Origin of the sequence: Fluctibacter halophilus, assembly GCF_020687825.1 — a bacterium.
Classification (GTDB): Bacteria; Pseudomonadota; Gammaproteobacteria; order Enterobacterales; family Alteromonadaceae; genus Fluctibacter; species Fluctibacter halophilus.
The window spans coordinates 115,344-171,979 of sequence record NZ_JAJEWP010000001.1; the positions used below are offsets into that span (position 1 = coordinate 115,344).

The 56,636-nt window shown below is 53.5% G+C and carries 55 protein-coding genes, 3 tRNA genes and 1 pseudogene (1 of these 59 only partly in view); 43 read left to right on the forward strand and 16 right to left on the reverse strand.

The genetic code is table 11. The features are described 5' to 3' along the window. From pomA to LJ739_RS00580, 4 genes are all read left to right on the forward strand, one after another. Positions 1-650, forward strand: the 3' portion of a protein-coding gene (gene pomA / locus LJ739_RS00565) for a flagellar motor protein PomA (RefSeq protein ID WP_229156652.1). It extends 115 nt beyond the left edge of the window; 650 of the gene's 765 nt are visible here — the last part of the coding sequence; its start codon lies off the left edge, out of view; it ends in the stop codon at positions 648-650. An 8-nt stretch (positions 651-658) separates the two neighbouring features. After that, positions 659-1,609, forward strand: a complete 951-nt coding sequence (locus LJ739_RS00570) for a flagellar motor protein MotB (protein WP_324254890.1) — start codon at positions 659-661, stop codon at positions 1,607-1,609. A 103-nt stretch (positions 1,610-1,712) separates the two neighbouring features. After that, positions 1,713-3,167: a tRNA uracil 4-sulfurtransferase ThiI gene (gene thiI, locus LJ739_RS00575; RefSeq protein WP_229156653.1), complete on the forward strand. Its 1,455-nt coding sequence runs from the start codon at positions 1,713-1,715 to the stop codon at positions 3,165-3,167. Between the two features lie 11 nt (positions 3,168-3,178). Then, positions 3,179-3,763 carry a class I SAM-dependent DNA methyltransferase gene (locus tag LJ739_RS00580; protein WP_229156654.1) on the forward strand — a complete coding sequence of 195 codons (585 nt, stop codon included), beginning with the start codon at positions 3,179-3,181 and terminating at the stop codon, positions 3,761-3,763. An 86-nt stretch (positions 3,764-3,849) separates the two neighbouring features. On the opposite strand, the gene LJ739_RS00585 is transcribed toward LJ739_RS00580, so the two are convergent. Beyond that, positions 3,850-4,431 (reverse strand): porin family protein, encoded by a 582-nt coding sequence (locus tag LJ739_RS00585; RefSeq protein ID WP_229156655.1) that lies wholly within the window; start codon positions 4,429-4,431, stop codon positions 3,850-3,852. Between the two features lie 275 nt (positions 4,432-4,706). On the opposite strand from LJ739_RS00585, the gene LJ739_RS00590 reads away from it, so the two are divergent. Then, complete coding sequence (locus tag LJ739_RS00590; RefSeq protein WP_229156656.1) at positions 4,707-5,816, forward strand: helix-turn-helix domain-containing protein; 1,110 nt, start codon at positions 4,707-4,709, stop codon at positions 5,814-5,816. Between the two features lie 114 nt (positions 5,817-5,930). Further along, positions 5,931-6,863, forward strand: a complete 933-nt coding sequence (locus LJ739_RS00595; protein WP_229156657.1) for a DUF2268 domain-containing putative Zn-dependent protease — start codon at positions 5,931-5,933, stop codon at positions 6,861-6,863. Here the strand turns inward: LJ739_RS00595 and LJ739_RS00600 are convergent. Continuing rightward, a complete protein-coding gene (locus LJ739_RS00600) occupies positions 6,789-7,055 on the reverse strand; it encodes a hypothetical protein (RefSeq protein ID WP_229156658.1) in 267 nt (88 codons plus the stop codon). The genes LJ739_RS00595 and LJ739_RS00600 overlap by 75 nt on opposite strands. A 279-nt stretch (positions 7,056-7,334) precedes the next feature. Between LJ739_RS00600 and rsgA the strand changes: the two genes are divergently transcribed. Further along, positions 7,335-8,375 (forward strand): ribosome small subunit-dependent GTPase A, encoded by a 1,041-nt coding sequence (gene rsgA, locus LJ739_RS00605; protein WP_229156659.1) that lies wholly within the window; start codon positions 7,335-7,337, stop codon positions 8,373-8,375. A 48-nt stretch (positions 8,376-8,423) separates the two neighbouring features. On the opposite strand, the gene LJ739_RS00610 is transcribed toward rsgA, so the two are convergent. From LJ739_RS00610 to LJ739_RS00640, 7 genes are all read right to left on the reverse strand, one after another. Beyond that, positions 8,424-8,843, reverse strand: coding sequence for an LIC_13387 family protein (locus LJ739_RS00610; RefSeq protein ID WP_229156660.1), 420 nt, complete (start codon positions 8,841-8,843; stop codon positions 8,424-8,426). A gap of 118 nt (positions 8,844-8,961) precedes the next feature. Next, complete coding sequence (locus tag LJ739_RS00615; RefSeq protein ID WP_229156661.1) at positions 8,962-9,507, reverse strand: DUF3833 domain-containing protein; 546 nt, start codon at positions 9,505-9,507, stop codon at positions 8,962-8,964. Further along, positions 9,507-10,040, reverse strand: a complete 534-nt coding sequence (locus tag LJ739_RS00620; protein ID WP_229156662.1) for a chalcone isomerase family protein — start codon at positions 10,038-10,040, stop codon at positions 9,507-9,509. The genes LJ739_RS00615 and LJ739_RS00620 overlap by 1 nt, the downstream gene beginning before the upstream one ends. Beyond that, the gene (locus tag LJ739_RS00625) at positions 10,010-11,269 is read right to left on the reverse strand and encodes an SAM-dependent methyltransferase (RefSeq protein WP_229156663.1); all 1,260 of its coding nucleotides are present in this window, start codon (positions 11,267-11,269) and stop codon (positions 10,010-10,012) included. Before LJ739_RS00625 ends, LJ739_RS00620 begins: the two co-directional genes overlap by 31 nt. 14 nt (positions 11,270-11,283) lie before the next feature. Continuing rightward, on the reverse strand, positions 11,284-12,003 hold the full coding sequence (locus LJ739_RS00630) for a DUF1365 domain-containing protein (protein ID WP_229156664.1): 720 nt from the start codon (positions 12,001-12,003) through the stop codon (positions 11,284-11,286). After that, complete coding sequence (locus LJ739_RS00635) at positions 12,000-13,262, reverse strand: NAD(P)/FAD-dependent oxidoreductase (RefSeq protein ID WP_229156665.1); 1,263 nt, start codon at positions 13,260-13,262, stop codon at positions 12,000-12,002. Before LJ739_RS00635 ends, LJ739_RS00630 begins: the two co-directional genes overlap by 4 nt. 16 nt (positions 13,263-13,278) lie before the next feature. Continuing rightward, the gene (locus tag LJ739_RS00640; protein ID WP_229156666.1) at positions 13,279-13,998 is read right to left on the reverse strand and encodes an SDR family NAD(P)-dependent oxidoreductase; all 720 of its coding nucleotides are present in this window, start codon (positions 13,996-13,998) and stop codon (positions 13,279-13,281) included. 118 nt (positions 13,999-14,116) lie between these two features. Between LJ739_RS00640 and LJ739_RS00645 the strand changes: the two genes are divergently transcribed. Genes LJ739_RS00645 through LJ739_RS00655 form a run of 3 tightly spaced genes read left to right on the forward strand, consistent with a single transcriptional unit; the run spans position 14,117 to position 16,057 of the window. Then, the gene (locus tag LJ739_RS00645; protein WP_324254891.1) at positions 14,117-14,734 is read left to right on the forward strand and encodes an LON peptidase substrate-binding domain-containing protein; all 618 of its coding nucleotides are present in this window, start codon (positions 14,117-14,119) and stop codon (positions 14,732-14,734) included. A 56-nt stretch (positions 14,735-14,790) separates the two neighbouring features. Then, a complete protein-coding gene (locus tag LJ739_RS00650) occupies positions 14,791-15,405 on the forward strand; it encodes a sigma-70 family RNA polymerase sigma factor (RefSeq protein ID WP_229156667.1) in 615 nt (204 codons plus the stop codon). Further along, positions 15,398-16,057 (forward strand): ChrR family anti-sigma-E factor, encoded by a 660-nt coding sequence (locus LJ739_RS00655; RefSeq protein WP_229156668.1) that lies wholly within the window; start codon positions 15,398-15,400, stop codon positions 16,055-16,057. Before LJ739_RS00650 ends, LJ739_RS00655 begins: the two co-directional genes overlap by 8 nt. Positions 16,058-16,122: 65 nt before the next feature. On the opposite strand, the gene LJ739_RS00660 is transcribed toward LJ739_RS00655, so the two are convergent. Further along, a complete protein-coding gene (locus LJ739_RS00660; RefSeq protein ID WP_229156669.1) occupies positions 16,123-16,896 on the reverse strand; it encodes an outer membrane protein assembly factor BamD in 774 nt (257 codons plus the stop codon). Positions 16,897-17,059: 163 nt separating this feature from the next. On the opposite strand from LJ739_RS00660, the gene rluD reads away from it, so the two are divergent. After that, the gene (gene rluD, locus LJ739_RS00665) at positions 17,060-18,049 is read left to right on the forward strand and encodes a 23S rRNA pseudouridine(1911/1915/1917) synthase RluD (RefSeq protein ID WP_229156670.1); all 990 of its coding nucleotides are present in this window, start codon (positions 17,060-17,062) and stop codon (positions 18,047-18,049) included. Further along, the gene (gene pgeF / locus LJ739_RS00670) at positions 18,030-18,782 is read left to right on the forward strand and encodes a peptidoglycan editing factor PgeF (RefSeq protein WP_229156671.1); all 753 of its coding nucleotides are present in this window, start codon (positions 18,030-18,032) and stop codon (positions 18,780-18,782) included. The genes rluD and pgeF overlap by 20 nt, the downstream gene beginning before the upstream one ends. Here pgeF and LJ739_RS19105 read toward each other — a convergent pair. Continuing rightward, positions 18,772-19,878, reverse strand: coding sequence for a helix-turn-helix domain-containing protein (locus LJ739_RS19105; protein ID WP_229156672.1), 1,107 nt, complete (start codon positions 19,876-19,878; stop codon positions 18,772-18,774). The two genes, pgeF and LJ739_RS19105, sit on opposite strands and share 11 nt — an antisense overlap. 175 nt (positions 19,879-20,053) lie before the next feature. Here LJ739_RS19105 and LJ739_RS00680 point away from each other — a divergent pair, with 175 nt between their 5' ends. The 6 genes from LJ739_RS00680 to clpB all read left to right on the forward strand — a co-directional run bounded on the left by LJ739_RS00680 (position 20,054) and on the right by clpB (position 25,800). Continuing rightward, a complete protein-coding gene (locus LJ739_RS00680; RefSeq protein WP_229156673.1) occupies positions 20,054-20,392 on the forward strand; it encodes a metalloregulator ArsR/SmtB family transcription factor in 339 nt (112 codons plus the stop codon). Then, on the forward strand, positions 20,389-20,856 hold the full coding sequence (locus LJ739_RS00685; protein WP_229156674.1) for an arsenate reductase ArsC: 468 nt from the start codon (positions 20,389-20,391) through the stop codon (positions 20,854-20,856). The genes LJ739_RS00680 and LJ739_RS00685 overlap by 4 nt, the downstream gene beginning before the upstream one ends. A gap of 11 nt (positions 20,857-20,867) precedes the next feature. Further along, on the forward strand, positions 20,868-21,572 hold the full coding sequence (gene arsH, locus LJ739_RS00690; RefSeq protein ID WP_407646753.1) for an arsenical resistance protein ArsH: 705 nt from the start codon (positions 20,868-20,870) through the stop codon (positions 21,570-21,572). A gap of 13 nt (positions 21,573-21,585) precedes the next feature. Continuing rightward, a complete protein-coding gene (gene arsB / locus LJ739_RS00695; RefSeq protein WP_229156675.1) occupies positions 21,586-22,605 on the forward strand; it encodes an ACR3 family arsenite efflux transporter in 1,020 nt (339 codons plus the stop codon). Further along, positions 22,602-23,114: an arsinothricin resistance N-acetyltransferase ArsN1 family A gene (locus tag LJ739_RS00700; RefSeq protein ID WP_229156676.1), complete on the forward strand. Its 513-nt coding sequence runs from the start codon at positions 22,602-22,604 to the stop codon at positions 23,112-23,114. Before arsB ends, LJ739_RS00700 begins: the two co-directional genes overlap by 4 nt. A gap of 112 nt (positions 23,115-23,226) precedes the next feature. Continuing rightward, the gene (gene clpB, locus LJ739_RS00705; RefSeq protein ID WP_229156677.1) at positions 23,227-25,800 is read left to right on the forward strand and encodes an ATP-dependent chaperone ClpB; all 2,574 of its coding nucleotides are present in this window, start codon (positions 23,227-23,229) and stop codon (positions 25,798-25,800) included. 58 nt (positions 25,801-25,858) lie between these two features. Here the strand turns inward: clpB and prsT are convergent, their stop codons facing one another. Together prsT and xdp1 are read right to left on the reverse strand one after the other, a co-directional pair. Continuing rightward, positions 25,859-28,660, reverse strand: coding sequence for an XrtA/PEP-CTERM system TPR-repeat protein PrsT (prsT, locus tag LJ739_RS00710; RefSeq protein ID WP_229156678.1), 2,802 nt, complete (start codon positions 28,658-28,660; stop codon positions 25,859-25,861). A 125-nt stretch (positions 28,661-28,785) separates the two neighbouring features. Next, complete coding sequence (gene xdp1 / locus LJ739_RS00715) at positions 28,786-29,619, reverse strand: exosortase-dependent surface protein XDP1 (RefSeq protein ID WP_229156679.1); 834 nt, start codon at positions 29,617-29,619, stop codon at positions 28,786-28,788. A 359-nt stretch (positions 29,620-29,978) separates the two neighbouring features. Here xdp1 and pssA point away from each other — a divergent pair, with 359 nt between their 5' ends. The 14 genes from pssA to LJ739_RS00785 all read left to right on the forward strand — a co-directional run bounded on the left by pssA (position 29,979) and on the right by LJ739_RS00785 (position 43,979). Further along, the gene (pssA, locus tag LJ739_RS00720) at positions 29,979-30,791 is read left to right on the forward strand and encodes a CDP-diacylglycerol--serine O-phosphatidyltransferase (protein WP_229156680.1); all 813 of its coding nucleotides are present in this window, start codon (positions 29,979-29,981) and stop codon (positions 30,789-30,791) included. A gap of 165 nt (positions 30,792-30,956) precedes the next feature. Then, positions 30,957-31,526 (forward strand): PEP-CTERM sorting domain-containing protein, encoded by a 570-nt coding sequence (locus LJ739_RS00725; protein WP_229156681.1) that lies wholly within the window; start codon positions 30,957-30,959, stop codon positions 31,524-31,526. Positions 31,527-31,666: 140 nt separating this feature from the next. Continuing rightward, on the forward strand, positions 31,667-33,766 hold the full coding sequence (flhA, locus tag LJ739_RS00730; RefSeq protein WP_229156682.1) for a flagellar biosynthesis protein FlhA: 2,100 nt from the start codon (positions 31,667-31,669) through the stop codon (positions 33,764-33,766). A gap of 44 nt (positions 33,767-33,810) precedes the next feature. Next, a complete protein-coding gene (gene flhF / locus LJ739_RS00735) occupies positions 33,811-35,178 on the forward strand; it encodes a flagellar biosynthesis protein FlhF (protein ID WP_229156683.1) in 1,368 nt (455 codons plus the stop codon). Beyond that, the gene (locus tag LJ739_RS00740; protein WP_229156684.1) at positions 35,175-36,047 is read left to right on the forward strand and encodes a MinD/ParA family protein; all 873 of its coding nucleotides are present in this window, start codon (positions 35,175-35,177) and stop codon (positions 36,045-36,047) included. The genes flhF and LJ739_RS00740 overlap by 4 nt, the downstream gene beginning before the upstream one ends. Continuing rightward, entirely contained in the window at positions 36,037-36,765 is a 729-nt protein-coding gene (locus tag LJ739_RS00745; RefSeq protein WP_229156685.1) for an RNA polymerase sigma factor FliA, read from the forward strand. Before LJ739_RS00740 ends, LJ739_RS00745 begins: the two co-directional genes overlap by 11 nt. 43 nt (positions 36,766-36,808) lie before the next feature. Beyond that, complete coding sequence (cheY, locus tag LJ739_RS00750; RefSeq protein ID WP_229156686.1) at positions 36,809-37,192, forward strand: chemotaxis response regulator CheY; 384 nt, start codon at positions 36,809-36,811, stop codon at positions 37,190-37,192. Between the two features lie 36 nt (positions 37,193-37,228). Next, positions 37,229-37,975, forward strand: coding sequence for a protein phosphatase CheZ (locus LJ739_RS00755; RefSeq protein ID WP_229156687.1), 747 nt, complete (start codon positions 37,229-37,231; stop codon positions 37,973-37,975). A gap of 13 nt (positions 37,976-37,988) precedes the next feature. Continuing rightward, the gene (locus tag LJ739_RS00760) at positions 37,989-40,229 is read left to right on the forward strand and encodes a chemotaxis protein CheA (protein WP_229156688.1); all 2,241 of its coding nucleotides are present in this window, start codon (positions 37,989-37,991) and stop codon (positions 40,227-40,229) included. Between the two features lie 27 nt (positions 40,230-40,256). Next, on the forward strand, positions 40,257-41,399 hold the full coding sequence (locus LJ739_RS00765) for a protein-glutamate methylesterase/protein-glutamine glutaminase (protein WP_229156689.1): 1,143 nt from the start codon (positions 40,257-40,259) through the stop codon (positions 41,397-41,399). Between the two features lie 37 nt (positions 41,400-41,436). Beyond that, on the forward strand, positions 41,437-42,216 hold the full coding sequence (locus tag LJ739_RS00770) for a ParA family protein (RefSeq protein ID WP_229156690.1): 780 nt from the start codon (positions 41,437-41,439) through the stop codon (positions 42,214-42,216). Then, positions 42,213-42,929, forward strand: coding sequence for a chemotaxis protein CheW (locus LJ739_RS00775; protein WP_229156691.1), 717 nt, complete (start codon positions 42,213-42,215; stop codon positions 42,927-42,929). Before LJ739_RS00770 ends, LJ739_RS00775 begins: the two co-directional genes overlap by 4 nt. Before the next feature lie 26 nt (positions 42,930-42,955). After that, positions 42,956-43,447 (forward strand): chemotaxis protein CheW, encoded by a 492-nt coding sequence (locus tag LJ739_RS00780; RefSeq protein ID WP_229156692.1) that lies wholly within the window; start codon positions 42,956-42,958, stop codon positions 43,445-43,447. Positions 43,448-43,508: 61 nt separating this feature from the next. Next, positions 43,509-43,979, forward strand: a complete 471-nt coding sequence (locus LJ739_RS00785; RefSeq protein WP_229156693.1) for a DUF2802 domain-containing protein — start codon at positions 43,509-43,511, stop codon at positions 43,977-43,979. Here the strand turns inward: LJ739_RS00785 and LJ739_RS00790 are convergent. Both LJ739_RS00790 and LJ739_RS00795 read right to left on the reverse strand, forming a co-directional pair. Further along, positions 43,972-44,622, reverse strand: coding sequence for a hypothetical protein (locus tag LJ739_RS00790; protein WP_229156694.1), 651 nt, complete (start codon positions 44,620-44,622; stop codon positions 43,972-43,974). The genes LJ739_RS00785 and LJ739_RS00790 overlap by 8 nt on opposite strands. Further along, positions 44,619-45,503 carry an aldo/keto reductase gene (locus LJ739_RS00795; protein ID WP_229156695.1) on the reverse strand — a complete coding sequence of 295 codons (885 nt, stop codon included), beginning with the start codon at positions 45,501-45,503 and terminating at the stop codon, positions 44,619-44,621. Before LJ739_RS00795 ends, LJ739_RS00790 begins: the two co-directional genes overlap by 4 nt. A gap of 193 nt (positions 45,504-45,696) precedes the next feature. Here LJ739_RS00795 and metA point away from each other — a divergent pair, with 193 nt between their 5' ends. Genes metA through LJ739_RS00815 form a run of 4 tightly spaced genes read left to right on the forward strand, consistent with a single transcriptional unit; the run spans position 45,697 to position 50,924 of the window. Next, complete coding sequence (gene metA / locus LJ739_RS00800) at positions 45,697-46,626, forward strand: homoserine O-acetyltransferase MetA (protein ID WP_229156696.1); 930 nt, start codon at positions 45,697-45,699, stop codon at positions 46,624-46,626. A 9-nt stretch (positions 46,627-46,635) separates the two neighbouring features. Further along, entirely contained in the window at positions 46,636-47,694 is a 1,059-nt protein-coding gene (locus tag LJ739_RS00805; RefSeq protein WP_229156697.1) for a homocysteine S-methyltransferase family protein, read from the forward strand. A 15-nt stretch (positions 47,695-47,709) separates the two neighbouring features. Next, the gene (metH, locus tag LJ739_RS00810; RefSeq protein WP_229156698.1) at positions 47,710-50,331 is read left to right on the forward strand and encodes a methionine synthase; all 2,622 of its coding nucleotides are present in this window, start codon (positions 47,710-47,712) and stop codon (positions 50,329-50,331) included. Between the two features lie 5 nt (positions 50,332-50,336). After that, positions 50,337-50,924 carry a DUF938 domain-containing protein gene (locus tag LJ739_RS00815; protein WP_229156699.1) on the forward strand — a complete coding sequence of 196 codons (588 nt, stop codon included), beginning with the start codon at positions 50,337-50,339 and terminating at the stop codon, positions 50,922-50,924. Here the strand turns inward: LJ739_RS00815 and LJ739_RS00820 are convergent. Further along, positions 50,921-52,132 (reverse strand): GNAT family N-acetyltransferase, encoded by a 1,212-nt coding sequence (locus LJ739_RS00820; RefSeq protein WP_407646723.1) that lies wholly within the window; start codon positions 52,130-52,132, stop codon positions 50,921-50,923. The genes LJ739_RS00815 and LJ739_RS00820 overlap by 4 nt on opposite strands. Between LJ739_RS00820 and LJ739_RS00825 the strand changes: the two genes are divergently transcribed. The 7 genes and pseudogenes from LJ739_RS00825 (at position 52,107) to LJ739_RS00850 (ending at position 56,497) form a co-directional block, all read left to right on the forward strand. After that, the gene (locus LJ739_RS00825; protein ID WP_229156701.1) at positions 52,107-52,565 is read left to right on the forward strand and encodes a regulatory protein RecX; all 459 of its coding nucleotides are present in this window, start codon (positions 52,107-52,109) and stop codon (positions 52,563-52,565) included. The two genes, LJ739_RS00820 and LJ739_RS00825, sit on opposite strands and share 26 nt — an antisense overlap. Positions 52,566-52,743: 178 nt before the next feature. After that, a complete protein-coding gene (gene alaS, locus LJ739_RS00830; protein ID WP_229156702.1) occupies positions 52,744-55,341 on the forward strand; it encodes an alanine--tRNA ligase in 2,598 nt (865 codons plus the stop codon). Between the two features lie 2 nt (positions 55,342-55,343). Further along, positions 55,344-55,418 (forward strand): annotated as a pseudogene (gene gvpC / locus LJ739_RS19170) (gas vesicle protein GvpC); the annotation flags it as partial. A gap of 62 nt (positions 55,419-55,480) precedes the next feature. Continuing rightward, positions 55,481-55,675, forward strand: a complete 195-nt coding sequence (csrA, locus tag LJ739_RS00835) for a carbon storage regulator CsrA (protein WP_229156703.1) — start codon at positions 55,481-55,483, stop codon at positions 55,673-55,675. Between the two features lie 336 nt (positions 55,676-56,011). After that, positions 56,012-56,102: transfer RNA gene (locus LJ739_RS00840), tRNA-Ser, on the forward strand. Positions 56,103-56,134: 32 nt separating this feature from the next. Next, positions 56,135-56,211, forward strand: a tRNA-Arg gene (locus LJ739_RS00845). A 209-nt stretch (positions 56,212-56,420) separates the two neighbouring features. After that, positions 56,421-56,497: transfer RNA gene (locus LJ739_RS00850), tRNA-Arg, on the forward strand. Positions 56,498-56,636 lie beyond the last annotated feature (139 nt).

The window sequence follows — 56,636 nt, forward strand, 5'->3', positions numbered from 1 at the left end:
TCGGTGGAACCCTATTCGTGGTCCTGTCTCAATATACCCTAGGCCAGTTTTTTGGCGCGGGCAAAATTGCCGCCAAAGCCTTTATGTTCAAGATTGAGCAACCCGAAGACCTGATCCAGAAAATCGTTGAAATGGCAGATGCAGCCCGTAAAGGTGGCTTCCTGGCGCTGGAAGAGGCAGAAATTGAGAACGCCTTCATGCAGAAGGGCGTGGATATGCTGGTGGATGGCCATGACGTTGAAGTGGTTCGCGACACCCTGGCCAAAGACATTGCCATGACTTCAGAGCGGCATGAGTTCGGTGCGTCTATTTTCAAAGGCATGGGTGATGTAGCGCCGGCGATGGGCATGATCGGTACCCTGATTGGTCTGGTAGCCATGCTGTCCAACATGGATGATCCGAAAGCCATCGGACCTGCGATGGCAGTGGCATTGCTGACCACACTGTACGGTGCGTTTCTGGCCAACGTGGTGTGCCTGCCGATTGCGGTAAAGCTGTCTAATCGGGCCGGTGAAGAGCGACTCAACCAATCGTTGGTGCTCGATGGTGTGGTAGGGATTGCCGACGGGCAGAACCCGCGGGTGATTGAAGGGATCCTGAAAAACTACCTGGCCGCCAGTCGCCGTAACGAAGCCAAAGAAGAAGAGTAGGTCATACTGTGGCTCAACAGAAAGAAGGTTGTCCAAAATGTCCACCCCCTGGGTTACCCCAGTGGATGGGGACGTTTGCCGATCTGATGTCACTGTTGATGTGCTTCTTCGTGTTGCTGCTGGCCTTTTCCGAAATGGACGTACTGAAGTTCAAACAGATCGCGGGCTCGATGAAGTTTGCGTTTGGTGTGCAGAATAAGATTGAAGTCAAGGACATTCCCAAAGGCACCAGCGTGATCGCGATGGAGTTCCGTCCCGGCAGGCCGGATCCGACACCGATTGAAAACATCCAGCAGCAGACCATCGACATGACCCAGCAGATGCTGGAGTTCCAGGCCGGCGATGAAGACTCGGCCGGTGGGCGTCAGAAACAGCGTGGCGAACAACGCGGCGGGTCGGCGCAGCAAACGGCCACTGAACAGTCCAGTTCCCAGAGTCGCCAGGCGGCCCAGGAACAAACCAATGAATTGATGAAAAAGGTCGCCCAGCAGTTGCAACGGCAAATTCTGGACGGCTCGATAGAAATGGAATCGCTGGGACAGCAAATTACCATCCGCATCCGTGAGAATGGATCATTCTCGGCCGGTTCCGCCTTCCTGCAACCCCAATTTGTGCCTATCCTGCGATCGATCGGTACCTTGCTGGCCGACGTACCCGGTGAAATTGAAATCTCCGGGCACAGTGATTCGCAGAACATTTCCAATGAACTTTACCGTTCTAACTGGGACTTGTCCGCTCAACGTGCGGTGGCGGTGGCCGAAGAGCTGCGTCGTGCGCCGGGGTTTGACGAAAGCCGCATGGAAGTGGTGGGTCGCGCCGATACCCAGCCCCTGGCAGACAATGAAGACGGAGATGCGCGCGGACGTAACCGCCGGGTGGAAATATCCATCAATCAGGGTAAACCCATGGTTTCAAAGCCGATTTCGGTGGTTGAATCGAACGACCCAGAACAACAATAGGCGCTTATCCCCCCACAACCGCGGTCTGTCGGTTGCTTTGTGGGGCATGGGCGCTATAATCCGCGGCTAATTTTCCATCATTCGGCCTGCTGTGGAGCCCGCCATGAAGCTGATCGTCAAGCTGCACTCTGAAATCACCATCAAAAGCAAATCGGTGCGCAAGCGCTTCACGAAGTTGCTCGAATCCAACATTCGCCAAATCATTAAGCAACACGACTATTCGGTGGAAGTACGCAACCAGTGGGACAAACTGTTGGTGCTGATCAACCCATCGGCACAGCCTCACGTTGAGGCGGTGATCGGGCTGTTGCGTGAAATCCCTGGTATCGATCAGGTACTGTGGGTGGAAGAGTCCGATTACACCGATATGGATGATATTTATCAGCAGGTCAAAGCGGTGTACGCCGATGTGGTGCGCGGCAAGCGCTTTTGCGTGCGGGTAAAACGGCGGGGTACACACGATTTCACCTCCACGGACATCGCCCGTTATGTCGGCGGTGGATTGAATCAGCATTGCGATACGGCCGGTGTGGATCTGAAGCGACCGGAGGTGACGGTTAATTTTGAGGTCGATGGCGACAAGCTGGTGCTGATTAAGCGTCGGATTAAGTGCCTCGGCGGCATGCCGTTACCCACCCAGGAAGATGTGCTGTCACTGATCTCCGGTGGTTTTGATTCCGGGGTTGCCAGCTACCTGACCATACGTCGCGGTGCCCGTACCCACTATTGCTTTTTCAACCTCGGCGGCCGGGAACACGAGATCGGCGTTAAACAAGTCAGCCACTATCTATGGAAACGTTTTGGCTCTTCTCATAAGGTCAAGTTCATCGCGGTGGATTTCGAACCGGTGGTGACCGAAATTCTGGAAAAAATTGATAGCGGCCTGATGGGAGTGGTGCTCAAGCGCATGATGCTGCGTGCTGCCACCCAGGTTGCCAACAACCTGCAAATCAACGCGTTGGTCACCGGCGAAAGCCTGGGTCAGGTGTCGAGCCAGACCATGACCAATTTGCATGTGATTGAACAGGTCACCGAGAAACTGGTCTTGCGTCCGTTGATTTGCATGGATAAAGCCGAAATCATCGACATTGCCCGCCAAATCGGCACCGAAGATTTTGCCGCTACCATGCCCGAGTATTGCGGGGTGATTTCCCAGCGTCCCACCGTGCGCGCTGTCAAGGAAGAGATAGAGCAGGCGGAGCAGGCCTTTGACATGTCGCTGATTGATCGTGTGGTACGCGACAGCTACGTGAAAGACATTCGCGCCATTGCCAAGGAAGCCGAAGAAGAAGTTGCGGCTGTGGACTCTACCGATGCCTTACCTGCAGACGCTGTGGTGATTGACGTGCGCGCGCCGGAAGAAGAAGAAAGCAAACCGCTGGAACTGGACAACAACGAGGTAGTGCATATCCCGTTTTTCCGCCTGGCGACCCGCTTTGCCGATCTGCCACAGGACAAAACCTACTACCTGTATTGTGAAAAGGGCGTGATGAGCAAGTTGCAGGCATTGTTGCTGCACGAGCAAGGTTACCCCAACGTCAACATTTACCGGCCCTGAGGTACATGCCAATGCACAATGAATGGGATGACTATGCCGACGGTTGGGACGACAACGCTTCGGTTCAAGACTATGCCGATAAGGCCTTTGCTGCATTAACGGATGCTATTGATATCGGCGCAATGACGGTGTTGGATTTTGGTTGTGGTACCGGCCATCTGACCGAGCGCATGAGCCCGAAGGTCGAGGCGATTGTGGCGCTGGACACATCGGCTGAAATGATACGCCGCCTGACCCGCAAAGGATTGCCCAATGTCACGCCGATGGCAGATGGGCTGACCAGCGAACTGATCCGGCAACAACCGGTGTTACACAAGGGCGTGGATTTGGTGGTGGCGTCATCGGTGTGTGGTTTTTTGCCCGACTATCCAGCAACAATGAAACTGATCGCCGCGGTGCTCAAGCCGGGTGGTTGGTTTGTGCAATGGGACTGGCTATCGACCGATGAGCAGGCCAGCGACGGGATGACTAAGCCCCGTATTGAAAACGTCCTTGGTGCCGCGGGATTCTCTGATATACGTGTGTCAGTACCCTTTGAGATGCCACATCCTGACGGCGCTATGCACGTGGTGATGGGGATGGCCAAAAAGCCCTGATCGGGCATTTATGGCGTGACAATCGGCAGGATCAAAAAAGGCGAGGTAACCCTCGCCTTTTTCAGGTCTATTCCACTAGCGTGGGATTAGAATTGGTAGCGGGCGCTGAACGAGGTCAGGTTGCGCTCGGAAGCCAGTGCGTAGTCAAACGCAACAGACCACTGGTCATTGATGTAGTAACGACCACCCAGTGTGTAAGACATTTCACGATCGTCGGAGGTGTTAACGTAACCAGCTTCGACTTTCAGCTCCACGTTTTCACCGACCATCTGGCGAATACCGGCAGTCAGGCCGTAACCATTGTCGTCTTCGTCGTCAGAGTAGCCCATGTACTGTGCTTTCGCTTCGATGCGCTCATAAGACAGGATTGCGTAGGCTTCGGTTTTGTCATTCAGGACAAAACGGTAACCCGCACCCACAGACAACTGGTCCAGATCCACGTCAACGCCGTACAGGTCGTCGCTCAGGCGCTGGAAGTCAGCGGTCAGGATGATGTTGTCATTGACCAGGTAGCTGCCTTTGATGGAGAAGCCATCGGGGTTGCTGTCCAGATCTTCATAGTTGGCGCTGGTGTAACCCAGGTCTACAAAGTTCCAGTCATTTTGTGCAGCGATGGTATTGGCAGAGAAAAGTGTTGCCAGAGCGATGGCAGCGATGGATTTTTTCATGTGATGCATTCCTTTTTTACTACATTCCAAGTGCATCCGATGAGGGATGCGGGGCGCGCAGTATATTCAGCACATCCATGAGTTCAAGATATTTTTACGCCTTAGTTGAGCGTTCGCTGCATTTATGCTCACATTCGCTGCAGTTGGTTTTTATTTCGACGATTTTAGCTCAATCATTGTTCATGGCTCTGTCTTTACAACTGGGCATCTTGTTTGCCTTTTACTGCGTCTGCGAACACAATGCGACCGGTTCCTGCACTGACCCAAGAAATGCGATGGATAATCTTCAACAATACATACATGCCACCAGTGTTTTTAACAGCTTTGCCCTCGGAGGGCTGCTGCTTGCACAGTCCAATCCCGGTTATGCGGGCAGGATTCTGGCGTTGTGGTGTTTTTGTCTTTCGTTGTTCAGCGTTACACCACTGCTGCTTATCAGCGATACATTGCCGGGTATTCAACGTCTTGCAGTGATTACCCTTTGGTTACCAGCGACGTTTGGCCCACTGCTGTACCTGTATCTGAACAGCCTGACACAACGTCGGGCTTACCGATGGCGGGATAGTTTGCATTTTTTACCCCTGTTGATGTGTGTGCTACTGACGTACGCCAATACCATGGAAAGTTTGGCTGATATCAACGTGCTGAGGCAGCAGGGGATTGCCAAAACATTGAGTCATCAGCTGGCACAAGGGATCATTTATACTCAGGCTGTGGTCTATGCCCTGTTGTGCGGGCGTGTGATTTACCAATACCGTCGCCTGGCCGAATATCGCTTATCCAATTATGACCCCAGTGTATTTCAGCACTTGCTGTTTGTTTGGGGACTCAATCTGTTGGTGTGGTTATGTGAAATCCTCTCCAGTGCATTGGGTGGGGTCTATGCGCTGGCCCTTGGGGCTGATGTGTTGTTGTTGTGCCTTATCGCGGGATTGGCCCTGATGCACTGGAAGTCTCCCTATTACCTGCGACTGCGTAATCTGCCCGTCACTGAAACCGAGTCAGCCGAGACGGTCATGGAAGGTTCAAAGCCTCCATCGCAATGCCCTGATTTGAGTACTGAGCTGTCTGAGGTTATGGAGCAGCAACAGGCGTATCTTGATCCGGAATTGACCCTGGATACATTGGCGTCCAGGGTGGGAGTGAGTCGCCACCTGCTGTCTGAATACATCAACACCCGTTGTGACAAGAATTTCCACCGTTTCGTCAATGAGTATCGCATCGAGCATCTTTGCCAGCAACTCAGTGCTGCCCCCGCGAACGCCAAGATACTTGATTTGGCATTGAGCAGTGGTTTTTCCTCTAAGAGCACGTTTAATCACGTGTTCAAGCAATATACCGGGTTAACCCCGAGCCAATACCGGCAGTCGCTGGTCACTGTCTGACAAGGCTGAGTCTGTCACATTGGACGTCCGAAATGATAAATACGGACGATCTCGCTATCCGTGTAAGCAACACTGCTGGTTCTTATTTCACGTTGCTGAACCAGGAGAATTGCAATGTTCAATCGCGGATTTGTTGGTGGTTTATATGTTATCTGTGCGTTGTTTACCGGCCAGGCTTGTGCCGGGGGACAGTCGGATTTCGCTATCGATGATGTCGAACGCTTCGCCCAAATGTTGGCTTCCCAGACGCCAATCACAGCGCAGCTGATAGAACGAAGTTACCTTACGCCTGGCTCTTTGGGGCAGACCATATTGGCTCAGCGGATCGGTGGCAGTAGAACGCTAGCGAACACCGTTAATCAGCAGCCCGAAATCTATCAGCGAGCGATTTCAATGTGCTTGCCGGCGGTTCGCTCATTGCGGGCGAAGGTGCTTGAACGGATAAGGCGGGTAACGTCTTATGTGGGACAGCCTCAACTGCTGCCGGTCAGCATTACCATTGCCGCTAACAATACCGCTGCAACCGTTAACAACCAGGGTATTGCACTGGCTCTGGAAGTCATTTGTCAGCAAGCGAATGAGCCCAGGGACGTTGAACAACTGGTTCTTGACTATGTGGGTCACGAAGCCGTGCATGTTTTGCAGTACCGGAACAGTCAGCGAACCGAATTTAGGTTCACCCTACTGGAGCTGGCCTTAATTGAAGGCAGTGCGGATTTTATCGCCGCCTCTGCCACGGGGCACAGCAGTCAGTTGCAGACCGTTCGGGAGCGCTATGGGGACAAGCATGCTCACCAGCTGTGGACGAGGTTTTTTCCGCTGATGGACACGTTTCAATATGCTCCTTGGCTTTACTCTCCGACAGCGGGGGAGCAGCCTGCGGATATGGGCTATTGGATAGGGCAGCAGATTGCCAAGGCGTATTTTCAAAACAGTGACGATAAACGCCAGGCACTGGATGACCTGATCAGGCTAAAAGATGCAAAAGCAATCCTGAAACACAGTGGCATAGCTCAACACGTCGGTTTTGACGAAGACATTGAGTAACACCGGCTGCACTGTGGCGCACTGCCGGATCAGGTTGTGATAGTCGTTGTGCAGCCGGTCTGATTCATCACGGGACACCGTGTCTTGGTGCAGCAGGCGCTGAATACTCTGTTCCAGTGCAAACAGGGTGTCGCGCAGGGGCTGAACGGCCATGGCGCGGTGGAATGGGGCGGGCTTGTTTTCCTTGGACACGTATGCTCTCCGTTGCTGTTGAAAGGCGACGGCATTGCAATTAACGTTAATGTAAACTCAAAAGAGAATAATTATTATCTAATGGTTGGGTTATTGCTTCAGAATTGGAAGGGCATTACACTGGCGCGGTATTCATTTCTACTGACGGTTAGGAGGCGACACATGATTGTAGCAACCCTGACCGGGACACAACGCCACTAGAGACCGTTGTCGAGCCCGGTTTTAACGCCGGGGCACCAAAGCCCCTCATCACATTAACGTTTGTGTTAAGGGTTCGTTATGACGTCTTTTCAGTCACTTGCCAGCATGGGTTGGCAACCATTTTTTCAACAACAACTGTCACTCGATGAGTGGGAACATCAGACACCTGCGCGTGTTGCCAGTGTTCACCGCGACGCGATTGATATTCTTGTTTCTTCCTCAGAATCGCGACGGATCAACCGTAGTGGGGTCACCGACCTGTGCGTCGGCGACTGGCTGTTGCTTGATAATGACGATCGTATCTGCCGGGTGTTAGCGCCTCAGACACTGTTTCGGCGCAAGGCTGCCGGGACCGGTCTACAAACCCAGGGGATTGCCGCCAATGTGGATACCGCATTGATTGTTTGTTCGCTTAATCAGGACTTTAACCTGCATCGAATTGAGCGGTACCTTGCTTTGATCAAGGGTGCTGGCGCAGAACCGGTGGTGGTATTGACTAAAATGGACAGCTGCGATGATCCTCAGGCCTTCGTGCAACGGGTCACAGCGCGTATGCCGGATGTGCCGGTAGAAGCCGTTAATGGCTTGGATGCGGACAGTTGCGCCTGTTTATCTCCGTGGCTGAAGCCGGGTAAAACATTGGTTTTGCTGGGGTCATCCGGGGTGGGTAAATCGACCTTGATGAACACGCTGATGGGCCAAAAGACACAATCCACAGCCGGGATCAGGGAAGATGACAGTAAAGGCCGGCACACCACCACGGCGCGGTATCTACGTCAGTTGCCCGGCGGTGCATGGTTAATGGATACGCCGGGCATGCGTGAAATCCAGTTGAGCGATTGTGCCGATGGTATTGCCAGTGCGTTTGCCGACATCGAAGCCCTGGCCAAGGAATGCCGATTTGGGGACTGTAGCCACACGTCGGAACCGGGCTGTGCGGTCACGAGCGCTGTGGCATCAGGGGTATTGGAACAGGATCGCCTGTCTCACTACCAAAAGCTGCAACGGGAAGATGCGTTTAACTCGGCCTCGCTGGCTGAGCGGCGTGCACAGGATAAAGCGCTGGGTAAGTTCTACAAGCGAGTGCAAAACAGTGCCCGGGAAACCCGCGGTCGCTGATTGGCAAGGGAGCGGTGGCAGTGCTGCCACCGTTCTCACTTTGTGGTGTTACGCCGCATGCACGCTGAAAGCGGCGGTCGAGAAGCAAAACGCGGTGACAAACATGCCCCAGAACACCCAGTTAAACCAGTATCGATTGGCCAATAACAGATACACGCAACTTATGAACACAGGCAGTACGCTGAACCACACGGATGATGCCATCAGGGCAAAGTGTGACCAGGCCAAAGGCAGGTAGATGGCACCGACCACCAGAATGCCAAACCCATGGCTGACATGCATGCCCACCCACGCCCGCCACATGGTCGTCTGTCGATTTTGCGGCCATCGCACCTGTTGCAGATAGGCCTGACAATCGATGTTGTCACCGCTCAGGTGTGACGACGAGGAGACGGCCAGTGTTTGCATGGTACCGATCAACATCAGCAAGATGGAACCGACAATAAACAGCAACTGCTCAAATGGCATACTCAGATATCCTTATAGGGTCACGTGGAAGCACGGCAGACGCACCTTGTCTGCCGCGGAGGCATTGTCCTTGAACTTGCCATCACGGCAAATCCTACCTCCTTGTAAAGTGACAGTGTCAGGACGAGCGGCATTCTCTCAGCGGTTGGGTCTTGTCGAAGAAAATTGAAATGCTGGCCACGGTGATGCCCCATTTTTTCATGTAAGAGCGGTTCATCAGCCGGTTATCATCCATTTGGTACATCCAGTCATCGATGGCGAATTCCCAGTTTTCACCGTCAATCGGCACTGACAAGGTGTATTGCCAGTTGAAAACATGTCCCTGAGCCTGACCCGACGCGGTACCAATGACGTCTGCTGCGCTGCCGGTGACGACGCCCTGATCATCCACGTTGAGGTGCCAGATGCGTACCTGCTCCTCGCCGTCAGCGTAGTAAAAGGTTTCGTGCAAAGTACCTCGATTGCCTTCCCATTCGCCGCGGATATCGACGCAGAAGCGGCGTGTCAGCTTACCGGCATAGTCCTCCACAATTCCCCAGGCGGTCAGGTTGCCGTTGAAATAACGCTGCAAGTCAAATGACGGCTGCCCTTGTGGCGGGTAGTCGCTGAGTTGGGTCGAACACCCGTTCAACAGAAACGAAAGGGCAATTATCATCCAACGCATCATGGTGCTCCTATCAGTTGTTTGCGAACGTCTGGGTACCGACAGGCCGGATCCAGCCAGATGGACAGAAAGTGGCCGGCAAACGCCTGATCCTCAATATGACCAATCGCCTCGTGGTTGTAGAAAAAGGTACTGTTGCCATTTTCCTCGACCCGCAGGGTGAGTCGATCACCTTCACGGATATCGGGCCAGAGGTCGCTCAGCATCGACAGCCAGTCGGTGACGTTTTGATGATCGATGCCGAGTCGCTGCCACTCTTTATCGGTTTGCTGGACCAGATCGTCGGCGCTGATATCTCGCAGGTATTCAATGTCCAGCGCCAATGGTGGCTGAATACCGGGATAGTTGCCGTCCGGCGAATACAGCCGTGATGTATAAATGTCCCAGAACAATACGCTGAGGGTGGCCTCGCCAACCTTCTGCAAGCCCTCAAGAGGGCGGCTACCCACTTCGCTGGCCATGGCCTGTGATGACGCCATGGCAAGTAGCGCAGCGGCACCGATCAACTGACGCGTGCGACGGGCGATACACATTGTTGATTCGTCAGCAGTAATTGTACCGTGCTGATGGTGCGTTCAAGAAAACCACCTTCACAGTAACAAAAATAGTAGCGCCACAAGCGCATGAAGCGTTCATCGTAGCCGTCTTTTGCCAGGGCGTGCTGGTTGGCCAGTAATTGTTGGTGCCAATCATCGAGGGTTTTCGCGTAGTCCAGGCCGATATCGTGAACATCACGGATGGCCATGGATGTGTGCTGTTTGACCAGGTTGCCTAACACGCTCAGCGAAGGCAAAAAGCCGCCGGGAAAAATGTGTTGCTGAATAAAGTCGACGTCTTTGCTGTAGCTGTCATAGCGACGATCATCAATGGTGATTGACTGCAACAGCATGATGCCATCGGGTTTCAGCAGTTGCTGGCAGTGTTGAAAAAACACCGGCAGGTAACGCTTACCCACGGCCTCTATCATTTCAATTGACACCAGCTTGTCATACTGGCCTTGTAAGGTGCGGTAGTCCTGTTTGAGCAGGGTGATACGATCCCCAAGACCCTCTCGTTCCACCCAAGCTGAGGCCCAGGCATGCTGTTCTTCGGAGATGGTGGTTGTGGTCACGCGGCAGCCGTAATGTTTGGCGGCAAAGATTGCCAGACCACCCCAACCGGTGCCGATTTCCAGCAGGTGGTCATCGGGGCTGAGGGACAGTTTGTCACAAATCACCTGTAGCTTGTGCTGTTGTGCTTCGGCCAGGGTGGCTTCTTCGGACGGATAAATGGCCGACGAATACATCATGCTGTCATCCAGAAACCGGGTGTACAAACGGTTGCCCAGATCGTAATGCGCTGCAATATTGCGCTTGGCCTGACGGGTACTGTTGCGGCGCTGGAAATGCTTCAGTTGTCGTACGGGGGCAATGAGCCAGGAAAAACGCTTTTCCCACGCGTCCAGCAGCGCCAGATTGCGGGCAAACAGCTGAATCACATGGGTCAGGTTAGGTGAGTCCCACCAGGCGTCGGTGAAGGTTTCGCCGGCAGCGATGCTGCCCCCTAACAACAGACGGCGGTAGGCCCGTTGGTCGAGAATATCGATTTCTGCATGCAGAGGATCATGTTTGTCACCGAAGCAGGCGACCAGACTACCGCGCTCTTTCAGGATCATATAACCCTGGGGCAGTCTTTCAAACACACTGAGCAATGCAGACTTCGCCACTTTGTCCAGCCAGGAGGCTTTGTTGACGGCACTGAGTACCTGTTCACCGTTAGACATGCACTGTTCCTTAATCACTTGCCGGGGTGGTCGTAGACAGGCACTTTTTTCAGATACAGTTTCAGTGCCTGCCAGTAAATCCCCACCACCGTTTTTATTGTCATTGCAGGGATGCTTACCATTACGCGCCAAAGGGAAAAAGAGTTCATTGGTTGTCGTTGCAAATGCAAAGACGCGCTGAATTCGCGCTGTTGGCGATGGCAAGACAACGACAGTGACAAGCGGTCGCCGGGCTGACTGACTCGCCAATGGTAGGTCATGTCCATCGGATTAAACGGAGATACGTGGAATGCTTTGTCAGTTGGCGCCTGCTCGGCAAGGTTGACCAGATAATGATGTCGTTCATTCCACGGTGTATTGCTGACTTCGGCGAGCATGTGGGTGAAGTGGCCGTCCGGGTGTTGCAGGAAATAGAAGTTGACCGGACTGAAGTACAGACCAAACAGCCGACACTGTCCCAACAGAAACACCTTACCGGTCAACCCTTTGCCACTCAGTTCACTCATTCGCTGGCGCACTGCTTCTGCCAATGGCTGTACCGGATCACCGAGGTAGTCGGCGCGCCGGAAGCGCACCGGTGACAGCCAGTGTCGGGAAAAGCCTCGGGTGTTTTCGATGGTGCTATCAAGATCGTCAAGCGCCAGCCAGAACAGAAAGATGCGATAGTCAAAATGGTGATGCTTGGGTACCAAACGGGTATGACTGACCTGTCCGACATACAGGCTGCTGGTCATAACGAAGCTCCGAAGCGTTTGCACACATCCAACGCACTGTTGACGCCGTCTTCATGGAAACCGTTGTACCAATAGGCGCCGCAAAAATGCAGGTTATCAACCCCGCAGATCTCATCCCGGCGCTGCTGAGCCGCCAGGGCCTCATGGTTAAATTGAGGGTGGGCATACCGGTATCTGCCGAGCACCTTGTCCGGATCGATATCCTGACTGCTGTTCAGTGTCACACAAAACGTGTGTGGCGCTGACAGACGCTGCAGTATGTTCATATTATAGGTCACGCAGGCAGGCGCATGGGCCTCCTCTTCGTCGCCGGTCAGCAAGTAGTTCCAGCTCGCCCACGCCAGGGGGCGGGCAGGCAACAACCGGGTATCTGTGTGCAGCACCACGTCGTTGTCCGCGTAGCGCAGGTTACCCAGAATCGCCTGCTGTTCCGCACTGGGCTGGCTTAACATTGCCAATGCCTGGTCGCTGTGGCAGGCAAAAATCACATGATCAAAGGTCTGCAATCCGAGAGAAGACTGGACCTGCCATTGGTGGCCGTGGCGGGTCACCTGCTGGACGGGGGTGGAAAGATGAATTCGCTCACGAAAGCCGTCGGTTAGCGGGGCAATGTAAGCCCTTGAGCCGCCGATGAGGGTATGCCATTGGGGCCTGTCAGATACGTTCAACAGTCCGTGATTGTTGAAAAACTGCAGGAAAAACCGCAACGGAAAACGCTCTATATCGGCCAGGCTGGTGGACCATATCGCCGCGCACATGGGCAGGATATAGTTGTCTTTGAACACGTCACTGAAGCGGTGCTCTGTGAGAAAATCGCCCAAGGTCTGGGATGGTTCAAACGTACTCTGTGCAAGGGTATCTTTACACAGTCCGTTGAAGCGCAGAATATCCCTGACCAGTCGCCAGAACCGAGGCCGCAACAGGTTGCGTCGTTGGGCAAACAGACTGTTCAGGTTGTTGCCATTGTATTCAATGTTCTGGGCGGTGTTTTTGACACTGAAACTCATCTCAGTGGGTTGCCCTTCAACGCCAAGCTTGTTCATCAGGCGAATAAAGTTGGGGTAGGTCCAGTCATTGTAGACAATAAAGCCGGTGTCAATTGCATAGGTGTGGCCATCGATGTCAATGTCTTTGGTGGCCGTGTGACCACCAATGTAATCATTGGCTTCAAACACCGTGATGTCATTATCCCGGTGTAGCAAATAGCCACAGGTCATTCCGGCAATGCCGGTGCCAATGATAGCGATTCGTTGTGTCATGCTAATTCTTCCGTGGTTACTGAGCGCTGCGCATGGATTGGCACAATGCTACTTTCAGTCGGTCGGGTAATCGTGTCAATAGCCGCAGGATTGCACCGAACATCCAGGGGAAGTAACGGTTTGCGGCATCCCGATCAATCTTGCTCAAAATCGCCTCTACGGCCTGTTGGGTACTGATCCTCATTGGCATGGGAAAGTCATTTTTATCCGTCAACGGTGTTTTGACAAACCCCGGTGACAACGACGTTACCTTGACCCCGGAGGCGGCCAAATCGACCCTCAGGCTTTGGGTCAGGTAGTGCACAGCCGCTTTGCTGGCACCGTATGCCTGACTGCGGGTGAAAGGCAGCAGCCGCGCCATACTGTCTACCACCAACAAGTGCGTACCCGGTTGCAATGCGTGCTGCAGACCTGCCAGACAGTTCACCACGCCAAACAGGTTGGTTTCGAAAACGCGACGGAACAGGGACGGATCGATGCTGTGTGCATCCACGTATTCACATACGCCGGCGTTGAGCACGATGATATCAGGCCGGCAATCGGCCAGGGCCTGACGGGTTTCTTGCTCGTCATTGACATCGAAGCAGCGGGTTTCAATGCCGTGCTCTTGATGCAGTTGTGCGAGCTTCTCTGCTGTGCGGCCACAACCAATAACCTGATAGCCGCGACGGGCAGCCTCAATTGCCAGCGCTTCACCGATACCTGACGTTGCGCCTGTTATCAGAAGGGTTTTCATCGCCAATCCACACCTGTGAGTTAATCAACATGCTGTAGATACATCGCCAGTGGTGTCTCGGATCACCTGGCCTGAGGGATTGGCAGAAAAAACGATCTGTTTATCCAATGAGTCCGTAATGGCTGTCATGAAGCATAAAACCCGGGAGGCCGATGTGATGTCGAACAGCTTTGAATTGCCTTTGTTTCCTTTGTCGGCCCATGTTTTGCCGGGGGGACGTCTGTCACTGCGCATTTTTGAGCCTCGCTATGTGAGGATGGTTAAGGAAGCGTGCGCTGCACAGCAGGGGTTTGGTGTGTGCATGTTGAATGCGCGCGGCGACAAGGCGCGCAACGAGCATATCTACCCGGTTGGCACCTACGTTGAGGTGATCGACTTTGATCTGCTTGAAGACGGCTTGCTGGGTATTACCGTGGAAGGACAACGCTGCTTTCAAGTAAACAATATAGAAAGCCAGCCAGATGGCTTGCGGGTTGGTCAATGTGAGTGGCTGGATAACTGGCAGGCCACAACGACTGATATGGATGTTGCACCGATGGACACCCGCTTGCGCGAGATATTCGACAAGTACCCTGAAGTTAATGCGTTGTATCAGCAGCCCCGGTTTGATGATCCGATTTGGATCATTTACCGCTGGCTGGAACTGCTACCGGTGAATACCGAAACAAAACAACAGCTTCTGCAGCAAAAAGATTACGGCACAGCCCTCAAGTTTCTGTCACAATTAGTGCAATGATCTTTTTCCGCATCGCTGACGTAATCCTTTTAAACGACGATTAACAGGTGATGCAAATGCTCGTTGGGATCCCTTTGGACAATCAGCAACGCCGATCGGTACAGCCGAAAGACTGTGCCGATGAGATGGCCCATCATTTGAAACAAGTGGCAGAAAACCGTTGTAAAGCGGCGTTCTCTCAAGTGTTTGGCTATTTTGCGCCGCGACTGCGCTCTTTCGCGTTGAAACAGACCGGTAATGAAGCACTGGCGATGGAGCTGGTGCAGGACACACTGTCCAATGTGTGGCAGAAAGCCCATCTTTTTAATGCTGAAAAGGGGTCGCCGTCGACCTGGATTTTCACCATCGCACGTAATATTCGCTATGACATGCTGCGCAAGCAGCAAAACCGCAAAGAAGATATTTGCGCGGATGATTTGTGGCCGGTGTTGTGTGAACAGACCGCCGACCCGAACGAAGTGGAAATGGATGAACAGATCACCCTCGACCAGCTGGGCACATTGTTTGAAGCCTTGCCAGAGAAGCAAAAGGTTGTGATCGAAGCCATTTACATTGAAGGCAAATCGCAGCAAGAAGTGGCCGACCAACTGGACATTCCTTTGGGAACGGTAAAATCACGCACTCGCCTTGCCTTGCAACGACTGAAAGAGATGTTGAACGACCATGATTAATTTACACCCTACCGCACAGCAACTGATGACCTATGTCGACGGTTCAATGGAGCCGATGATGGCACTGGTAGTGGCCTGTCACGTTGACATGTGTGCACACTGCCGGGCCAAGGTTGAGCAATTGCAGTTGACCATCAGTGATAATGCGTTCGCGCTGGAAAGCCAGGACAATGTTTCCTTTGGTGACATGATGGCATCCATTATGGCATTGCCTGCTGCAGAACCTCGCGTGCGTCCCGCGTCACCGCCAACGCTGGAGTTGGATGGACGTTCTTTTGTGTTGCCCCGACCGCTGCGTCGTTTTGTCGACAAAACCGGTAACTGGTCCCATTTGCTGGGCAATTTATGGCAGGCGCCGGTGGATATTGGCGGGGGCGGTAAGGCCCAGTTTATTTTTATGGAGAAAGGTGGTCGAGTGCCGGAGCATACCCATCGCGGCAATGAAACGACGCTGGTGATTGACGGTGAATTTAGCGACGGGCTGGGTCACTATGATTCGGGTGATTTTATCCACATGGACGGGCATCACGTGCATACCCCTCGTTCTGATGCTGATGAAGGTTGCCTGGTGTTCAGTGTGGTAGACAAGCCGTTACATTTTACCTCCGGTATCGCCCGGTTGCTGAATCCATTCAGCCAACTGTTTTTCTAGCCCGAGGGCCAATCTAAAGCACAAAAAAACCGCCTGCTGGCGGTTTTTTTATTGCTGGTCAATGCTCAGTCGCCACTGGCAATGCGTGCATCCGGGTAGTTGAGCTTGAGGGTTTTGACGGCGTTTTCTTTCAGCTCTTCCAGGCCCAGTGTGTCATAACACTCAATCATGATTTGCAACGCTTCTTCCACCATTGCGGTGTCAGGATAATACTCCAGAACATACCGTCCGCGGTTGGCGGCAGCCACATACGCTTCGCGGCGCATGTAAAAGCGTGCAATGGCAATCTCGTATTTGGCCAGACGGTTTTTGATGTAGACCATGCGTTTTTGCGCGTCGGCGGCGTATTTGCTCTCAGGGTATTTTTCCAGTAGCCGTCGGAAGTCTGAAAACGCTTCGCGGCTTTTGGACGGATCCCGGTCGGAACGATCAATGCCTGCCAGTTCCTGGAACAGGTTCTTGTCCGCATCCATGTTGGTTAAGCCACGCATGTACAGGGCGTAATCAATGTCTGAATGGTTGGGGTTGAGGCGAATAAACCGGTCAATGGTGGCCAGTGCTTCTGGCGTTTTACCGGTTTTGTAGTATGCATAGATCAGATCCAGTTGCACCTGGTGGGACAACGGGCCGAACGGATAACGGGAATCAAGGGCGCTGAGAATTTGTGCGGCATTATTGAAATTGCCGATTTCCAGGCTGTTTTTGGCATCTGCGTAGAGGGCTTCGGCACCACGGTTGCCGATGACAATCTCGTCATCATCCGGTGATGAAGAACAGCCACCAAGGACCACTAGACAGGTCAGGAGGCTGACGATTTTCCAAGGGTGTGTCAATTTCATCTCGCTCTTATTATTTGTTGGATTTAGCAATGGGAAAAAATCCGCTAGAATACGCCGATATGCTTAACGCTTCGCGCTGCATTCTACCCCACTGATTCTGGGGATGCATCTTTAATTCAAACCTGCGACTGAATGTAAGCGCAGAACCAATCTAGGACTCCGAATGACGACCCAGCAAGAACATGTCGAACTGCAAGGCATCGTGCCCGACCATTTGTTTGGTAAACGCTTAGATCAGGCATTGGCCGAAATGTTCCCCGATTATTCGCGTTCCCGGTTAAAAGAATGGATTTTGGCCGGAAATGTCGAGATTGCTGGCAATGTGTGTGACAAACCCCGTGAAAAATTGCTGGGTGGTGAGCCTATTGCGATCCATGCCACACTCGACGTGCAGGTGTCACACAAAGCACAGGACATTGACCTGGATATCGTCTACGAAGATGACGACATTCTGGTGATCAACAAGCCTGCCGACTTGGTGGTACATCCGGGCGCTGGCAACAGCGACGGTACGGTGCTAAACGCGTTGCTAAAACATGCCCCCGGGGTGGCCAATGTACCCAGAGCGGGTATCGTTCACCGCCTCGACAAAGACACCACCGGCTTGATGGTGATTGCCAAAACCGTGCCTGCTCAGACCCACCTGGTTGAAGACCTGCAAGCCCGGGAAATCAGCCGCGAATACGAAGCGGTGGTGTGCGGCACTATGGTGGCAGGCGGCATCGTTGATGCACCTATCGGGCGCCATGCCACCAAGCGTACCAGCATGGCGGTGCGGGAAACCGGCAAACCGGCCGTGACACACTACCGGGTGAAAGAGAAGTTTCGCGCCCATACCCACCTGCGCTTAAAGCTTGAGACCGGCCGGACCCACCAGATCCGTGTCCACATGGCCCATTTGCGTCATCCGCTGGTGGGCGACCCGTTGTACGGTGGACGCCCCAGGCTGCCCAAAGCGGCCGGTGATGATATGGTCCAGGTATTGCGAGGTTTCGGACGTCAGGCCTTGCATGCAGCGCAATTATCCCTGCATCACCCGGTTAGCGGTGAATGGATGAGCTGGCAGGCGCCGTTACCGGCGGATATGCAATCGCTGCTGACGATATTGCGTGCCGACACCAAGGAGCACGGGGTTGACCTCGACACCCTGTAAGCCGTTGTCGCTGATCACACCCGACTGGCCAGATGAGCTTGGCGTTCGCGCTTATTGTACGACCCGGCAAGGCGGTCTGAGCACGGGGGCCTACACCAGCTTAAATCTGGCGCTGCACGTGGGTGATGATCCCGATACTGTGGCTGCGAACAGGTCCAGGCTGCCAGGCCATGACAAGATTGTCTGGCTGGAGCAGGTACACAGTGCTGACTGTGTGTCTGTTGATGCCAGTTCATCGGGGCAACCCCCGATCATCGCTGACGCAGCGATAACCGATACGACAGGTCTTACCGTCGGTGTGATGACCGCCGATTGCATACCGGTGTTGTTTTGCGATATCCAGGGGCGTCAGGTGGCAGCCGCGCATGCCGGATGGCGTGGGTTGCTGGCGGGCGTACTGGAAAACACCGTGCATTCGTTTCAGGCGCCCGCAGAGCAACTACTGGCCTGGATAGGGCCGTGTATTCGTCAGGCCCATTTCGAAGTCGGGGCGGACACTGTCAACGCATTTGCCGACTATCCCAACCATTGCGTGGTCGTTGACAACACCTGGCGTATTGATTTGGCTGGCATTGCGGTTGAGCGGCTCAACGCTGCAGGGGTTAGGGCGATCAGTGACTGCGGGTTGTGCACCTACACTGATGAGCGGCGTTTCTATTCCCATCGACGGGCAACCCATCAGGGCACTGCGCCAACCGGACGGATGTTCAGCGCCGTGATGCTCAGCGGCTGATCTGTTCAGGGCTAAGGGAACAGGCATAAGTAGCCTGGTTGCGCTGCAGACATGCCTGTCGGTATTGATTGGGGGTCTGGCCAACGAAGGCTTTGAAAGCGCGTGTAAAAGGGCCTACCGATGCAAATCCACTTTCCATCCCTATCACCACGATTGGCCAGTGCGTGTTTGCCGATTCGGCAAGTAATGTTTTGGCGTGTTGGATCCGCAACCCATTCACATAGTGATTGAAGTTTTGCGCCTGCAGTTGTTCGCGCATCACCCGACTGACACGGTATTCTGGCTCATCCAGCACCCGGGCCAGATCGCTGACCCGCAATTGGTGCTGCAAATACAGCTGCTGTTCAATCAATTGCTCACGGATTTGACCGGCCAGGTGAAGATCTTCCTGATCCGCCCGTTGCACCGGCTTGGGTTGGGCGGTGGGCGTTGTTGTCGACTGATTGCGCGCACGCCAGACAATAAGCCCCTGAGTCACCAGCATGATTTGCACGGCGCACAGCGCGTTGATTTGTTCTCGCAGGTAGGGCTGATTTTCCGGCGTCGTAAAGAGTGTTATGCCTACCGTACTGATCAGTAGCGCACCGCAGTAGCTGGCCAAAAACACATAGCGTTGACGGCGCTGTTGGCCTGAAAGATGGCGTAAACCACGACACCCTTCCCACAGGGTCAGCATCAGGAGCGTCGATGAAACAAGGCCCAACAGCTTGCCAACCGCCTGGTGGGCGTTGTTGATCATCAGTGGAGAGTCGGCGAGGGCATTTTGTGACCAGGCCAGCCCTTGCAAGGCGATGATCATCAGACCCACACTGCCGGCCACCAGGTAGTGACGTAACGCCAGGCCGCTCGCGCCACGAAACATCGCGCGGCTGACCAGCCAGTAACCATTGCACGTGGCGATACTGCACATGGCGATCAGGTAGCTAAAATTGCCCACCTGCCCCGCGGTCAGATTTTGTGCAGCGCAGACAGCCATCGATCCGCAAAAAAGTGCAAACAGCAGGTGCAGTGGTTGCTTGTTACGCACCCACAGTTGAGAGATTAACAGCCCTAATGCCGTCAACAGTTGTAGTTCGGGCAGCGGTAAATTCTCCACAACTCATCACCATTGATTGATTTCCTGCACATCATAATGCTGTCGTTACAGCCGTGCAAAACGGGAGTGTTACGGATTGTTGCGAGAACCAGGTCGGTCACTTATTGGCATGCCGATCAAAAACATTGACATATGGAAAAACATATATATGATTTTCCGTATGTGAGGAGGCGCTATGAACCCATTGACCCTGTTTAAATGCTTGTCGGATGACACCCGATTGAAAGTCATGCTGCTGCTGAGTGACCGTGGAGAGCTGTGCGTGTGTGATTTGCAGGACGCTCTGGCGTTGAGCCAACCGAAAATCTCCCGTCACCTGGCCCAGTTGCGGGAGTGTGCGCTGGTGCAAGACGAACGGCGCGGCAAATGGGTGTATTACGCGCTGCACCCGGCCCTTCCCGACTGGGTCCGGGAATTGCTGACCACCACGGTCAACAACAGCACCGATTACCTGGCGTGTTGCGCGGCTGCATTGACGGCTTGCTGCGCGCCGAACTGTGAGAAAACATCATGAAAATATTGTACGTCTGCACCCATAACCGTTGCCGCAGCATTCTCAGCGAGGCCATCACACGCCAACTGGGACAGGGCATTCTGCACGCCGCCAGTGCAGGCAGTCAGCCCGTGGGTGAAGTGCACCCGCTGTCGTTGCGCTATTTGTCCGAAGCCGGTTACAACACCGATGGTTTAACCAGTCAGTCCTGGCATGACGTTGAGTCATTTGCCCCGGATGTGGTGATTACCGTGTGTGATTCTGCCGCCGCAGAAACCTGTCCGGTATGGTTTGGTAACAATCTCAAAGTACATTGGGGGCTTGCCGATCCGTCCAAACTGAGTGGCAGCGATACTCAAGTGGCCGAAGCCTTCAGACAGACCATCAGCGAAATTGAACAACGGGTAAAGGTTCTACGGGACATTGCCCAGTTGCCCCGAGACCAGTGGGCCAACGCGCTACAACAACAAGGAGCTCAGCTATGAACCTCGACGACATGACCTTGCCCCAACTGGACATGGAGCAGTATCGGCAACCGGATGTCAGCGAATTCGCACGTCCGGCATCGACCCACAAGCCTCGTATGCTGTTGTTGTACGGTTCATTGCGGGAACGTTCCTATAGTAGGCTGGTGATTGAAGAATGTGCCCGTTTACTTACGCATATGGGCGCGGAAGTCCGAGTCTTTGATCCTACCGGTTTGCCGCAACCGGATACCGATGATGGTCAGCACCCCAAAGTGCAGGAGTTGCTCGAGGCAGTGATGTGGTCTGAAGGGCAGGTGTGGTGTTCCCCTGAGCGTCACGGTGCAATGACCGGGATCATGAAAAGTCAGATCGACTGGATCCCGCTATCATTGGGATCTGTGCGCCCGACACAGGGGAAAACGCTGGCGGTGATGCAGGTGTGTGGCGGCTCCCAGTCTTTCAATGTGGTGAATCAGCTGCGGGTGCTGGGGCGTTGGATGCGTATGCTGACCATCCCCAATCAGTCTTCAGTGGCCAAAGCGTTCCTGGAGTTTGATGACGACGGGCGTATGAAACCTTCGGCATTCTACAACCGCATCGTGGATGTGATGGAAGAGCTGTTCAAGTTTACTCTGTTGACCCGTGATCATACTGCACACCTGACGGATCGTTACTCCGAGCGGGTGGAAAGTGCAGAGCAATTGATGCAGCGCGTTAATCAGCGCGCCAGCTAAAGAGGAATTGAAAATGGGATTGTTTGAACGGTATCTATCAGTATGGGTGGGGCTGTGTATTGTCATCGGCGTGGTGTTGGGAAACCTGTTCCCGGCTTTATTTGCGCAGATTGCCGCGATTGAATATGCCCACGTCAATCTGGTGGTCGCTGTCCTCATCTGGTTGATGATTTATCCGATGATGGTACAGGTGGATTTTGGCGCTCTGAAAGACGTAGGGAAGAAGCCCAAAGGATTGGTCCTGACATTGGTGATCAACTGGCTGATCAAGCCTTTTACGATGGCGTTTCTGGGCTGGTTATTTTTCCGCGTGGTGTTTGCCGATTGGGTCGACCCACAATCAGCAGGTGAGTATATTGCCGGTATGATCCTGCTCGGTGTTGCGCCCTGTACAGCGATGGTGTTTGTGTGGAGTCACCTGACCAAGGGAGATGCCAATTACACGCTGGTGCAGGTGTCGATCAACGACATCATCATGGTGTTTGCCTTCGCGCCGCTGGCGGCCCTGTTACTGGGGATCAGCGATATTCAGGTGCCCTGGGAAACATTGCTGTTGTCAGTGGTGTTGTACGTTGTGTTGCCGCTGGTGGGGGGGGCCATTACTCGCAGAAAACTGGACAAGGCCGATGATCATTCGCGCCTGGACGCGTTTCTGGCACGAATGAAACCCTGGTCCATTATTGGCTTATTGGCAACCCTGGTACTGTTGTTTGCTTTCCAGGCCAACACACTACTGGCCCAGCCCAGCGTTATTCTGATGATTGCGGTACCCTTGTTGCTTCAGACCTACGGTATTTTTGCCCTGGCCTATGGGTTAGCCCGTTATCTGAAATTGCGTCATGCCGTGGCCGCACCGGCTTGCATGATCGGTACGTCTAACTTTTTCGAGCTTGCGGTGGCGGTAGCCATTTCCGTGTTTGGTCTGCATTCCGGTGCAGCGCTGGCGACGGTGGTCGGTGTGTTGGTTGAGGTACCGGTGATGTTGTCGTTGGTGTGGTTTGCCAATCGTACCCGTCACTGGTTCGCACAATGAACCCTGATACGGTGAATGTGCGCACGGCCGGCGCACACGACGTGGCCGACATCGTGCGGATCTATAACCACGGTATCACGTCTCGTCAGGGTACCTTTGACACCACATTGCGCGAAGCGGCGGATGTTGAAGGTTGGTTGACACAGGCGTCGCGCTATCCGGTGTTGGTGGCAGAGGCTGAAGGGCAGGTTGTCGGCTTTGCCCGCTTGTTCGAGTACCGACCACGAGCCTGTTACGCGGGCATAGCCGAGTTCTCCATCTACCTGGATCCGCTCGTGCAGGGCAAAGGCGTCGGTAGCCTGCTGCTGTCAGCGTTATTGGCGGCTGCCCGGGACGCAGGCTTCCACAAAGTGTTGTCGCGCATCTTTACCTTTAACCAGGCCAGTCGCGCCTTGTGTCGTAAACTGGGCTTTCGCGAAGTTGGCGTGTATGAACGTCACGGACAGCTTGATGGGCGATGGCTTGACGTTGTGGTGGTGGAGTACCTCACCGATGCCCAACAGGACTGAGGTTTGTTGATCTATCGCAACACATTCATCCGTGGTTGACAACCGCGCCCTTGAAAGTGAGCAAAAATGCACCCATAAATTACCCATACTATTTTTAAGGTGATATGTGGGTATGCGATTAGACAGATTTACCAGCAAATTTCAGGTAGCGATTTCCGATGCGCAATCCATCGCATTGGGTCGTGATCATCAATACATTGAGCCCGTCCATTTGATGACGGCATTGCTCAATCAACAAGGCGGTTCGGTGCGTCCGTTGCTCGATGCCGCCAACATCAACGTCAATGCACTGCGCTCTTCGTTAGCGGAAGCCATCGAACGCTTGCCCCGGGTGCAAGGGGTTGGCGGTGACGTGCAACTGGGCAAAGATTCGGTGGTATTGCTGAATCTGAGTGACAAGATTGCCCAGCAGCGCAAAGATGACTACATCACGTCAGAGATTTTTGTCCTTGCAGCAGTGCAGGACAAAGGCAAGCTGGGTGAGATATTCCGTCAACTGGACATCACCACTGAAAAGCTTGAGCAAGCGATTGACAAGCTACGGGGTGGTCAGAAAGTGACTGACCCCAACGCTGAAGACGTACGCCAGGCATTGGAAAAGTACACCACCGATCTGACTGAGCGCGCCGAGCAAGGCAAACTCGATCCGGTGATTGGCCGGGATGATGAAATCCGCCGTACCGTGCAGGTGTTGCAACGTCGAACCAAAAATAATCCCGTGCTTATTGGCGAACCCGGTGTGGGTAAAACCGCCATTGTGGAAGGCCTGGCTCAGCGAATCATCAACGGCGAGGTGCCCGAAGGTCTGAAAGACAAACGGGTACTGTCACTGGATATGGGCTCGCTGGTGGCGGGTGCCAAGTTTCGTGGCGAATTTGAAGAGCGTCTCAAAGCGGTGCTCAATGAGCTGGCCAAAGAAGAAGGTCGGGTGATTCTGTTCATCGATGAGCTTCATACCATGGTTGGCGCCGGTAAAGGCGAAGGCGCCATGGATGCCGGCAATATGCTTAAACCGGCACTGGCCCGTGGTGAGCTGCATTGCGTGGGCGCAACCACATTGGATGAGTACCGTCAGTACATCGAAAAAGACGCTGCACTGGAGCGCCGTTTCCAGAAAGTGTTGGTGGATCAACCCAGTGTTGAAGATACCATCGCGATTTTGCGGGGCTTAAAGGAACGTTATGAATTGCACCATTCGGTGGACATTACCGATCCGGCGATTGTGGCGGCGGCAACGCTGTCTCATCGCTATATCAGTGATCGTCAATTGCCGGATAAAGCCATCGATCTGATCGATGAAGCAGCGTCCAGCATTCGTCTGCAAATGGATTCTAAACCGGAAGAAATGGATCGCCTTGAGCGCCGTATTATCCAGTTGAAGCTGGAAGAGCAGGCGTTGGCGAAAGAGAAAGATGAGGCCAGCCACAAGCGTCTTGAGGCAATTGAGCTGGAGCGCGAGCAGGCCGAATTGAAATACGCCGAGTTTGAAAAAATCTGGAACGCTGAAAAAGATGCGATGCAGGGCACCCAGCACATCAAGTCGGAACTCGAGCAGGCCAAGTTGGATCTGGAAATTGCCCGTCGGGCGTCTGATCTAAGTCGTATGTCAGAGTTGCAGTACGGCCGTATTCCGGAATTGGAACAGAAGCTCGAGCTGGCGTCTGAGTCGGAAAATCGCGAAACCGAATTGTTGAAAAACAAGGTGACGGAAAACGAAATTGCCGATGTGCTGTCACGCTGGACAGGCATTCCGGTCAGCAAAATGCTGGAAGGTGAAAAAGAGAAATTGCTGCGCATGGAAGAGGTGCTGCACGCGCGGGTCGTGGGGCAGGGCGAGGCCGTGTCAGCGGTGTCCAACGCTATTCGCCGTTCCCGTGCCGGTTTGTCCGATCCGAATCGTCCGATTGGCTCGTTCCTGTTCCTTGGCCCTACCGGGGTGGGGAAAACCGAACTGTGTAAGGCGTTGGCAGGCTTCTTGTTTGACACCGAGCAGGCGATGGTACGTATCGACATGTCGGAGTTCATGGAGAAGCATTCCGTTGCCCGTTTAGTTGGCGCACCGCCCGGATACGTGGGCTACGAAGAAGGTGGTTACCTGACGGAAGCCGTGCGTCGCAAGCCTTACTCGGTGATCCTGCTGGATGAGGTAGAAAAAGCCCATCCGGATGTGTTTAACATTCTGTTGCAGGTACTCGACGATGGTCGTCTGACCGATGGGCAGGGGCGCACGGTGGACTTTAAGAATACCGTTGTGATCATGACCTCTAACCTGGGTTCCGACATCATTCAGGATAAACACGATGAGAGCCAGTATGAGGAAATGAAAAATCTGGTTATGCAGGTTGTGGGACAGCATTTCCGTCCTGAGTTCATTAACCGGATTGATGACACTGTGGTGTTCCATCCGTTGGCCAAAGATCAGATCAAGGCAATTGCCAAGATTCAGTTGTTGTCTTTGCGCCAACGTTTGCAGGAGCGTGGCTATAAGCTGGAGTTGTCTGCCGCCGCATTGGATCAATTGGCGGAAGCCGGCTTTGATCCGGTGTTTGGTGCCCGCCCACTGAAGCGTGCGATACAGACGCAGATTGAAAATCCGCTGTCGCAGCGTATCCTGGCGGGAGACTTGCCTGCCGACGGTACCATACGCATTGATGCTGACGGTGACTCGATTTACCTGCAGGACTAACGAAAAAAAACGGCGCGAAAGCGCCGTTTTTTGTGTGATTGATAGGGCATTGCCGAAACTATAATTGCTCCAGCAATTGCTGTGCTGCATCTCGCTCCGAGAAGGAAGATTCGCTGGCAATGGCGGCGGCTAACTCTTCTTGCGCTTCCGAGTTGCGACCCAGTTTGTGTAACGTATAACCAAGGTGATAACGAATAGAGGGTTCGTTGGAATCCATCGCGAAAGCACGTCGCAATGTGGTCAGCGCTTCATCGTATTGTCCCTGGCGAGCCAGGATCCAGCCGTGGGTGTCAACCACTGACGATAAATCGCTGTTAATGGCCATGGCTTGTCGAATAAATTCAGCGGCAGCTTCCAGGTCACTGTCAAGTGATAGGTTGGCAAGGTTGTTTAAAATCACCGCTTTGTTCGGAATGTTGTCGGCTTCGACCAATGCCAGGTAGTGGCGTTTGGCCTTGTCGGGCTGCTTGGCGTGGACATAGTGATCGGCCAACAGGTTGCGCTGGAAATGGTTTTCCGGGTTGGCTTCCACCATGGATTCAATGTGGGATGCAAAAGCGTCCTGAGCGACCCCCTGCTTTGCCAGTTGGTACAACTTGATCAACGCTAGACGGTACGAGGGGGCTTGCTGATAGGCTTGCCAGTAGCGCTCAAATGCCTTATCGGGCTGATTGTTGCGTAGCAGTAAATCACCGTCCAGCACGATCAGTTCGGGTTGCTCAGCATGGTTTTTGGATAAGTGGCGCAGGTGCCGCGTCGCACGTTGGTCTTCATCGAGGGCGATCTGCATGCGCACGTAGGCAATGCCAACAGCAACGTGATCCGGTGCCAGTTTGATCGCCTGCTCAAGGTGCGCCTTGGCGTTATCAAACAAGCGTGCCCGGTATTCAAGATCTGACAACGCAACCAGCGCGCCAGGATTATCGGAGGCCTGTTCGGCAATACGTGCAAACTCCCGTTCAGCGCGCTCCTGGTTGCCAGTGTCGAGCAGCAGCCCCGCCCGTTGCAACTGGATGTCCAGATTGTCCGGTGCAGTTTTTACCATGCTATTGAGCACCCGAATGGCTTTATCTTTTTCGCCATCGCCTAACAGAATATTGACTTGCAATTGGTTGGCCCGGAGGTTGTCACGGTCGATCTTCAGGGCGCGGTTGATTTTTTCCTGCGCCAGATTGCGTTGCTGATTATCCAGCAACAAGCCTGCGTACATTAACAGGGTTTCGAGATTGTCGGGTTGTTCCTCATGCAATGTTTTGACCAAAGGTAACGCTTGTTGGCCCTGCCCTGAGGCAGCCAGCACCGTGACCTGGTTGAAGCGAGCGGCGTAGTGCTGAGGTCGTTCGGCAAGGACTTTTTCGATAAAGGTCATGGCATTGGGCCAATCTTTCACTTTGATCAACACTGCCGATTTGAAATTCAAAAAGTCGATGTTGTCAGGCGCCAGCTCCAATAGCTTGTCAGCAATTTCATTGGCCTTGTCAAATTGCCCGGTGCGCAGGTAAAGCATGCTTTTGGTCAGCACAAACCGCACGTCATCGTTGATGTAGGGTGATTCGTCCAGTTTCTGAAAAGCCTGGTCGTAACGCTCCCGTGCGATCAGCATCTTAATTTCCAGCAGATCGAGTCGCCGATCCTGGCCAAAATGCTGGCGCATTCGGCTAAGCAGTTCCAACGTTCTGAAGGCTTTGTTATTGGTCAGGTAGAGCTCGCCCAACATGATGCCGGCATCAAGATCTTTTGCATAGGCGTCGTCGCCACGCTCCATCACTTCCAGTGCGTCCCGGGCTTGTCCCAGTCGAAGGAGTGTTTGCGCCAGCATCCGGCGTGCATCCAGGTTGTCGGGTACCCGATTAAGGTACTGGGAGAAGAAGGTTCTGGCTTTTTCCAGGCGGTTGTTGGCGAAGGCCGCCAAGGCCTGAATGTAGATCAGGTTGGGCGAATCGTTGAGGGTTTCTTCATTGAGATTGGCGAGCTTGCCACTCAACGCCTCCAGTTGTGACGCCGCTTCCTCATTGCTGTTGTTGCGGGCGTCCAGCCACGCATGCATCAGTGTCGCGGTAGGGTCGTCCGGTGTTTGCTCAATGATCCTGTCAAGGAGTGCCCGGGCTTTGGCTTCATCCTGGTTTTGCAGGTAAGCACTCATCAGGGTACGTCGCAACAGTGGATTATCCGGATGGATTTGCTCGCCGCGCTCTAACACCTCAACGGCTGCCGGCACATTACCTTCGGCGAGGTGATACTCGCCCAGCAGGCGCAATGTCGATGGGTCCTTGGGGGAGCGCGTTTGGGCGCGCTGCAGGTATTGATTGGCGGTGTCCAGCGCCTGTTCGTTCAGTGCCATCGCGGCCAGTGCGTTTAACGCGCGCACATCATCCGGCGCAGTGCGCAAAATGCTCTGATATGCGTCGCGGGCTTTTTCAACCTGCTCCTGGTTCAAATAGGCAGTGGCGACAATCAGCGCCCAGTTGATCTGATTGGTGGTATCCAACCCTTTAAAATCGGCGTTGATGATTTTGTCATACTGCTTTTGATATAACCAAATCTTGCCCAGCGTTTCAGCCACCAGGTTGGTGTCGGCACCGGCGGCGAGGGATTCCTGTAGTTCGGTTTCCGCTTCATCCAGATAGCCACTGACCATCAGGATTTTGCCCATCAGAATTTTAGCCGGCAGATAATTGTTGTCTGCCTGCAAGCTGTTTTTGAGGTGGATATAAGCGGCTTCGACGTCATTCTGATTGAACGCGTTCAAGGCCTTTTCGTAAAATTCGCTGCTTTTCGACCGGGCATCGGCCAAAGGAGACAGTAGCAGGCTCAACGTCAGCAATGCGACGGAGCGGGGGGGAAGAAGTCGTCCAAACATGGTTACTACTCGTAAGGATTGTCTAAACATAGCTCACCACCATACACAGTTGCGGATCACAATGCATGAATAGCAGGTATAAAAAAAGACGGCATGCCGTCTTTTTTTGAGCAATTGCGGCGTCGTTACGACATTTTGCGTTGTCGACGGGCTAAACCGAACAAGCCAGCTGCCAGCAGCAGCGCTGAGGCTGGCTCGGGTACTTCGGTGGTGTTGCCGGTAGAGGTCGTGATGCCCGCGATCTTGATGGCGTCGTTGCCATATGACCAGTTGTCAGTACCGAAGCCTGGGTTGTATACGCCCACCAGGTAGTAACGAGATTCGGTGGCGGAACTGATGATGGCATTGCTTGAGGTGCTGACGTCTGCATAGTTACCTACGTGGCTCCAACCGTTGTTGAGCAAATCAGTCCAGGTGGATGATGCGCCGAACGGGTTACCCGCCAGCGTACCGCCGCCAGTGTAGGTCAGCACTGTCATGTCTGAATCGGTGCCGCGCCAGTTAATGTCAATTTCTTCCAGTGCCACCGCGGTGTCGAATTGCAGCAATGCCATGTCATAGTCTAACCACCCCGTTGCACTGCCAATGTTGTCAAAGGAGTGATTGGGGTTGTCATCGCCTTCGTCAGCATTAACGGCACCCAGGCCGTAACCAGCGTATTTTTTCAGATCAGCACGCTGAATGAAGGGGTCCTGGTCATATGCATTGTGGCTGCTGTCGCATGCAGGATCGCCTGCACTGCATGAACCAGAATTACCAGATGAAGACCATGCACTGATCACCAGCTCAATGCCGCCGCTGGTCATGTCAATGTAGGTACCGCTACCCAATCCATGTGCATCATTGTTTTCAATGCCAGTGCCGGCGCCGTAAACAAAGTCCCATGTTTGTACATCGGCCATGGCCGGTGCTGCGCTCATCAACCCAACGGCTGCTATCAGTGAATATGCTCGTTTCATGTTCTCACCCTGTGTGACAGGTTCTCTCTCTACCTAATATATTACAGTAAGCAAAACCTCTGCCAACTATTCAAATTATTGATATTTAAAGATAAAAATATATTTTGTAATTCTGGTAAGACCTGGATGTAAAATATGTCGACAGTCACCGTCACCGATTGGTGACATGGTTACAGGTGTTCAGTGTACGGCACTTTTCACTGTTGCCCGTATCAAAGGGTATAATCGGGCATAAAACCCAATAACGTGCAGGTGCAACCGCACGACACACGCCACCGTTGGACGTTGGTGAGCAGGTTGGCTATGCCGACAGTTTCGACCTGTGCTATGGTTGCGCCTGTATTTTTTAAGGAGTGGTAATGACACAGCAAAAACCCCGCGGGATCTACTTGTTGCCCAATCTTCTGACCACGGCAGGATTGTTTTCCGGCTTTTTCGCCGTCGTCGCGTCCATGCAGGGGCGATTTGAAGCCGCTGCCGTGGCGATTTTCGTGGCGATGATTTTTGATGGACTGGATGGCCGGGTGGCCCGTATCACCAATACACAGAGTGAATTTGGTGCTGAATACGATTCGATGGCCGACATGGTGTCCTTTGGTGTTGCGCCGGCGCTGGTTGCTTACAATTGGGGACTTTCTGGGTTAGGCAAAATTGGTTGGCTGGCGGCATTTGTATACGTTGCAGGTGCTGCGTTACGTTTGGCCCGCTTCAATACCCAACTGGCGGTTGCCGATAAGCGCTTTTTCCAGGGCCTGGCGAGTCCGGCAGCGGCAGCGTTGGTGGCCGGCATGGTGTGGGTTGGTGTTGAATACGACATTGACGGCAACGACTTTGGGGTGTTGGTGGCATTGTTAACCGGCATTGCCGGTTTGTTGATGGTCAGCAACTTTAAATACAATTCATTCAAGGAAGTTAACTGGCACGGTAAAGTGCCGTTTGTGGCGCTGTTGATTGTCATGCTGGTGTTCGTGATCGTGGCAACTGAGCCTGCACTGGTGTTGTTTGTTGTGTTTATGCTGTATGCACTGGCCGGTCCCATCAATACCTTCAGAACCGTACCCAGAGTGCGTCTGGAAGACGTTGTGGGTGACCCTTCCGACAAAGACGCCGACTTTATCGACCCGGACGTGGTCAAGCAGGCTAAATCAGACACCCACAAAGACGGTGATTAATTTGACCAAACTGTCAGGATCCTTAACGGATCCTGGCTGTAACCGCCCTGTAATATTTTAACCCTTTGAAAATTATTGATTTTTTTAAACTGGTCTGCTTTTTGCTTTTACCTGCGCGGCGCCACAGAAGATGGCATATACGATGAATAATCTAAGGTAAGAGTAATGAAGCTGTTGAAATCCCTTGCGCAAGCAACCGTGCTGCTGTCAGCCCTGATGGCTACGTCTTTCTCCGCGAATGCGGTTCTGATCACTCAGGACATCACCATCGACCTGCTGTCAGCGGATGCTGGTAACGCCTTCGGCGTATCAATGGCCGATAGTGGCAGCCTGTTTGGTACCATTCAATACGAATCTGACAATGTGTCTGTCGGCCTGGTCGACAGCATGCTGGACAGCAGCTTTGCGTTTGAAATCACGTTCGGCAACCTGAGCCTGACACAGGACGATGATGCCTTTGCGGGTCTGTTTGCTGTAACCGCTACGCTGTTTGATGATTTGGATCCTATGTCGGGTATCAATGGCTTCTACACATCCTTCACAGACGTGTTCAGTCAAAACGTTTTCGACGGTATCGTGAACGGTGATTATGTGTATATTTCTGACTTGCAGGGTTTGGCTTTCGAAGGCTTCCTGAGCTTCTCAGCACCCCAATCAACAGCGGTTTCTGAGCCTTCAATGCTGGCATTGTTGCTCGGTGGACTGGTGTTGGTTGCCCGTCGTCGTCGCGCTTAAACCCGTCAAAAACTCCACCTAAAAGCCCGGTCACTGCCGGGCTTTTTTGTGTCCGCCATCAAGGCCCGCTTGTTCTAATGAAGTTGGCATCCTAGTTGCAGTAACCCCAGCATTCCTTCTAAGCGTCAAAATCTTGTTGTATGGAACTGGCTGGCTACCTGAATAGATTCGATAAAAGTAAAGTTAAGCGCCTGACCAATGGTGTCGGCGCGCCGTTGGTGCTGCTTGCCATCATGGGCATGGTTATCCTGCCGATGCCGGCCTTCTTGCTGGACATTCTGTTCAGTTTCAATATTGCCCTGTCATTGGTGGTCATTCTGGTCGCGGTATTTACCCAGCGTCCAATTGAATTCGGGATTTTCCCGCTCGTGCTGTTGATTGCGACAGTATTGCGGCTGGCGCTGAATGTGGCCTCAACCCGGGTTGTTTTGCTGGAAGGACACGAAGGCGGTGATGCGGCCGGTAAAGTGATCCAGGCATTCGGTGAAGTGGTGATTGGTGGTAACTATGCGGTGGGTATCGTGGTGTTTGCCATCTTGCTGATCATTAACTTCAAAGTGGTGACCGCCGGTGCGGGGCGTATTTCCGAAGTAAGTGCCCGCTTTACGTTGGATGCGATGCCCGGCAAGCAAATGGCGATCGATGCTGATCTGAATGCGGGCTATATCGATCAGGATGAAGCCCGCCGTCGCCGTATTGAAATCACCAGCGAAGCCGATTTCTACGGTTCCATGGACGGTGCGTCAAAATTCGTCAAAGGGGACGCGGTCGCCGGTTTGTTCATTATGTTGATCAATATTGTCGGTGGCTTGTTTATCGGCATTATTCAACATGATCTGGCGTTCGGCGATGCCATCGAAATCTACACTATCCTGACCATCGGTGATGGTTTGGTTGCCCAAATCCCGTCGCTGTTGCTGTCCGTTGCAACGGCGATCATCGTGACCCGTGAAAATGAGTCCCAGGAGATGGGGCAGGAACTGCAAACCCAGTTGGGCAATCAGCGTGCTTTGTATGTGACGGCCGGTATTTTGTTTGTCATGGGCATCGTGCCGGGAATGCCTCACCTAGCATTCCTTGGCTTCTCAGCGCTGGTTGGTGGTGTTGCGTACTACGGCCAATACATGGCGCAGAAGCGTGCGGAAGAACCCGAGGTGCTGGACAACCTGCCTGAACAGAATCAGCAACCGGCTGAGATCAAAGAGTTGGGGTGGGATGATGTACAGCACGTCGATACCATCGGTCTGGAAGTGGGCTACCGTTTGATCCCGCTGGTGGACAAGTCCCAGGGCGGCGAATTGCTGACCCGTATCAAGGGCGTGCGCAAAAAGCTGTCGCAAGAACTGGGATTCCTTATCCCGCCGGTGCACATTCGTGACAACCTCGATCTTTCGCCCAATACGTACACGATCGCCATGTTGGGTGTCACCGTGGGTGACGCCGAAATCTCCCATGATGATGAACTGGCGATAAACCCCGGACAGGTGTTCGGCAAACTGGAAGGCACGCCAACACGGGATCCGGCCTTTGGCCTGGATGCAGTGTGGATCCGGCCTGAACAACGGGAGCATGCCCAGACACTGGGTTATACCGTGGTCGATGCTGCAACCGTGGTGGCGACTCACCTGAGTCAGTTGCTGACCAATAATGCCTATCAGTTGTTGGGACATGAGGAAGTTCAACAACTGCTGGACATGTTGGCCAAGCACAATCCGAAACTGGTGGAAGGCCTGGTGCCTGATATCCTGCCGCTCAGCACCGTGGTTAAAGTCTTGCAAACCTTGTTGTACGAAGGCGTTCCAATCCGCGATATGCGTACCATCGTGCAGACCCTGTGTGAATACGGGCCGAAGAGTCAGGATCCTGATGTACTGGTGTCTGCCGTGCGGATTGCCCTCAAGCGCCTGATTGTGCAGGAGATCAATGGCGGCGAAGGAGAACTGCCTGTCATAACTTTGGCTCCAGAATTGGAACAGATGTTGCACCAGTCTTTGCAGGCAGGTGGAGAAGATGGCGCCGGTATTGAGCCGGGACTGGCCGAGAAACTACAAAATTCCCTGCGTGAAGCGGGTCAACAACGAGAGCTGGAAGGTGAACCTGCAGTGTTGTTGACGTCAGGTCTGTTGCGGCCTGTACTGTCCCGCTTCCTGAAACATGCTGTGTCCGGGTTGCATGTCCTGAGCTATCAGGAAATCCCCGATGACAAGCAAATCCGAATTGTCAGTGCCGTCGGTCAATAATCTGACGCGAGAGCACCTTAGTCAGGCCACATGAGGGGGCAACAGTGAAAATCAGACGTTTTTTTGGCAAAGACATGCGTGATGCATTGGCACAGGTTAAAACAGAGCTGGGTGGCGAGGCCGTCATTATGTCGAACAAAAAAGTCGGTGACGGTATCGAGATTGTCGCCGCCTATGATCGGGAACCCAGTCCTTCATTGATGCCGAAACCCTCGCCTGCAGGTAAGAAATCGCCGTCACTGAGCGATATTATCGGTGACAGTGGCCCTGACAGTTTACGGGCGTTGCTGGAACAGCAATCCAAAGCGGCCGCCAGTGCCCAGGCTGAGCCCTCACAGCCCGCTGCGCAGGACAGCCGTGGGTCTGTCTCCACGCCATCCTCCGCGCCTGCCTCCACGCCAGCTCAACAACGCCCGGCTGCGGCTGCGCCACAGTCTGCTTCAAGCACACCGGTAGCGGCCAGCCAGCAGGCTAGTTCAACCAGTGATAAAGACTTGCAGGACATTCGTCAGGAGTTGGCGTCACTGCGCAACGTACTGCAGTTCCAGGTCTCCGGCCTGATCGAACAGGACCGTCGCCGTGCTCATCCGCTACACAATTACCTCGCTGGCCGACTTGAGCAGATGGGTATAGAGCCCGCATTGGCCGATGAAGTGGTGTCATATACGCCGGAAGCGTGCGACGAACGCCAAGCCTGGGTTTATCTTCTCAAACTATTGGCTAATCGTATTCATACCACCGGTGATAGTATACTTAATGCACAGGGTGTGGTTGCACTGGTAGGGCCTACGGGTACCGGAAAAACCACGACTGTGGCCAAGTTGGCCGCCCGCTATGCGCAGAAATACGGTCAGGATCAGGTGGCCCTGGTAACCATCGATTCCTACCGAATTGCTGCCTTTGAGCAGTTGGCGACCTACGGCAAGATCATTGGCTGTGCGGTGAAAAAAGCCCACAATGAACAAGAATTGGCCGATGTTCTGTACCAGTTGCGCAACAAGCGCCTTGTGTTGATTGACTCTGCTGGCTTTGGGCAAAGAGATTCGAGATTAATCAAACAGTTAGATACCTTGCGCACACATTCTTGTGCTAGTATAAAAAAGTATCTGGTGATGCAGGCAAACAGCCAGTATCAGGTGATGGAACGAACAATCAACACCTACAACCAGATTTCTTTGCAAGGATGTATTTTCACTAAATTGGATGAGTGTTACAGTCTCGGCGAGGCGGTGAGTGCAGCGATTTCGCATCGGTTACCGGTCAGCTACCTGACCAATGGGCAGCAGGTCCCGGAGGATTTGCACGTCGCCGATGCAAAATATTTGATCACGACCGCCGCCAAACTTTATAAAAAGTACGCTTTGGCGCATACTGCTAATCAGGCAGAGGCCAAGCGAGCTCACGCAGTATGACAGACGATCAAGCGAGTAGCTTAAGAAGAATGAATCAGAACCGATTAATCAAGGTCATTGCAGTGACCGGCGGGAAGGGCGGTGTCGGTAAAACCAACATCACCCTTAACACTGCAATCGCCATGGCCAAACAAGGCAAGCGCGTCATGGTGCTTGATGCTGACCTTGGCTTGGCTAACGTCGACGTGATGCTGGGGTTGCGGGTAGATAAGAACCTGTCCCATGTACTGTCCGGTGAGTGTACGTTGGATGATGTGTTGGTTGAGGGCCCTCATGGTATAAAGATTGCCCCGGCAACCTCTGGCACCCAATCCATGACCGAGCTGACGTCTACCGAGCACGCCGGCCTGATCCGCGCTTTCAGTGAGTTGCGTACCCCTATCGATGTTTTGATCGTTGATACCGCTGCCGGTATATCGGATATGGTGCTGAGCTTTTCCCGCGCATCTCAGGATATTATGGTGGTGGTGTGTGATGAACCCACATCACTGACCGATGCTTACGCACTGATCAAGATCCTTAACCGTGACCACGGTGTATTCAAGTTTAAAATCATTGCCAACATGGTGCGTAACCTGCGAGAAGGACAGGAACTGTTTGCCAAGTTGTCCAAAGTGACAGGGCGGTTCCTGGACGTGGCACTGGAATTGGTTGCGACGGTCCCTTACGACGAAAATATCCGTAAGTCAGTGCGCAAGCAGCGGGCTATCGTTGATGCGTTCCCGAGCAGTCCGGCGGCGCTGGCCATCACACAGTTGGCAGACAAGGCCCTCAGTTGGCCAATTCCGTCGCAACCGGGCGGGCACTTAGAATTTTTCCTCGAGCAATTGGTGGCTGAGAAAGGGCAGGTGGCCAGCAGTGAACAGTAAAGCGGCGGCTTATCAGCAACACGCCGACAAGACGCAATTGGTGGAGCGGCATGCACCACTGGTTAAGCGCATTGCGCACCATTTGATGGCGCGATTGCCGGCCAGTGTATTGGTCGATGACCTGATTCAGTCAGGCATGATTGGCTTGCTGGAGGCTGCGCGTAATTTTGACGGCTCTAAAGGCGCGAGCTTTGAGACCTTCGCCGGGATCCGTATCCGTGGCGCCATGTTGGATGAGATCCGCAAGGGCGACTGGACGCCTCGGTCTGTACACAAGAACAGCCGCGCGATCACCGAAGCCATCGCGCAGGTTGAGCGAGAAACGGGTCGTGATGCCCGTGATGTTGATATTGCACAGAAAATGAATGTTAGCCTTGATGACTATCATCAGATGTTGTCAGAGGTCAATGCAGGCAAGATAATCGGTATTGAAGACCTCGGTGTGACCGAGGATGTGATCACCACCGAGCAAACCAAAGGCAGCGATACACCGTTCGAGGATTTGTTGCAGGGATCATTTCAAAAAGCCCTCGCGCATGCTATTACTACTCTACCCGAGCGAGAAGCCATTGTTTTGTCACTCTACTATGATGAAGAGTTGAATTTACGCGAAATTGGCGAAGTCCTGGAAGTCAGTGAATCTCGAGTGAGTCAGATACACAGTCAGGCCATGTTGAAATTGAAACACCGAATGCAATCCTGGCGTTCGGACGAATAAAACCTAACAATAATAACGAGTCGAATCCTCACCGGAGGCAGTTTTGGATAAAAACATGAAAATTCTCGTTGTGGACGATTTTTCCACAATGCGACGAATCATTAAAAACCTGTTGAAAGACCTGGGTTTTACCAACGTTCAGGAAGCTGACGATGGCAGCACAGCGTTACCCATGTTGCAACAAGGCGATTTTGATTTTGTCGTCACCGATTGGAACATGCCAGGCATGCAGGGTATCGATTTGCTACGTGCGATTCGTTCTGACGACAACCTCAAGCATCTACCGGTGCTGATGGTGACTGCAGAAGCGAAGAAGGAACAAATTGTTGCAGCTGCTCAGGCCGGCGTTAACGGCTATGTTGTCAAGCCTTTCACCGCCGCAACGCTGAAAGAGAAGCTCGACAAAATCTTTGAACGCCTCGGCTAGCCTCAACGCTGATCCTCGGCGCCTTGGAGAAGCTGTATGAGTAGCTCTGAACAACCAACAATATCCCTTGAGGACGCTCGTCAACTGGTGAGTTTGCTCGAAGCGGGTGACGTAAAAGCCGCCAACGAACTCGTTGAGGCCCACACGATTAATGATTCTGTCGAACTGTTTGCCGAAGTGGGCAAACTGACGCGGCAGTTGCACGATTCTCTGAACAGTTTTCAGCTTGACGGTCGTATCGCCGACCTTGCCACATCGGACATTCCCGATGCCCAAAGTCGTCTTGCCTACGTGATTGAAACCACCGAGCAAGCGGCCAATACCACCATGGATGCGGTGGAAACCAGTATGCCCATTGCCGAGAAAATCAATGAGCGTATGGCGGGTATTCTGCCCGAATGGAAAAAGCTGATGAACCGCCAGATGGAACTTGGTGAATTCAAAACACTCTGCTATGACTTAGATGCACTGCTTGAAGATTCGAGCAAGGAATCAGCCAAGCTGGCTGAGTTGTTGACGGAAGTTCTGATGGCCCAGGGCTATCAGGATTTGACCGGTCAGGTTATTCGTCGCGTCATCGAACTGGTCAAAGAAGTAGAAGACAGTTTGGTTCACATGTTGACCATGTTCGGCGAACCCGAAATGAATGAAAAGTCTAAGAAAAAAGACGATCAGACCGATAACGTGAAAGCAGAAGGTCCGATCATTGATGCCGACAGTCGAGATGACGTGGTGTCCGGACAAGACGACGTTGATGACTTGCTTTCGAGTCTGGGTTTTTAAGGGGAGCTGATACATGGCTTTTGATGTTGACGAGGATATCCTACAGGACTTTCTGGTAGAAGCCGGAGAGATCCTGGAGCAGTTGCAAGAGCAACTCGTCGATTTGGAAAACAATCCGCAAAATTCGGATTTGTTGAACGCCATTTTTCGCGGCTATCACACCGTTAAGGGCGGCGCCGGGTTTCTGTCGCTGACCGAACTTGTTGACATCTGTCACGGTGCTGAAAACGTGTTTGATGTGATGCGTAACGGTCAACGGACACTGACCCCTGAATTGATGGATGTGATTTTGCAAGCCACCGATGTGGTGGTTGCCATGTTCGAAAGTGTCAAAGCCCGCGAACCTCTTGAGCCGGCCGACCAGGCCCTGTTGGATACCCTGCACCGGCTCAGCAAGCCTGAAAGTCAGGATGAGGCACCAATAGAAATCGTGTCTGACGATGGTGCTGCTCAAGCGCCTGCTCCAACCCCGGAACCTGCACCTACACCTGCACCCGCTGCTGAAGCGAGCGGCGCAGATGATGGCAGTATTGACGAAATTACCGAAGACGAATTCGAGGCTTTGCTCGATGAGTTGCACGGTGACAGTGCGCCCGGTAAAGCATCAACACCAGCCCCGGCCCCAGCGCCGCAACCCAGTGCAGATGACAGTGATGAAGACATCACCGACGATGAGTTCGAAGCTTTGCTGGATCAGTTGCATGGCGAGGGTAAGTTCAGTGCCGAAGAAAAGGCTGCGGCTGCATCGCCAGCACCAACCCCAACCCCAGCCCCTTCGGGTGGTGATGGTGCTGAAGAAGATATCACCGACGACGAATTTGAAGCGTTGCTGGACCAGTTGCACGGCGAAGGTAAAGGCCCGGGCAAAGATGAAGTGGCAGCAGTAAAACCTGCGCCAACACCATCTCCTGCACCTGCACCTGCACCTGCACCTGCACCAGCACCCAAGGCAACACCGGCCCCCGCGCCGGCGCCAGCACCTGCGCCGGCACCCGCACCGAAGCCTGCCGCCGCTTCGGGCGGTGCAGGCTCGCCACCGGCCAAACGGGACGAAAAGAAACCTGCTGCCAGCGCGGCACAGGGAGAAACCACCGTACGGGTCGACACCAAGCGTCTTGACCAAATCATGAACATGGTGGGGGAGTTGGTGCTGGTACGGAACCGTCTGCTTAGCCTGGGCATCAACGTCAATGACGAAGCAATGTCCAAGGCGATTGCCAACCTGGATGTGGTAACGGGCGATTTGCAGGGCGCAGTAATGAAGACGCGCATGCAGCCAATCAAGAAAGTCTTTGGTCGCTTCCCTCGGGTGGTGCGTGATCTGGCGCGAAGCCTGAAAAAAGAAATTACACTGCAACTGGAAGGTGAAGAGACCGATCTGGATAAAAACCTGGTTGAAGCGCTGGCTGATCCATTGGTGCATTTGGTGCGCAACTCGGTAGACCATGGTATTGAAATGCCCCAAGAGCGTGTTGCCGCGGGTAAGCCCAGTATGGGAACCGTGAAACTGGCTGCATCTCAGGAAGGTGACCATATTCTGCTGACCATCGAAGACGATGGTAAAGGCATGGACCCGGATAAGCTGAAAGACATTGCCATTAGCCGTGGTGTACTGGATGCCGATGCCGCTGCACGTATGTCGGATGTTGAAGCGTTCAACCTGATTTTTGCACCGGGTTTCTCTACCAAGACGGAGATTTCGGATATCTCCGGTCGTGGTGTGGGCATGGATGTGGTTAAAACCAAAATTAACCAGCTAAACGGTACCGTAGCGATTGATTCTCAATTGGGCAAAGGTACGCGCCTTGACATCAAAGTGCCGTTAACACTGGCTATTTTGCCGACCTTGATGATTGTTGTTGGCGAGCAAACGTTCGCGTTACCCCTCGGTTCGGTGAATGAAATTATCAACATGGACATGAGCAAGACCAATACGGTTGATGGTCAACTGACCATGATTGTTCGTTCCAAGGCGATCCCTTTGTTCTACTTACGTGAGTGGTTGATGCGTAAGAAAGGGCCTATCGATAAAGAAAAAGGTCACGTGGTTGTGGTGCAGATAGGCACCCAGCAAGTGGGCTTCGTGGTCGACGCTTTGATTGGTCAGGAAGAAGTGGTGATCAAGCCCCTGGACGCCTTGTTGCAAGGTACACCGGGCATGGCCGGCGCCACGATTACCAGTGACGGTGGCATTGCCTTGATCATTGATATTCCAAGCCTGCTCAAGCGGTACGCAAAGAAAATTCCCAAATAATCAGTTTCAGGAGGATGTCGCATCGCGATGGCTTACCGTGTCTTAGTTGTTGATGACTCTACTTTTTTTCGCCGCCGCGTTAAAGAAATTCTCGATCAGGACCCCAACCTCACTGTGGTGGGTGAAGCTCGCAACGGTGAGCAGGCGATTACCCAGGTTGCGGAGCTGAAACCGGACGTAGTGACCATGGACGTCGAAATGCCGGTGATGGACGGCATTACAGCGGTGCGTCAGATCATGGCGAAAACACCGGTGCCTATCCTGATGTTCTCTTCATTGACCCATGATGGCGCTGAAGCGACGTTGGACGCGTTGGATGCCGGCGCACTGGACTTTCTGCCCAAGAAGTTCGAAGACATTGCCGGCAACCGTAAAGAAGCCATCGATTTATTGCAAAGCCGGGTTAAAGCGTTGGGGCGTCGTAAAGGTGCGATGCTCAGTCCTCGACCAACGATAGCGCGCACGTCACCCGGTACCACCGCTCAAACCAAACAGTTTTTACGCCCGTCCCGGTCATTGAACGAAGCGACCGGCGCAAGTTCAGCACCGGAGCGCACGTTTAGCCGGCCTGGCACCTCTTCGGGCAAACAATACAAAGTGTTGGCAATCGGCACCTCGACCGGGGGGCCTGTTGCGCTGCAAACCATTCTGACCGCGTTTCCGGCCAATTTCCCGTACCCGATCCTGTTGGTACAGCACATGCCAGGAACCTTTACTCATGCATTTGCTGAGCGTCTCAACCGTGGCTGTCAAATTGACGTTAAAGAGGCCCAGCATGGCGATATTTTGCGTCCGGGACACGCTTATCTGGCGCCCGGCGGTAAGCAGATGGTGGTTGATGGCAGTGCACAGATGCCCCGCTTGTCGATAGTCGATGGGGATAATCTGCCCAACGTAACCTACAAACCCAGCGTGGATTTAACCTTTACCTCCATCGCCCGGGTATTTGGCGGGGATGTGCTGGGAGTCATACTCACCGGTATGGGGGCCGATGGCAGGGAAGGCTGCCGCGCATTACACAGTAAAGGTGCTAAGATTTGGGCACAGGATGAGAAAACCTGTGTGGTGTATGGGATGCCTCAGGCGGTTACCAGTGCCAGATTGGCCGAGAAAAACTTGCCACTGTCTGAGATTGCCAGCCATATTTGTTCCGAAATGCGGGCCTCCTGAACTCAGGGCGCCGTATTAAAAACGTTAGGGAAGCTGCGTGATCATTTGGGCCATCGCCAACCAGAAGGGGGGCGTCGGAAAAACCACAACCACTGTGACTTTGGGCGGCCTTCTAGCGCAGCAAGGCCATCGTGTGCTATTGGTCGATACCGATCCCCATGCTTCGCTCAGTTATTATTTTGGCGTTGACTCTGAGGAACTGAATCACAGTTTGTACGATGTCTTCACGACCCCTAATGGTATCAGCAAAGACGGTGTAATGGATTCGCTGTGTCCAACCAAACTGGATTCATTGTTCATGCTACCGGCGACGATGGCGCTAGCCACCCTGGATCGCAGTATGGGAACGCAGGCGGGCATGGGGTTGGTGCTGAAAAAGGCGCTGGACACGGTGCGTGATGAATTCGACTATGTGCTAATGGACTGTCCACCGGTATTGGGTGTATTAATGGTCAATGCACTGGCCGCCTGTCAGCGGGTACTGGTACCAGTACAAACCGAGTTTCTGGCCCTTAAAGGGTTGGACAGAATGATGCATACGCTGGAAATCCTGACCCGATCTCAAGGGCGGGAGTTTGCGTATAAGATCATACCGACCATGTATGATAAGCGGGTTAACGCGGCTGCAGATGCGTATGAAACCCTGCGCAAGGAGTATGGTGACAATGTGTGGCAGGGCGTAATCCCGGTGGATACCCGGTTTCGGGACGCCAGCCAAGCCCAGTCACCGCCATCGGTGTATTGCCCCAAATCCCGTGGTGTATATGCCTATGCCAGTTTATTGAAACAATTACAGCAGTTGGAGAAAGAAGTATGAGTGGTACGCCGTTTGCCAAAGAAGAGGTGATGGAAGCGTATCTGTCTTCGTTACTGCATGAAGCGCCGGTAGAAGCCGATCCCAAACGGGAACAGGTGGCTAAACTGTTAGAGTCTGCCTCACCCATCAGTACACCTGTTGAGCTCCCTGAGGACCAGCAGGCTGTGGTGGATGAAGTTGAGCAAATTAAAGAAACGCTGGCCGAGGTCGAAAACAAAGAACCAGAGGAATATCATGCCCTTGACGTCGATTCGGCGACAATACCTGAAGAATCGTTTCAGGCGTTGTTCTTTGAGGTGGCAGGGTTGAAGATGGCTGTTCCCCTGACATCACTGGGCGGAATTCATCAGTTGGACAAGATTGGACCGCTGTTCGGTAAGCCCGCGTGGTTCAAAGGTGTGATGTTGCATCGGGATGAAAAACTCAGTGTGGTGGACACCGCGCGCTGGGTTATGCCAGAAAAATATGACGAAAAACTGGCAGAAACCTTAAATTATCAATATCTTATTATGTTAGATAACAGTGATTGGGGGCTTGCATGTGAGCGCCTGGTTACAACCGCCACTCTGGCGCCGGAAGACGTCAAGTGGCGCGAGGCGCATGGTAAGCGCCCATGGCTCGCCGGAATGGTGAAAGAAAAAATGTGTGCCTTGGTTAATGTCAGACAATTGATTGCCATGCTGGACCAAGGACTTGGCAGTAATGAACAGTAGATGCAGCGTGCTCGGGAGCAGGTCTAATGACTGATGATAGAAGCGCCAACAGTGCGACGGACGCCAATGATGAGGTTTTGCAGTGGGTAACATACCGACTGGGAGATGAAACTTACGGCATTAATGTGATGCAGGTGCAGGAAGTGCTGCGTCATACCGAAATTGCGCCTGTACCTGGCGCACCTGACTACGTATTGGGGATCATTAACTTGCGTGGCAACGTGGTCACGGTCATTGATACCCGTTCACGGTTTGGATTACCACCGACAGACATCACCGACAATACGCGAATCGTGATCATTGAATCCGATGAACAAGTTGTGGGTATTCTGGTCGACAGTGTTGCCGAGGTGGTGTACCTGAAATCGTCGGAGATTGACAGTGCGCCGAACGTGGGCACCGAAGAAAGCGCCAAGTTTATTCAGGGTGTGAGTAACCGCGATGGCGAGTTGTTGATCCTGGTAGATTTGAACAAGCTGCTGAGTGATGAAGAGTGGGAAGAGATCAGCAATATCTGATCCCCGCAAAGCGCGTAAAGCCCTGTTGTCACTCACAGGGCTTTTTTATGGATAATTGTGCATGATTGATCTGCAATGGCCCTGGCTGGTGGGCGCTGCCGTTGGCGCAGTGCTACTGTTGCTGATCCTGCGTCAGATGCACCGCTACACTGTCCTGCAGCGGACGCTGCAGGAGGCGTTGGATGATATCGACGTGTGCCTGAAAGCCCAACAGTCGTTGTTGTCGCAGCTTCAGCAACAACAGCGCAGCCTGGACTCCCTGCGCCAGCAACAGGGTGATAGCCAGGATGCTGCTCAACGCCAGGCAAAGGAGCAGGCTTCTGCACTGCAGGAGGTACAGCAACAGCTTGATGCAATGTCCAGTCAGATTGAATTGCTGTCTGAGCAGTCGCCGGAACAACGGCTTTATCGTAAAGCTGAGCGCTTGTTGGCGGATGGTGCCAGTGTGCAGGACATCGTTGATGAATGCGAAATCCCCAGGGGGGAAGCAGAAATGCTGTTTGCCCTGCACCAGGCACACAAAGCTAACTGAGCAAATGCCGGGGCAATGCGTTGGGCAGTTTCGCCATCATTAGCGGGTAGATCACCAACACCACAGGAATCACCTGCCATATTCCATTCCCCATCGCGTACAGGGTTATCCCTTCAAGTCCCAACCACAGATACAACAGCATCAGCAATACCACCCGCCCTTTGAACCGTAATTGGTGGAAAAATGCCAGGCTCAGCATCAGCGTCGGCAGCGGTATGACCCCCACACCTAGCCAGGCAAGTGGCGGGAGCAACAGCATTAACGCCGGGAAAATGATCAGGGTAAACAGACATCCCACCAACAGGTGACACCGCTGTTTGTGCGTCCAGACCGTGTTGTCGGTGACGGCGGCTGCAATGCTGGCGGTGATCATCAACAGCCCGAAGCCGCCTCCCCACAATGCCCATGGGTTGATGCTGCTGTAGGTGATGGTGTAAAAATGCCAGCTCAGCCAGCACCAGGCTATGGTCAGGGCAATGGCAATCCAGCGAGCATTGCCGACACGCCACAAATGCCAGGCGCCATACAAACAGGTCATCAGGATCAGCACACTGATTGGCAGGCTTAATTGTGCATGGGCCTGGATGATGACATCGTAGGTTTGGGCGGAAAATAGCAGAAAATGCTCCAACTGGTAGTTCATGCGAAGTGGGTCCATAACTGTTTGAGCGCCCGACGACCCTGTTGATCCGGCAGTGGCGTATTCAGTGCAGACATGTTTTCAATCATATGCGGCACCTGACGGGTGGCGGGGATCGCGTGGCTGATAGCAGGGTGCGATAACACATACCGCAGAAACACGTGTGACCAGCATTGGCAGCCCAAATTCCGGGCTTCGTCCGGTAAAGGCTGATTGCGCACCGTGTCAAACAGATGGCCACCGGCGAACGGGCGGTTGGCGATCACCTTGATGCCTTTGTCCTGCGCCAATGCCAGGATGTTGTGGGCGGATTCGTTGGCCAGATTGTAGGACAGTTGCAGGTAATCCATCGATTGACTGCGCAGTATCTGGTCGAGGTCGTCATGCCGTCTGGCGTGTGAGGTGGTTACTCCAATGCTGCCAACCAAGCCTTCGGCTTGCCATGCGCGATAACGTGGCAGATGTTGTTGCCATCCCTGCAGATTGTGCACCTGTAATAAGTCAATACGAGGCCTTCCCCAAAGGTGTAAGGACATGTCGCGCTGGTGCAATGCATCTTCGGCGGATGAGGTCCAGGTTTTGGTCGCGCAGTAAACCTGGTCGCGGGCATCCAGTTGCTTGAGGCAATGACCCAGTACGGCTTCGGAGGAGCCGTACATCGGCGAGGAATCAATCAGTTGCCCACCGGCATCCAGAAACGCTGCCAATACCGCCTGACGGGCTTCCAATAAGGCCGGATGACGGCCCACATTGAAGGTTATCCAGGTGCCCATACCAATCGGGTAGGGCACGTCAATCCGCGGCCTGGCAAAAGACGCGACCGGCAGCATGGCGCCAAGGGTAGCAAGTGCGGACGTTTTGATGAATTGGCGTCGGGTGAGCATAGTAAGCCTGCAAATCTGTCTTGCAGTGAGCATTGATGGAATGGGCTGGATGAGCAAGCCGAACACGACCAGCGGTCGAAAAGTGTCGGTGACGATAGGCAGTTTAAATGTTTAGACGTCTAGACGTAAAGAAGTTGACATTTAGTTTGCTATCCGCCACAGTGTGGGCTTGTTTCAATCACGGAGAGACAGCATGCCGATTCGCATTCCCGCAGATTTACCCGCACAAGAGATCCTCAATGGAGAGAATATTTTTGTGATGGACATGATGCGTGCTGCTCATCAGGACATCCGTCCGCTGGAAGTTGGGATCCTGAATTTGATGCCGAACAAGATTGAAACCGAGGTTCAGATCCTGCGTCTGTTGTCGAATACGCCGCTACAAATCAACATCGACCTGATCAGGATTGACAATCAGGCACCGAAAAATACCCCGAAGGCCCACATGGATGCCTTTTATCATGCCTTCGACGATGTTGCCGACAAGCGCTACGATGGATTGATTGTCACTGGGGCACCGTTGGCGCACCTCGAGTATGAGGACGTCAAGTACTGGGACCGGATGACAACCATCATGGACTGGGCGCGACGTCATGTGCAATCCACCATGTTTCTGTGTTGGGCTGCTCATGCTGCTATCTATCATTTTTATGGAATTAATCGCCGTCTGCGAGAGGACAAACTGGTCGGGGTATTTTCCCACCGGGTACAGGACGACAAGAATGAATTAATGCGCGGCTTTGACCCTCAGTTTGATGCGCCGCACAGTCGCTACGGTGAAATTCCGGCCTCGGCTTATGATGATGTTGAGGAACTCGAGGTGCTTGCAACCTCCGCGCATACCGGTCCGTATCTGATTGCGTCCCTGGACAAACGGCTGGTGTTTGTGACCGGACACCCAGAATACGACCCCGATACACTGGAACAGGAATACTGGCGGGATGTGCAGGCAGGGCTTGCACCCAAGGTTCCCCAGCACTACTTTGTCAATGACGATCCGAGCAATGACAAAAACGTGACCTGGCGGTCGCACGGAACCCTGTTATTTACCAACTGGTTGAATTATTTTGTGTATCAGAACACACCGTACGATTTGAACACGCTATCCAGTTCATCGAGCTAAGGAGTTAAGGTGAGTACATTGCAGCGAGAAACAGTGCTGGCCGCCGCGGCGCAGCGAATCCTGATCCTTGACGGCGCTATGGGCACCATGATCCAGCGGCATCGCCTGGAAGAGTCGGATTACCGGGGCGAGCGCTTCAATGATTGGCATTGTGACGTCAAAGGCAATAACGACCTCTTGGTGCTGACCCAACCTGACATCATTGAAGACATTCATCGTGCCTACCTGGATGCAGGCGCTGACATTATCGAGACCAACACGTTCAATGCGACCACCATCGCGATGGCCGATTACGACATGCAGTCGCTGGCGCGGGAGATCAATGTGGCCGCCGCACAGGTGGCGCGACGGGCGGCGGATGCCAAAACCGCGCAAACACCTGACCGTCCCCGCTGGGTCGCGGGGGTGCTGGGCCCTACCAACCGTACCGCCTCGATCTCACCGGATGTGAACGACCCGGGTAAACGCAATGTGACCTTTGATCAATTGGTTGAAGCCTACGTTGAGGCCACTGAGGGACTGTTGGACGGCGGCAGTGATTTGCTATTGATCGAGACCGTGTTTGATACACTGAATGCCAAAGCCGCTGCATTTGCGGTGGATCAGGTATTGAGTGAGCGCGGGGTCGATGTGCCGGTGATGATCAGTGGCACCATTACCGACGCCTCCGGTCGCACCCTGTCCGGGCAAACCGCAGAAGCGTTTTATTACTCTTTACGCCATATTCGTCCGGTCGCGTTCGGATTGAACTGCGCGTTAGGGCCTGATTTATTGCGTCAGTACGTGGAAGAAATTGCCACTATTGCCGAGTGCCTGGTATCGGCGCACCCAAATGCCGGTTTGCCGAATGAGTTCGGCGAGTATGATCTGACCGCGGATGAAATGGCGGCGCACATCCGGGAGTGGGCCGAGTCTGGCCTGGTCAACATTGTCGGTGGTTGCTGCGGCAGTACCCCCGAACACATTGCCGCCATTGCGGATGCGGTGGCAGATATCACGCCTCGTCGGGTGCCACAGGTGCCGGTTAAAATGCGGTTGTCCGGCCTCGAGCCCTTTGTCCACGCGTAACAGGAGTTCAGTTTTATGCAGCAGGCCAGTGCCAGCTTTGTCAACGTGGGGGAGCGTACCAACGTTACCGGGAGCGCCCGTTTTAAGCGTCTGATCCTGGAAGGGGATTATGAAACCGCATTAGATGTTGCCCGGCAGCAAGTGGAAAACGGTGCCCAGGTTATTGACATCAATATGGATGAAGCGATGTTGGATTCCGAGGCGGCGATGGTGCGCTTCCTCAATCTGATCGCATCGGAACCCGACATCAGCCGGGTACCGATCATGATTGACTCCTCCAAATGGTCGGTGATTGAAGCCGGTTTGAAGTGCGTCCAGGGCAAAGCCATTGTCAATTCCATCAGCCTGAAAGAAGGTGAAGAACCGTTTCTGCAACAGGCACGGTTGATCAAGCGTTACGGTGCCGCGACGGTGGTGATGGCGTTTGATGAAACCGGCCAGGCAGATACCCAGCAGCGCAAAATAGAGATCTGTACACGCAGTTATCGCCTGCTGACCGAAAAGGTGGGCTTTGCGCCCGAAGACATCATTTTTGATCCCAACATTTTTGCCGTCGCCACCGGCATCGACGAGCACAATAACTACGCAGTGGACTTTATCGAAGCCACGCGCCACATTCGCGAAAACCTGCCCCACTGTCATGTGTCGGGCGGGCTATCGAACATTTCCTTTTCATTTCGCGGCAACAACCCGGTGCGGGAAGCGATGCACTCGGTGTTTTTGTATCACGCCATCAAAGCCGGCATGGACATGGCCATCGTGAATGCCGGGCAGCTCGCGGTGTATGACGACATTCCTGCCGAGTTGCGCGATGCGGTAGAGGACGTGATCCTCAATCGTCGTGATGATGCTACCGATCGGTTGCTGGCATTGGCGCCCAAGTATCAGGGCGATGGTAAAGCGGTTGAAAAGCAGGATCTCGCGTGGCGTGAACTACCGGTCAATGAACGGCTGGCCCATGCCTTGGTGAAAGGCATCACAGACTATATCGAAGAAGATACTGAAGCTGCCCGACAACAGGCAGAGAAGCCGTTGCATGTGATTGAAGGTCCGTTGATGGACGGCATGAACATCGTCGGCGACTTGTTTGGTGAGGGTAAAATGTTCCTGCCCCAGGTGGTCAAATCTGCCCGGGTAATGAAAAAGGCTGTCGCCTATCTGGAACCCTATATTGAGCGGGAAAAAGCCGCCGGCAGCAGCAATGGCAAAATCCTGCTGGCTACCGTCAAAGGGGATGTGCACGACATCGGCAAAAACATTGTTGGCGTGGTGTTGCAGTGCAATAACTTTGAAATCATTGATTTGGGCGTGATGGTACCGGCGGCCAAAATCCTTGAGGTTGCCAAGGCAGAAAATGTCGACATTATTGGTTTGTCTGGCCTTATCACCCCTTCGCTGGACGAGATGGTGCACGTGGCCAAAGAAATGCAGCGCCTGGGATTCGATGTCCCACTGCTGATTGGTGGGGCGACCACCTCAAAGGCCCATACTGCGGTCAAAATTGAGCAGCACTACGATGGTCCTGTGGCCTACGTACCCAATGCCAGTCGCGCGGTGGGCGTATGTCAGAAATTGTTGTCGGCCGAGCATCGTCCTGAGTACGTCGCCCAGTTACAGCGTGAATACGACGTGGTGCGAGAGCAACATGCGCGCAAACAGCCGCGCAGTAAACCGGTCTCGCTGGCCGAGGCACGGCAAAACGGACTGTCCATCGATTGGCAGAATTACACGCCACCACGACCAAACGTCCTGGGCGTGCAGGCCGTGGAAGTGGATTTGGCAACCCTGCGCAAGTATATCGATTGGACACCGTTCTTCCTGACCTGGTCATTGGCGGGTAAATATCCGCGCATCTTGGATGATGAGGTGGTGGGTGAACAGGCCCGGCATTTGTTCGACGATGCCAACGCCATGCTGGATCGGTTGTGCGCCAGCGGTGAGCTGAAGGCCAAAGGGGTATTTGGTTTGTTTCCGGCCAATCGGGTCGGTGATGATATTGAAATTTATGCCGATGAGTCCCGCCAGGCGGTAGTGCACCGTGCTCACCACCTGCGTCAGCAGACCGATAAGCCTAAGGGCGCCAATTACTGTCTGAGCGATTTTGTCGCGCCCAAAGACAGCGGTGTTGCTGATTACATCGGTGCCTTCGCGGTGACGGCCGGCATCGGTGAAGACGAACTGGCCAAAAGCTTTCTGGATGACGGTGACGATTACAACAGTATCATGGTCAAAGCCGTGGCCGATCGTCTGGCCGAAGCGTTTGCCGAGTATCTGCATGAGCGGGTACGTCGTGAACATTGGGGTTACGCTGCCGATGAGGATTTCAGCAATGACGATCTTATTCGCGAACGGTATCAGGGGATCCGGCCGGCACCCGGCTATGCCGCTTGTCCGGAGCATACGGAAAAAGATACCTTGTGGCAGTTGCTTGATGCGCAGGTGCACACCGGCATGACATTGACCGAGTCCTTCGCCATGTGGCCCGGTGCGTCCGTGTCCGGCTGGTATTTTTCGTTGCCCGAAGCCCGCTATTTCGCGGTGGCGCAGATCCAGCAAGATCAACTTGAAGATTACGCTGCGCGCAAAGCCTGGTCGATTGCAGAAGCCACCAAATGGCTGGCGCCAAACCTGGGGTGAATCGGGTGGCAGGTTTACCCTTCAGTCAGGCGTGTGAAAACAACAAGCAACCTATCCTGGCGCATTTGCAAGTGCATTTTGCGGACTGTCAGCAGGTGCTGGAAATCGGCTCAGGTACCGGTCAGCATGCCTGTCATTTTGCGCCGGCATTGCCTCATCTGGTGTGGCAGACCAGCGACCAGCCCCATTATCATGAAGGGATCCGTGCCTGGTTGACGGCCTATCCCAGAGATAACCTTCGTCAGCCGTTGTCGTTCACCGTGGGCCAGGATCCCTGGCCGGCGCCGGGCATCGATGGGGTGTTCAGTGCCAATACAGCGCACATCATGCAACCCGATGAAGTCAACGTATTGATGCAAATGATTGCTTGCCACTTACCCGCCAATGGCGTGTTTTGTCAGTACGGACCGTTTTGTTTTGACGGTCAGTACAGCAGCGACAGCAACCGGGCATTCGATCAACAGCTGCGCAGCCAAGGCTACGGTGGGGTTCGCGATGTCGAAGAGTTGCAGGCCTGGGGCGCCGGTTTGCAGCTACAAGAAGTGCTGGCCTTACCGGCCAATAACCACCTACTGGTGTGGCGCAAGCCCTAACCGTCCTGCTTGAACGGTAGCAGCGTTGCGGCCTGTTCGGCGTAGTGCTGAAGCTCTTGTCGTTCCGCTGCATTGGCCTGCCCGATGGCATGGGAAAAGGCGGGGTCGGCAATCCAATGACCGGAGTAGCACAGGGTAGGTGCAAACCCGCGCAGGATCTTATGTTCACCCTGCGTACCGGGATTGAAGGTGTGGATGTTGCGTTCCAGGCAGAATTCAATGCCCTGGTAATAGCAGCACTCAAAGTGTAACGCATCGATATCCTCCACCGCGCCCCAATACCGACCGCACAGTAGGTGATCGTCAAACAGGTAAAGCGCTGCGGCGACCGGCATGTTGTCGCGGCGTGCGATGACCAACATCAATGCGTCAGGCATAGTGTCCGCCAACTGCTGAAAAAACGCCGCTGTCAGGTAGCCATCGTGGCCGCTACGTTGGCGATAGGTGGTGCGATAGCATTGGTAAAAAAACGCCCAATCCTCGGCGCGGATATCATCGCCGACCAGACGCGACACCTGCACCCCCTGATCGCTGACACGTTGACGTTCCTTGCGGATACTTTTGCGTCGCCGCGCTGTCATGCGCGACAGGTAGTCGTCCATGTCGCGATAGCCCTGATGTTGCCAGATAAACTGCACACTGTGGCGCACGCTCCATTGATGATGCTCAAGTTGCTGACGGATAGCGTCGGGCGCGAACAGCCAATGGATGGAAGAGATGCCGCGCTCGCCTGCACGCTGCTGTAACCAGGGTAACAGTGATGCGAGCAATTCATCCAATGCGCAGTCCGTGCAGCGTAACTTGGCGCAGGTAACCGGGGTAAAGGGAATGGCGATCACCCATTTGGGGTAGTAGTCGCGCTGATAGTGATGGTAAGCATTGGCCCAGGCAAAATCGAACACGTACTCCCCATAGCTGTGACTCTTGCGGTACAATGGCAGACAGCCGATGAGGGTGTCATCTTGCCAAATCAGCACATGTTCAGGGTCCCAGCCAGTGCCGGGGCCGACACTGTTACTGTGTTCAAGAGCACTGAGAAAACCGTGCCGTGTAAAGGGGGGCTGGTCAGGCGCAAGACCATCCCACTGCCTCGCTGATAGCGCGCTGATATCCTCACAAAATGTAAACCGGAGCGTAGTGTCAGACATGACCGAAAACGAAACTAACTGCCAGAACACTACTATGACAGAGGATGACGAAGGGATCATCACCCGCAGCATCACAACCTTGTTGGCACGTCGGGAACACAGCCAGGTGGAAATTGTTCGTAAGCTGCAGGCCAAGGGGTTTTCCGTGTCGTTGATTGAACAACAATTGGCCAAATTCAGCGCCAAGGGGATCCAATCAGACAGCCGTTTTTGTGAAGCGCTGATCCGCTCTCGCGTCAGCAAAGGGCAGGGTGAGCTGCGCATTCGTGCAGAGGCCCGCGAGCACCAGTTAGACGATGCTGAGATCAATGCACAACTGCGCGAACTTAACGTGGATTGGTTTGCTCTGGCATGTCAGGTGCGGGAAAAGCGCTTCGGCCCGGCATTGCCTGACGATTGGCAGGACAGTCAGAAACAACTGCGTTTTCTGGCCTATCGCGGCTTTACTCACGAACAATGTCAACATGCGGTTTCTTATCACCCTACCGACTAGCCTGATGATGGCGAACAAGCCTTGAAATTATGGGGTTGCGGCTCCATAACTGTGCTTAACAAGTGGTGATGCTTTGTGCTATCTTTCGCCGCTTATCTGAAGCATTTACGGGCCCGAAACAGGCGAATTAACGCCTGCGGCATCCCGCAACGACATTTTACACGAGTCAGGACCATCGATGATTAAAAGCACTGCTGACATACGCCGCGCATTTTTTGAGTTTTTCCAACGCCATGGGCACCAATGGGTCGCCAGTTCTTCGCTGGTGCCGGCGGATGATCCGACCCTGTTGTTCACCAATGCGGGCATGAACCAGTTCAAAGATGTGTTCCTGGGTTCGGACAAACGCAGCTATACCCGCGCAGTGTCGGCACAGCGTTGTGTGCGGGCGGGGGGCAAGCATAACGATCTGGAAAATGTCGGCTATACGGCTCGCCATCACACCTTTTTTGAGATGCTGGGTAACTTTAGTTTCGGTGATTACTTCAAAGCTGAAGCCATTGCCTTTGCCTGGCAGTTTCTGACCGAAGAGTTGGGCTTGCCCAAAGACAAACTGCTGGTCACTGTCTATTCCGAAGACGATGAAGCCTATGATATCTGGGCCAAGCAAATTGGCGTGCCGGAAGAGAAAATCATTCGTATCAGTACCTCAGACAACTTCTGGTCGATGGGCGATACCGGCCCGTGTGGCCCGTGTTCTGAAATCTTCTATGATCACGGCGAGCATATCTGGGGGGGACCGCCCGGATCCCCTGAGGAAGACGGTGATCGCTTCATCGAAATCTGGAACCTGGTATTTATGCAATTCAACCGTCAGGCTGACGGTGAAATGTTGCCGTTGCCTAAACCCTCTATCGATACCGGAATGGGCCTGGAGCGGATTTCTGCGATCATGCAGAATGTGCACAGCAACTATGAAATAGATTTGTTCGACGCCTTGATCAAGGCCGCGGCTGAGATTGTTGGCAGCCAGGATCTGAACGACAAGTCCCTGCGCGTCATTGCCGACCACATCCGGTCTTGTGGCTTCCTGATCTGTGACGGCGTGATGCCGTCCAATGAAGGACGTGGCTATGTATTACGCCGTATCATCCGCCGTGCCATTCGTCACGGCTACAAGCTGGGCGCGGATGACGTGTTTTTCTACAAGCTGGTTGGGGCGTTGTGTGAACAGATGGGCGAAGCCTACCCTGAGCTGCTGGAACAACGGCCGGTGATCGAGAAGGTGCTGCGGGTCGAAGAAGAGCAGTTTTCCCGTACGCTGGAACGGGGCATGCAGATCCTTAACGATGCACTGGAACAGCTCGACGGTGACGTCGTGCCCGGCGACATCGTGTTTAAACTCTATGATACCTATGGTTTCCCTGCCGATTTGACCAATGACGTGGCCCGAGAAAAAGGTTTCATGATTGATCAGCAAGGGTTTGAGGCGGCCATGGCCGAGCAGCGCAAACGGGCCCAGCAGGCCAGCCAGTTCGGTGTGGACTATAACGCCCAGCTCAGTACAGAAAATGCCTCCAGTTTCAGCGGCTATGAGCATGAAGCCGGATTGGCCAATGTGGTTGAGCTGTTTGATCAGAACGGTAGCGTCGACGCCCTTAGCGACGGTGACAGCGGTATGGTTATCCTCGATGAGTCGCCGTTCTATGCAGAATCCGGTGGCCAGGTGGGTGATACCGGTACACTGAAAGTGGGCAACGGTGAATTCATTGTTCAGGACACCGTCAAAATGGGTAACGCCATCGCTCACCGTGGTCTGGTGCGTGGAGATATCCAGGTCGGCGATAAGGCGCAGGCTGCAATTGATGCCGAGCGTCGTGCCGCGATCAAACTGAATCACAGTGCCACCCATTTATTGCATGCTGCGCTGAAACAGATCCTGGGTGACCATGTCAGCCAGAAGGGGTCGCTGGTTGATCCGGATAAGTTACGCTTTGATTTCTCGCACTTTGAAGCAGTTACGCCTCAGCAGTTGCTGAGCATCGAAAACCTGGTTAACGAGCAGGTGCGTGCGAACCATGACTTGCAAACCCGTCTGATGAACATTGAACAAGCCAAAGCCGAGGGAGCAATGGCGTTGTTCGGTGAGAAATATGACGATGAAGTGCGGGTTGTGAGTATGGGCCCGTTTTCAATGGAATTGTGTGGTGGTACCCACGTTAAGCGTACCGGTGATATCGGTTTGTTTAAAATCGTATCGGAAAGCGGTATAGCCTCTGGTGTGCGTCGCATCGAAGCGATCACCGGCGCCGCTGCACTGGCCTATGTGCAACAGCAAAACAATACCCTGAGCGCGATTGCCCAGCAGTTGAAAACGGATCCGGTCAAGGTCACCGAGCGTCTGCAGCAGGTGCTGGAGCAATTCAAAGGACTGGAAAAAGAAGTCAGCGGTCTGAAGCAGGCCATGGCCAGCCAGGCAGGCAATGATTTGCTCAGCAATGTACAGGATATCAAGGGTACCAAGGTATTGGTTGCCAAGCTTGACGGTGTGGAAAGTAAAGCACTGCGCGGCATGATGGACGATCTGAAGAATCAACTGGGTAGCGGCGTGATCATGCTGGGGCTGGCGGACGGTGACAAAGTCAGCCTGATCGCTGGAGTTACCAAAGATATGACGGACAAAGTTAAAGCCGGCGAACTGGTCAATTTTGTCGCCGCTCAGGTGGGCGGAAAAGGCGGTGGTCGACCCGATATGGCTCAGGCCGGTGGTAGTCAACCGGACGCGTTACCGGACGCATTGGCTTCAGTTAACCAATGGTTGACCGATAAGCTGTAGTCTTAGCAAAGAATGTCAGCGAGTTTTTGTCAGTGACAGCAAAAACACGGAATGCTGGTGGTGCATTTTTCTGGTGATACTGGATAAATGGGCTAGTTTTAATAGGGACACAGTGGATTAATGGAAAAGGAGCAATAGAATGCTTATATTGACCCGTCGTGTGGGCGAAACCCTGATGGTTGGTGACGATGTGACCGTCACTGTATTAGGGGTTAAAGGAAATCAGGTAAGAATTGGTGTCAACGCACCCAAGGAAGTATCTGTGCACCGTGAAGAAATCTACATGCGAATTCAGGCTGAAAAGAATACCCAACAAGGGCATTCGGAAGACTGAATTTTAAAAGGCTGGCTTGTCCAGCCTTTTTAATTTGCATCCGTGGCAAACCCTCGTTGCTGACGGCTAAATCGACTAAAATGACGCTTATTCGGCAAAATCTGCACGAATTGAATAAAATCACATCACTCGGCACCCTGAGCGGGAAAAAAGGTTTGACATCTTTTAGTGAATCAGTAAACTTCCGCCCCACATTAAGCAGAGGTGGCCAGGCAGCTATCCACACTCCACTGCTAACGGAGTGTAAGGCGTGTAGCCTTATTTGACGCTGTCTTCATTGCGGCATATAACTGATGCCCGTTGACCTTCAGCTTAGTGTCAGCAGTAACAAAATCCGGAGAGGTGGGTGAGTGGCTGAAACCAGTTCCCTGCTAAGGAACCATACGCATTACGCGTATCGAGGGTTCGAATCCCTCCCTCTCCGCCATTTCTTTGAAATGGCAAATGGTCAAAATCGACGCGTGTGTAGCTCAGCTGGATAGAGTACCTGGCTACGAACCAGGCGGTCGGAGGTTCGAATCCTTCCACACGCGCCATTTTTCGCAAAGCGTACTACACTAGGTAAGACGTTTAGCAACAGACCAATGCACAGTTTCCATGCGTGTGTAGCTCAGCTGGGTGAAGCGCGGTCGCGATAGCGATGAGGGGTGACCTAACGTCACGCCGAAAGCGGTGAACGACTGACCTTGGACGGTCAGGCTGGAATGCCGCTTCAGGGACGAATACAACGAAAATCAGTTTCCACGCGTGTGTAGCTCAGCTGGATAGAGTACCTGGCTACGAACCAGGCGGTCGGAGGTTCGAATCCTTCCACACGCGCCATACAAAACAAAAACCCCGGTCATCGACCGGGGTTTTTGTTTTTTGTCGTGTACGAGGAGGTGAGAACCTCCTCAGGTTCGACGCTTTTGCCGGGAGCAAAAGCGAACAGCCGGAGGCTGGCCCTTGCGGCGAGGGCAGG

What these genes read in the sequence shown, in the direction of transcription:
- LJ739_RS00825 (WP_229156701.1), top strand. Translation starts at nt 52,107, where the DNA reads ATGACAGAGGATGACGAAGGGATCATCACCCGCAGCATCACAACCTTG.
- LJ739_RS00585 (WP_229156655.1), bottom strand. Translation starts at nt 4,431, where the DNA reads ATGAAAAAATCCATCGCTGCCATCGCTCTGGCAACACTTTTCTCTGCC.
- LJ739_RS00820 (WP_407646723.1), bottom strand. Translation starts at nt 52,132, where the DNA reads ATGATCCCTTCGTCATCCTCTGTCATAGTAGTGTTCTGGCAGTTAGTT.
- LJ739_RS00795 (WP_229156695.1), bottom strand. Translation starts at nt 45,503, where the DNA reads ATGCTCACCCGACGCCAATTCATCAAAACGTCCGCACTTGCTACCCTT.
- xdp1 (WP_229156679.1), bottom strand. Translation starts at nt 29,619, where the DNA reads ATGAAACGAGCATATTCACTGATAGCAGCCGTTGGGTTGATGAGCGCA.
- LJ739_RS00790 (WP_229156694.1), bottom strand. Translation starts at nt 44,622, where the DNA reads ATGAACTACCAGTTGGAGCATTTTCTGCTATTTTCCGCCCAAACCTAC.
- LJ739_RS00635 (WP_229156665.1), bottom strand. Translation starts at nt 13,262, where the DNA reads ATGACACAACGAATCGCTATCATTGGCACCGGCATTGCCGGAATGACC.
- pssA (WP_229156680.1), top strand. Translation starts at nt 29,979, where the DNA reads ATGACACAGCAAAAACCCCGCGGGATCTACTTGTTGCCCAATCTTCTG.
- LJ739_RS00645 (WP_324254891.1), top strand. Translation starts at nt 14,117, where the DNA reads ATGGCTGTCATGAAGCATAAAACCCGGGAGGCCGATGTGATGTCGAAC.
- prsT (WP_229156678.1), bottom strand. Translation starts at nt 28,660, where the DNA reads ATGTTTGGACGACTTCTTCCCCCCCGCTCCGTCGCATTGCTGACGTTG.
- LJ739_RS00625 (WP_229156663.1), bottom strand. Translation starts at nt 11,269, where the DNA reads ATGTCTAACGGTGAACAGGTACTCAGTGCCGTCAACAAAGCCTCCTGG.
- LJ739_RS00630 (WP_229156664.1), bottom strand. Translation starts at nt 12,003, where the DNA reads ATGACCAGCAGCCTGTATGTCGGACAGGTCAGTCATACCCGTTTGGTA.
- arsB (WP_229156675.1), top strand. Translation starts at nt 21,586, where the DNA reads ATGGGATTGTTTGAACGGTATCTATCAGTATGGGTGGGGCTGTGTATT.
- LJ739_RS00680 (WP_229156673.1), top strand. Translation starts at nt 20,054, where the DNA reads ATGAACCCATTGACCCTGTTTAAATGCTTGTCGGATGACACCCGATTG.
- LJ739_RS00775 (WP_229156691.1), top strand. Translation starts at nt 42,213, where the DNA reads ATGAGTGGTACGCCGTTTGCCAAAGAAGAGGTGATGGAAGCGTATCTG.
- LJ739_RS00685 (WP_229156674.1), top strand. Translation starts at nt 20,389, where the DNA reads ATGAAAATATTGTACGTCTGCACCCATAACCGTTGCCGCAGCATTCTC.
- alaS (WP_229156702.1), top strand. Translation starts at nt 52,744, where the DNA reads ATGATTAAAAGCACTGCTGACATACGCCGCGCATTTTTTGAGTTTTTC.
- LJ739_RS00610 (WP_229156660.1), bottom strand. Translation starts at nt 8,843, where the DNA reads ATGCCATTTGAGCAGTTGCTGTTTATTGTCGGTTCCATCTTGCTGATG.
- csrA (WP_229156703.1), top strand. Translation starts at nt 55,481, where the DNA reads ATGCTTATATTGACCCGTCGTGTGGGCGAAACCCTGATGGTTGGTGAC.
- LJ739_RS00615 (WP_229156661.1), bottom strand. Translation starts at nt 9,507, where the DNA reads ATGCGTTGGATGATAATTGCCCTTTCGTTTCTGTTGAACGGGTGTTCG.
- thiI (WP_229156653.1), top strand. Translation starts at nt 1,713, where the DNA reads ATGAAGCTGATCGTCAAGCTGCACTCTGAAATCACCATCAAAAGCAAA.
- rsgA (WP_229156659.1), top strand. Translation starts at nt 7,335, where the DNA reads ATGACGTCTTTTCAGTCACTTGCCAGCATGGGTTGGCAACCATTTTTT.
- rluD (WP_229156670.1), top strand. Translation starts at nt 17,060, where the DNA reads ATGACGACCCAGCAAGAACATGTCGAACTGCAAGGCATCGTGCCCGAC.
- LJ739_RS00755 (WP_229156687.1), top strand. Translation starts at nt 37,229, where the DNA reads ATGAGTAGCTCTGAACAACCAACAATATCCCTTGAGGACGCTCGTCAA.
- LJ739_RS00595 (WP_229156657.1), top strand. Translation starts at nt 5,931, where the DNA reads ATGTTCAATCGCGGATTTGTTGGTGGTTTATATGTTATCTGTGCGTTG.
- LJ739_RS00740 (WP_229156684.1), top strand. Translation starts at nt 35,175, where the DNA reads ATGACAGACGATCAAGCGAGTAGCTTAAGAAGAATGAATCAGAACCGA.
- LJ739_RS00700 (WP_229156676.1), top strand. Translation starts at nt 22,602, where the DNA reads ATGAACCCTGATACGGTGAATGTGCGCACGGCCGGCGCACACGACGTG.
- LJ739_RS00640 (WP_229156666.1), bottom strand. Translation starts at nt 13,998, where the DNA reads ATGAAAACCCTTCTGATAACAGGCGCAACGTCAGGTATCGGTGAAGCG.
- LJ739_RS00590 (WP_229156656.1), top strand. Translation starts at nt 4,707, where the DNA reads ATGGATAATCTTCAACAATACATACATGCCACCAGTGTTTTTAACAGC.
- LJ739_RS00725 (WP_229156681.1), top strand. Translation starts at nt 30,957, where the DNA reads ATGAAGCTGTTGAAATCCCTTGCGCAAGCAACCGTGCTGCTGTCAGCC.
- metH (WP_229156698.1), top strand. Translation starts at nt 47,710, where the DNA reads ATGCAGCAGGCCAGTGCCAGCTTTGTCAACGTGGGGGAGCGTACCAAC.
- flhA (WP_229156682.1), top strand. Translation starts at nt 31,667, where the DNA reads ATGGAACTGGCTGGCTACCTGAATAGATTCGATAAAAGTAAAGTTAAG.
- LJ739_RS00780 (WP_229156692.1), top strand. Translation starts at nt 42,956, where the DNA reads ATGACTGATGATAGAAGCGCCAACAGTGCGACGGACGCCAATGATGAG.
- arsH (WP_407646753.1), top strand. Translation starts at nt 20,868, where the DNA reads ATGACCTTGCCCCAACTGGACATGGAGCAGTATCGGCAACCGGATGTC.
- metA (WP_229156696.1), top strand. Translation starts at nt 45,697, where the DNA reads ATGCCGATTCGCATTCCCGCAGATTTACCCGCACAAGAGATCCTCAAT.
- LJ739_RS00655 (WP_229156668.1), top strand. Translation starts at nt 15,398, where the DNA reads ATGATTAATTTACACCCTACCGCACAGCAACTGATGACCTATGTCGAC.
- clpB (WP_229156677.1), top strand. Translation starts at nt 23,227, where the DNA reads ATGCGATTAGACAGATTTACCAGCAAATTTCAGGTAGCGATTTCCGAT.
- LJ739_RS00580 (WP_229156654.1), top strand. Translation starts at nt 3,179, where the DNA reads ATGCACAATGAATGGGATGACTATGCCGACGGTTGGGACGACAACGCT.
- LJ739_RS00620 (WP_229156662.1), bottom strand. Translation starts at nt 10,040, where the DNA reads ATGTGTATCGCCCGTCGCACGCGTCAGTTGATCGGTGCCGCTGCGCTA.
- LJ739_RS00765 (WP_229156689.1), top strand. Translation starts at nt 40,257, where the DNA reads ATGGCTTACCGTGTCTTAGTTGTTGATGACTCTACTTTTTTTCGCCGC.
- LJ739_RS00660 (WP_229156669.1), bottom strand. Translation starts at nt 16,896, where the DNA reads ATGAAATTGACACACCCTTGGAAAATCGTCAGCCTCCTGACCTGTCTA.
- LJ739_RS00650 (WP_229156667.1), top strand. Translation starts at nt 14,791, where the DNA reads ATGCTCGTTGGGATCCCTTTGGACAATCAGCAACGCCGATCGGTACAG.
- LJ739_RS00785 (WP_229156693.1), top strand. Translation starts at nt 43,509, where the DNA reads ATGATTGATCTGCAATGGCCCTGGCTGGTGGGCGCTGCCGTTGGCGCA.
- LJ739_RS00760 (WP_229156688.1), top strand. Translation starts at nt 37,989, where the DNA reads ATGGCTTTTGATGTTGACGAGGATATCCTACAGGACTTTCTGGTAGAA.